This window comes from Romboutsia sp. 1001713B170207_170306_H8 (assembly GCF_015550495.1).
In the GTDB taxonomy this organism is placed as follows: domain Bacteria; phylum Bacillota; class Clostridia; order Peptostreptococcales; family Peptostreptococcaceae; genus Romboutsia_E.
In genome coordinates this window covers 115,343-173,013 of the sequence record NZ_JADNAX010000005.1, presented here as the reverse complement: position 1 = coordinate 173,013, position 57,671 = coordinate 115,343, and the positions used below count along the sequence as shown (strand labels likewise).

The following is a 57,671-nucleotide window of genomic DNA, read 5'->3' as shown; positions in this document are numbered from 1 at the left end:
GTAACCTACTCTAAATATCCTATAGAATCGGAAAAGCATATATACTTAAGTAGTGATAGAGAGCAAAGAGGTTTATTACATACAGTGGTTAATGTAGAAGGTAAAAAATTAAATATAATAAATGTTCACTTAGGAGTAAAAAAAGAAGAAAGAGAAATTCAAATTAAGGAGGTGCTATCCTTTGTAGAATCACTAAATCCAGAACCATATATAATAGTAGGTGATTTTAATGAGGGAGACCTTAATTTAGATGGAACTAATTTAAAGGATGCAGCAGAGGAGACAGGAAATTCTAATATTTTAACATTTGCATCAGGATTATATAGAATTGATTATATTCTAGTGTCCGAAAATATAAAAGTATTAGATTATAATGTATTAATAAAGAATATGTCAGATCATTATCCAATAATATCCAAACTGAAAATATAAATAATATTGCAAAAAATACTTAATACATATAAAATTAAGGGAAATAATAGAAAAATTAGAGGAGGATATATATGAAATTTACTTTTTGTCACAATAATTTTAATGTACTTAACCTAGAAAAAAGTTTAGAGTTTTATGAAAAAGCATTAGGATTAAAAGAAGTTAGAAGAAAAGAAGCTGAAGATGGCAGTTTTATATTAGTTTACCTAGGTGATGGATCAACTAGTCATACATTGGAATTAACATGGTTAAGAGATTGGGATAGAGCATATAACTTAGGTGATAATGAATTCCACTTAGCTTTAAGGGTAGATGATTTTGATTCAGCATACAAGTTACACAAAGAAATGGGATGTATTTGTTTTGAGAATAAAGCAATGGGGATATATTTTATAGCAGATCCAGACAATTATTGGATAGAAATATTACCATCAAATCATTAATTAAAAATTAAAATAACATAAGAATAAACTAGCATTATTATTTTATATCATTTAAAAATGAAATTTTTTAAGTGTAAATATGCTAGTTTTTTCTTTAGGTAATTTTAGGTATAAATTAGGACGACCTTCAATATATATTATTAATAATATTATTAAGGGGGAAAAACAAATGAATAAGAGAAGACGTTACAAAGGCTTCAATAAAAGAGGCAAGACTGCAAGTATAAGAGTATTTACTTTGATTTTATGTTTGTCATTAGTTGGTGGTTATGGATATATAGAATTAAAAGACAGCAAGTTATTCAATGATGATTTTAATTTATCTAAATCTATAAGTGAAAAAATAAAAAATATATCCATATCAAATATTTTTAAGATAGGTAAAAGCAAAGAAAATGAAAAATATGTATACGATGATGTCTCTGATGAACTAAATAGCATTAATAATGATGATAAAGTGGAAGAAACTTCTTCAGAAAATGAAAATTCAAAAGTACAAGTTGCAACTATAGATGCAGTTAAGATTTATACAGTACAAGTGGCATCTATAGGTGAAAATCAAGATTTAGAATCTGTAGAAGACAAACTTAAAAATAATAAAATACCATATTCTGTAGTAGAAATTGATGGTGTAGAAAAAGTACAAACTTATTCATCATTTGATGAAAGTGTAACTAGATCTAACTTAGAAAGTGCTAGGAAAGTATATAGTGATGCATTTATATCAGAGCTAGAAGTGCCTGTACTATCATTAGAATATACAGATAAATATTCTTATATAGAAGATATATCTACAGAATTAAATAATTTAATTGTAAGCTTCAAAGATGAAGCTGAATTTTGGGAAAAATCAACAGAGAGTATAGATTTAGAGGCTTATAATAATATTTTAACAAAAAGATTAGATGTATTAGAAAAAATACAAGAGAATGCAGAAAAAATAGATTATTCTCAAATGGATACATTTAAAGAAAATCTTATAAAATATGTTAAAAATGTGAATAGTAACACAACTCAAGCATCTAAAGATGCTAAAGAAAATAATGGGTATTTAAGTCAGGGTCTACTTTTATCATCAATTCAAGAATACTATTCATTTATAAATTCCATAAAAGTTAGTTAAAGGTTGTTTTAAACAACCTTATTATTTTGTCGAAAAATGATTTTGAAAATTCAGATAAGATTTTAACAATTGTTAAGTTTCTTTTTAGGATATATTATACTTATAATATCAAGAGAAATAATTTATTTTAAGGGGGATAATATATGAAGCTCTTAACATTTAAAGGTGGAATACATCCAGAATATAATAAAGAGTATACTAAATCTAAAGAACTTCAAAAGGCAGACGATCCTAAAGTTGTATACATACCTCTTCAACAACATATTGGGGCTCCAGCAAAGGCTATTGTTGAAGTAGGAGATGAAGTTAAGCTTGGGCAAAAAATAGGAGAACAACAAGGATACGTTTCCTGTAATGTTCACTCATCTGTCTCAGGGAAAGTTTTAGCAATAAAAGAACATGATGTCCCAGGAGGAAGTGCACTATGCATAATAATAGAAAATAATTTTAAAGAAGAACTACATGAAAGTATTATACCAAAGGGAAATTTAGAAGATTTAACAAAAGAACAAATAATAGAATTTATAAAAGAAGCAGGAATAGTTGGTATGGGGGGAGCAACATTTCCAAATCACGTCAAAATATCACCACCACCAGATGCGACAATAGATACTGTTATATTAAATGGAGCAGAGTGTGAACCCTATCTTACAGCAGACCATAGATTGATGGTTGAAAATCCAGAGGATGTAGTTTACGGACTACGAGTATTAATGAAAGCTTTAAATGTTAAAAAAGGATATATTGGAATAGAAGTAAATAAACCTGATGCAATAGAAACTATAACAAATGCATCAACAAAATACAATGATATAGAAGTTGTAGGTTTAGAGGTTAAGTATCCTCAAGGCGCGGAAAAACAACTTATATATGCCTGTACAGGAAGAGAAGTGCCATCTGGAGGTCTTCCAGCAGCAGCAGGGGCTGTAGTTGATAATGTTGCAACAGCAGCTCAAATAGCTAAAACTATAAAAACCGGAATGCCTTTAGTTGAAAGAATATGCACTGTTACAGGTAGTTGCATAGAAGAACCTAAAAACTTAATAATAAAAACAGGAACTTTAGTATCTGAAATAATTAAGCAATGTGGAGGATATAAAAAAGACAAGAAGCTAGGTAAACTTATAATGGGTGGACCTATGATGGGAATAGCTCAATATACTGATGATATTGCAACAAATAAAGGATCTTCAGGAATACTTTGTTTAAGTGAGGAAGAATCTAGATTACCTAGACCTCAAAATTGTTTAAGATGTGGAAGATGTACCAATGTATGTCCTGCATTTTTACAACCACTATATATAAGTGCGTATTCATTAAATAATGATTTTGAAAAAGCTGCTAATAATAGAGCTTTAGATTGTATAGAATGTGGTTCATGTTCATTTATATGTCCAGCAAGAAGACCATTACTTCAGTCTATAAGAAATGCTAAAAAAGAAATTATAGCAATGAAGAAAAAACAATCTGTTAATAAATAGATAGGGGGAAATATTGTGGAAAAGAAATTAATAGTATCATCTTCTCCTCATGTGAGAAGTAATGAAGACACTTCTTATATAATGAAACAAGTCCTAATAGCACTTATACCAGCAGCGGTAGCTGGATTATATTTTTTTAGATTAAATGCATTAAGTGCTATGTTTTTTTGTATATTAGGATCAGTTGGATCAGAATATATATATCAAAGAATTACAAAACAAGAAAGTACTATAGGAGATTTCTCCGCAGTAGTAACAGGATTACTATTAGCATTTAATATTCCTGCTTCACTTCCATGGTGGATGTGTTTAGCAGGTGGAGTATTTGCAATAGTAGTTGTAAAAATGGTATTTGGTGGTATAGGAAATAACTTTTTAAATCCAGCATTAGCAGCAAGAGCATTTTTACTGGCATCTTTCCCAGTTGCTATGACATCATGGACCAAACCAGGAGCTATAGAATGGATAAATTCATCAAATATAGATGCAGTATCAACTGCAACACCTTTGAATTTCTTAAAAAGTGGAGTATCGGGGATTGCAGATTTAGCATCAAATAAAATTAGCTTAACAGATATGATGATTGGTAATATAGGTGGATGTATTGGTGAAACTTGTGCAATTTTAATCTTATTAGGAGGAGTCTACTTAATATATAAAGGAATAATAGATTACATAATACCTGTATTTTATATAGTTACAGTATTTATATTAACTTTATTATTATCTTGTTTTGTAGGTGGATTTAGCTTTAATTTTGCTATATATGAATTATTTGCTGGTGGTCTTATGCTTGGAGGATTTTTTATGTTGACTGATTATACAACATCACCAATGACAAGAAAAGGTCAGATTATATATGCAATTCTTGCAGGAACGATTACAACTGTAATAAGATTATTTGGAGGATATCCAGAAGGCGTATCATATTCAATATTATTAGCTAACGTAGCAACACCTCTTATAGATAAATATATATCTAATAGAGTATTTGGGGAGGTGTCTAAATAATGAACAATATTATTAAACTAGGACTTAACTTATTTGCAATATGCGCTGTTGCTGCTTTACTTTTGGGTGCGACTAATAGTATTACATCTCCAGTTATAAATCAAAGAAATATAGAAGCCAATAATCAATCTAGACAGATGGTATTACCAGATGCACAAGAGTTTTCAGAAGTTGATAGTAGTAATTATGAAAATATAGATGGAATGGTATCAGAAGTTTATGAAGGTAAGAATGAATCTGATATTGTTGGTTATACCGTAAAGGTTCTTCCTAAAGGATATGGAGGAGAAATTGAGCTTATAGTGGGTATATCTTCAGATGGTAATATTACAGGAATAAATATAGGAAATATGTCAGAAACACCAGGCCTTGGAGCTAAGGCAAAAGAGTCAGATTTTCAAGGGCAATTTACAGGTAAACCTGCATCAGATTTAACATTGGTAAAAGGGAGTGTATCTTCAGATGATGAAGTATCCGCAATATCAGGTGCAACTATTACATCTACAGCTGTAACGGATGGTGTAAACGTTGCTATAGAATTATTTAACAATTCTTTAAGTAAGTAAGGGGGAGAATAAAGATTATGGATTCAGGAAAAGTTTTAAAAAATGGACTTATTGACGAAAATCCGACCTTTGTACAAGTTATAGGTATGTGCCCAACTCTTGCAGTTACGAGTTCAGCAATAAATGGTTTAGGTATGGGATTATCAACAGCAGTAGTTTTGATATGTTCAAATATTGTTATTTCTTTAATGAGAAAATTTATTCCAGATAAAATAAGAATACCATCATTTATAGTTGTAATTGCAACATTTGTAACAATTGTTGGTTTATTATTAAAAGCATATGTTCCAACGCTTGATCAAGCTCTTGGATTATATATACCATTAATTGTTGTTAACTGTATAATATTAGCTCGTGCAGAAAGTTTTGCATCTAAGAATGGTGCACTTTTATCAGCTATTGATGGAATAGGTATGGGACTTGGGTTTACTCTAGCGCTTACAATATTGGGTGCTGTAAGAGAATTATTTGGAGCAGGAAGTTTGTTTGGATTCAACTTATTTGGTGATTCATATCAACCTGCATTATTGTTCATATTACCTCCTGGAGCATTTTTAACTTTAGGTTTTTTAATGGCTGGATTTAATAAGATTAGAAGTAAAAAGGCATAGGTAGGAGGGAGAAATATATGAATTTAATTCTTTTATTTTTAAGTATAGTACTTGTTAATAATGTTATAACATCTCAGTTCCTTGGTATATGTCCATTTTTAGGTGTTTCTAAAAAAGTTGATACAGCTGTAGGTATGGGAGCAGCAGTAACTTTTGTTTTGACTTTAGCATCAATAATTACATATTTTATACAAATGCTTTTAGTCAAAATAGGACTTGAATATTTACAAACTATAGCGTTTATATTAATAATCGCATCCATTGTTCAATTCGTAGAGATGGTAATACAAAAAATGAGTCCATCCTTATACCAAGCTTTAGGAGTATTTTTGCCCCTTATAACAACAAACTGCGCAGTTCTTGGTATAGCTATAGTTAATGTTCAAAATGGATATAATTTAATAGAAACAATTGTAAATGGGTTTGGAGCAGGAATAGGATTCACTTTGGCTATTATTTTATTTGCGGGAATAAGAGAAAGACTAGAACTTGCTGACATACCAAAGTCATTTAAGGGGTTTCCTATAACTTTAATTGCAGCAGGGCTAATGTCAATAGCTTTCTTAGGATTTACAGGTCTTATAAAGTTATAAAATGGGGGGAAAATAATGGATATATTAAAGGCAATAATACTTTTAGGTGCTATGGGATTGCTGTTTGGGGTAATTCTTGCATATGCTTCTAAAAAATTTGCAGTAGAAGTTGATGAAAGAGTAGAAAAGATACTTGAAGTTCTACCTGGAGCTAACTGTGGTGGATGTGGATTTCCAGGATGTGGAGGTCTTGCAAATGCAATAGTTAAGGGGAGTGCTCCTGTAAATGGGTGTCCAGTAGGAGGAGCAGCTGTAGGATCAAAAGTTGGAGAAATAATGGGCATTAAAGCTTCACAAGGAGAGAAAGAAGTTGCAAAGATTATTTGTAAAGGTAGTTGTGAAAGTGCAAAAGATAAATATGATTATGAGGGGATATCAGATTGTAGGGCAGCAATGTCGTTAAATTCAGGAGCTAAGTCATGTAAATTTGGATGCTTAGGTCTAGGTACCTGTAAAGATGTTTGTAAGTTTGGTGCTATAACAATAAAAGATGGAATTGCAATCATTGATGAGAATAAATGTGTAATGTGTGGTAAATGTATTGAGGTTTGTCCGAAATCTATAATAATAAAAAAGCCAGCTAAGCAAGAAGTTGTGGTTGAATGTAATAGTCAAGAGTTTGGAAAGTCTGTGAAAGAAAAATGTAGTGTAGGTTGTATGGGGTGCGGGATTTGTGCTAAGGTTTGTCCAGTAGATGCAATAGTGTTTGAAAACAAGATAGCTAAGATTAATTTTGATAAGTGTATTCAATGTAAGGTGTGTGTAGAAAAATGCCCTACTAAAGTAATAAAAGGTGATATTAGTAATAGATCTAAAGTTAGAATTAATGAGAAGGAATGTATAGGATGTACTATTTGTAAAAAACAGTGTAAATTTGATGCAATATCTGGTGAAAAAAAATCAGCTCATAAAGTTGATGAATCAAAATGTGTAGGATGTCACTTGTGTATGCAAAAATGTCCTAAAGGTGCTATTAAAACTATATAATATGGATAGAATAAAGGTGTGAAGTTATCATACCTTTATTTTTATTGAATAGATATATAAAGTACAAAAAAAGATTTACTAAATTTATGTTAAAATTTGCTTTTTAGTACTATGTAAATTTATACGCAATGACAACAAAATATAACAATTATGTAACTAAAAGGTTCGACAATAACGTTGAATTTTTTACAATATAGTGATAAACTGTATAAGTACAAATTCTAAGTACAAGAACGAGGTGAAAATATGAATATAATCTTAGCATCAGCATCTCCAAGAAGAAAAGAAATCTTAGAGAATGTAAATTTAAAATTTACAGTAATTGCAAGTGATATAGAAGAGGTTATATTAGAAAATGAACCTCCAAAAGATCTTGTTATGAGATTGGCTTTTGAAAAATGTATGGATGTTGCAATTAAAAATAAAGATGATTTAGTTATTGGTGCAGACACTATTGTAGTTTTGCAGAATAAGATTTTAGGGAAACCTAAAAATCAAGAGGATGCATACAATATGATAAAATCTTTATCTAATAAAAAACATCAAGTAATAACGGGTATTAGTTTAATAAACTTAAGTTCAGATAAAAAAGTGATAGATTATGTAGTTAGTGAAGTTACTTTTAAAGATTTATCTGATGAGTTAATAAGAGATTACATAAGCACTAATGAATCTTTAGATAAAGCAGGAGCTTATGGAATACAAGGATATGGTAGTTTATTAGTTGAAAGTATAAATGGAGATTACTTTAATATAGTAGGCTTACCAATTTCTAAAATAAGCAATCTACTAAAAGAGCATTTTGACGTAAATCTTTTCAAGTAAATGAAACTTTTATGGAGGATGATTTATCTGAAGGAATCTTTGGGTTGTTCTAGAAAACTAAAAGATATGGTATTAGAAGAGAGACCGAGAGAAAAAATGATTTTAAAAGGTGTAAAATATTTATCTAATGCTGAATTATTAGCAATATTGCTTAGAACAGGGACAAAAAATAGGAATGCTATTGAACTAGCTAACTATATAATAAATAAAGACTTACAAGGAATAAGACATTTACAAGATATAAGTATAGAAGAATTATGTGAAATTGATGGGATCGGATTATCTAAAGCTACACAGATTAAAGCTGCTTTAGAACTTGGACTGAGGGTTTCAAGTGCTAGGCCCAGTAAGTATAAAGTAAAAAATCCTTGGGACATATATAAGTATTATATGGAAAGCTTAAGGTATGAACAAAAAGAAATTTTTAAGGTAGTTCTTTTAAATACAAAAAATGAAATTATAACAGACGTAGATGTGTCTGTTGGAACTTTAAATTCATCATTGGTTCATCCAAGGGAAGTTTTTAAAGAAGCAATTAAGAGAAGTAGTAACAAAATGATTTTAATCCATAATCATCCATCAGGAAATATTGAACCTTCAAAAGAGGATAAAAGTATTACTGATAGACTTATTAGATGTTGAGATATAATAGGTATAGAAATTATTGATCATATAATAATTGGTGATGGTTTATATTATAGTTTTAAGGAAAACATGATAATTTGATTTAAGATAGTTGGAAGGAGCATTAATATGGCTAAAGAGAAGAAAGAAAAGAAAGAGAAAAAAGGATTTGGATCTTTATTCGGATTTGGAAAAATGACAAAGGATATGGGTATCGACTTAGGTACTGCAAATACGCTAGTTTATATAAAAGGTCAAGGTATAGTAGTAAGAGAGCCTTCAGTTGTTGCAATAAGAGATGATAGCAAAGAAGTTTTAGCTGTAGGCGAAGAAGCTAAAAGAATGATAGGTAGAACACCTGGAAATATAGTAGCTATAAGACCAATGAAGGATGGAGTTATAGCTGATTTTGATGTGACTCAATCAATGTTAAGTTATTTCATTCAAAAAGCAGCAGCTAAAAAAGGTGTTGTAAGTCCTAGAATAGCAATATGCGTACCATTTGGTGTTACAGATGTTGAAAAAAGAGCGATAGAAGAAGCAGCAAGACAAGCTGGAGCTAAAGATGCATATCTTATAGAAGAGCCAATGGCAGCTGCAATAGGTGCGGGTCTTAGTGTAGAAGAGCCAGAAGGTAATATGGTAGTAGATATCGGAGGAGGTACTTCTGAGATAGCAGTGATATCTTTAGGAGGTATAGTTTCAGCTGAATCAGTTAGAATCGGTGGTAATAAATTTGATGATGCTATAGTTGGATATGTTAAGAAAGAATACAACTTAATGATCGGTGAAAGAACTGCAGAAGATATAAAAATCAGTATAGGATCTACTTTTAAAGAAGATCAAGAAAGCAATATGCAAATAAGAGGTAGAGATTTAATATCTGGATTACCAAAGACTGTAGAAATATCGTCTACAGAAGTTAGAGAAGCATTAAAAGAGCCAATAAGTGCTATAGTTGATGCAATAAAATCAACTTTAGAAAAAACTCCACCAGAATTAGCATCAGACATAATGGAAAATGGAATAATGTTAACTGGAGGGGGAGCATTACTTAGAGGATTAGATAAGTTAATAAAGCAAGAAACAGGAATGCCAGTAACAATAGCAGAGGAACCACTTGACTGTGTTGCATTAGGAACTGGTAAATCAGTAGAAGATCAAGAAATATTCGAGAAAGTATTAATGATGAATACTAGAAGATAATAAAGTTGGTGATTGTCTTGAAATTTAATAATGATAAAAAGGACAAAAAAAGGGTTAATGTAAAAGTGATAGCAACGACTACAGTTGCTATCACTTTAATTGGAATTGTAGGAATATCTATTGGAAAGTATTCTGGGAATAATCCTTTTAAATTTGGTGCAGTTTTGGATGCAACATCATCTATAGAAAGTAGCCTAAATAAGGGCTTTACATTTATAACAAATAACTTTAGTGAACTTATTAACTATAAGAAAAATGCTAAAAAGCTAGAAGAGATAGAAGTTGAAAATGAAAAATTAAAACAAGAAATAGTAGAATTAAATAATACGCTAAGTAAAGGTCAATCATTAGAAAGTCTTAAAAAGGCTTTAAATTTTATTCCTGAAAATTATAAAGCAAATATGATATCGGCTAGTGTTGTAAGTAAAAACGATGGTAATTGGTATACTAGTTTTGTGATTGGGGCAGGAAGTAAGGATGGTGTAAAAAAAGATAGTTTAGTTGTCAATGGAAGTGGATTAGTTGGAGTTGTGTATGAGGTTTCAGAGAATTATAGTAAGGCAATTTCACTTTTAGATACTAAATCATCAGTAAGTTTTAAATTATTAAAGAATTCTGACTTTAAAGGTATTTTAACTCAGGGAGCAAATATTAGTGATGGAGAACGTTACAAAGAAAATGGATATCTTCAAGGGTATATGTTTGACTCATCATATGATGTTTTACCTGGGGATACTTTAGTTACGTCAGGGTTAGGTCTGTATCCAGAAGGTATAATAATTGGTAAGGTAGATAAGGTAATAGATGATAAGAATCAATCCTTAAAGTATGTAGTTGTAAAGCCATACGTAGATTTTAAAAATATTGATGATGTTATAATTATAGAACCAAGAGATAAAACGGATATAGGATAAAGGGGATAATAAATTATGAAGAGATTTTTACTTTGTCTTATAGGTATACTCCTTGTAATAATTGAGGGAAGTGTTACAAATTATATAGACCTATGTGGTGTTGGTATTAACCTTGTATTAATATATTGTACGATAATTTCTTTATATTTAAATGATCTTGAAGCTGGTATAATAGGAACTATAATAGGTCTTATAAAAGACATATCTATAGGTAGTATTTTTGGTGTTAATGCTTTAATTCTATTTACAGTATGTTATGGAATTAGCACTTTAAGAAATAAAATTTATAAAGAAAGTTTTGTTACAATAGCGACTTTAGTAATTGTCACGAGTATATTTGACTCTATGGTAAACATTACTGCTACTACCTTGGTACATAATAGTTATGGAATATTAACTATGGTACTGAAAGGTATAGTAATTATACCACTAATAAATAGTATATTAAGCTTTATAATTTATAGTATTTTTAAAAAAAGTATATTAAAGCTTAAAGAAGAGTAGTTGGTGATTGAATGGACGATAAAAAAGTAAATGATAGGTTTGTTATTATTAGAAATCTAATATTAGTAGTTTTTGCAGTTATACTGATAAAATTAGTATATATGGCTGTATTTAAATATGATTATTATATTGAGCAAGCTGAGAATAAGACGTATAAAGAAATTCCTATAAAAGCTGCTAGAGGTGATATAAAAGATAGGTATGGTAGGGTTTTAGCTACAACGAAAAATCAATTTACAGTTCAAGTTTCTGCAGATGGAATAAGTAAAACAGATTCAAAAAAGAATAGTAAATCTAATGAGATATCCTTAAAGTTAATAAACTTATTAGAATCAAATGGAGAAAGTTATACAGACGATTTCCCTATATATATAGAAAATGGTAAATATTATTATACATATGATAAAGAAATAAGAGAATATAAAGATTCTAAAGGAATTCCTCAAGATTTAAATGCAAAAGAGAGTTTTTATTATTTAGTAGATAAATTAATAGATGAGGGTGTTTTATCTAATGAAGATAAAAGGCTAGAAGCGTCAAAATTACAAGCTAAATTAAACAAAAATGGAGAGTATCCACCAATTTTAGTAAGTAAATGGATGTTTACAGCAGAGAAAAATAAAAATGACTGGTTAGCATCATTTAAGATAACTGATTCAAATATAAGTGCAAAAGAAGCTTTTAATAAAATTAAAGATTATTATAGTGATGATACAACTCTACCTTTAAATAAAAATATGAGTGATGAAGATGCTAGAAAAGTTCTTGTTGTTAGAAATTTATTAAAATCACAAGGATATTCTAGATATAATCCAGTTACTATAGCACAAGGTGTAAGTGAATCGACTATATCTCAAATTGAGGAGAAGCTTATGGAAATGCCTGGAGTATCTGTAAATAGTCAGCCTGTAAGATACTACCCAAGTGGAACCCTTGCATCTCATATACTGGGTTATATAGGGAAAATACCGTCTACGAGTGAGTCTACATATTTAGAAAATGGATACTCAAAAAGTGATTTAGTAGGGCTTTCAGGCATAGAAAAAAGTTATGAAGATCAATTAAGAGGAACTGATGGATATAAAAAAGTTCAAGTTGATGCTTTAGGTAAGATAACTAAGGAAATAGAGGTATCAGAACCTGAATCAGGAGATACTGTTTATTTAAGTATAGATAAAGATTTACAAGAAGTTGCTCAAGATTCCTTAACTAGAACATTAGAGTTTGCTAGAAAGGGAGGTACATTTGAGAGTATATATGGAAATAAATCGGGTGGTGGAACAGCACCTAATGCACAATCTGGAGCTGTTATTGCTATAGATGTTAAGACTGGAGATGTATTAGCGTCAGTTAGTTATCCATCATATGATCCAAATATGTTTACTAAGGGTAGTGTATCTTATGATGAATATCAAACGTTACTACCTGAAAATAGCAATGACTCTTTAGCTCCTAGTAAACTATTAAACTTAGTTACACAAGGGGTATTCCAACCTGGATCCACATTTAAAATGATAACTGGTATGGCAGCACTTGAAAATGGTTTAAATCCTAATTATACTATAAATGACCCTGGGTATATAAAGCTTGGAAATAGATATTTTGCTGACTATGTATGGCATAAATCTAAAAGTAATCATGGGGCTACAAATTTATATAAGGCGATACAAGAATCATGTAATATTTACTTCTATACAATAGGTAGTGGTAAAAACTGGAGTGGTGGGTCTGACCCAAATGTAGATATGGGACCAGAAAAAATATTAGAATATGCTAACTTATTTGGACTAAGTGAAAAGACAGGATTAATAGATGAAATAGAAGAAAGAAACGGTACAGTTCCTACAACTGAACAAAAGCTTGAATCTACTAAGACATTATTAAAATCTTATTTAAATAAAAATATGGCTAATGATTTTACTGATATAACAAAGGAAAAAAATCCAGATGAATTTGAAAGTAGAATTGATGAAATTGTAAGTTGGGCAGATGAAGAAAAGACTCCTGGAAGAGTTGAAGCTATAAATAGATTATTAGAATTAAAAGTAAAAGAAGATAGAGCAGAGGACTTAGCTGACCACATAGTTTTTGATTATCTAAATCAAGCTAAATGGACAACAGCGGACACATTTAACCTTGCGATAGGTCAAGGTGAGAATGCATATACTCCAGCTCAAATGGCTAGATATGTAGCAGCTATAGCAAACGGAGGAAATTTATTAGAATTATCTGTAGTTAAAAAGACAATATCTAGTGATTATAAAGATGTAGTTGAAGACACAAATGAATCAACAAAAATAAATTTCAAAAACAGTGATAATCTAAAAGATTTAGTTCAAGGTATGAAGCAAATGACAACTTTGAGTAGTGCAAGAACTACATTTGCAGGTTTAGATGTAGAAGTAGCGGCTAAAACTGGTACAGCTGAAAAAAGTGGTAAAATTCCAACTGCTAATGAATATGAATATTTATTAAGTCATATGGGATCTTATGGTGTTTCAGAAACAGAAGCGGTAGCTCTTGCTAATAAACTAATGGAAGAAAGAGAAGCAGAGCTTACAGCAGAGAGAATAGAAGAAATAAATGAGCAGTTAAAAGATAAAGAGTTAGATGAAGATGAAAGAAAATCACTAGAAGATGAACTAGCTGAAGGTGTAAATGAGAAGTTAGAAGATTCAGATAAAGTAAAATCGGCTTACTTAAGAAAAGCTATAAAAGAACTAAATCCTAAAATAAGTGATGATACTATAGATCAATTTAAATCAGATTATGGTGCTTTTGCATGGACTGTAGCATTTGCTCCTGCTGATAATCCTGAAATAGCTGTAGTATCTATGATACCTCAAGGTAATGAAAGTTCATATGCATTATTACCTGTAAGAGAGGTAATAGGTGCTTATATGGGATTAAATAACAAAAAGAATACAACTGCTGGTGAAAAAACAAGTAATACTGAAGATAATAGTGTTGTTAATGGCGAAGAAGATATAAATTTTGGATCACAAATCAAAAATTAAAAGGATTTAATGGAGTTTGTGAAGAATATAGATAAAGATGATATCACTCTGGAGGTTGTTATGTCTTTGAGAAAATTTACTCCGAAAGAATTAGTTGAATTCAAAGGAAATAAAAGAGGGATAATTTTAAATATTAAGAAAGTAGTTTCTTTTGATGAATTAAGAAATGGTATAATAGATAGGCTTGAAACCTCAGTAGGTTTTTTTAATGGAGCAAAAATTTGTGCCATTAATTGTGATTACTTAAGTGATATTCAAATACTAGAGCTCAAGCATGATATTGTTTCTAGATTTGATATTGAATTTATAGAAGAAGCTGATGAAGTTAAAAACAACAGTTTCGAGACTAAATATGTAAATAACTTAAGATCTGGTGAAAATGTTGATTTTGATGGCGATGTAGTTGTAATGAGAGATATGAAGCCAGGCTCACAAATTAATTCAAAAGGAAATACGGTTGTCATGGGGGACATAAGTTCTGGAGCTAGGGTTGTTTCTGGCGGCAATGTTATTGTGATGGGAAGTGTTACTGGATTTGTACATGCAGGAGCATTTGGAAATGAAAATGCTTATGTGGTGGCAAATCATTTGAATCCTAAAGTACTTCAAATTGCTAATAATATGGCAGAGGCGCCGGATGATGAAGTTTATGAAAAAAAGAAAAAAATTAGCCCGGAAATTGCCTTTGTAAGTAAAGGTAGGATAATAATTGAAGATTATTTATCCAAAACATTAAAATAATGATGAAATCCATAGGGGGTAATATTATGAGCGAAGTTATAGTTATAACATCTGGTAAAGGTGGAGTTGGAAAAACTACTACTGCCGCAAACTTAGGAACTGCTCTAAGTTTAGAAAATAAAAAGACTGTTGTAGTTGATGCAGATATTGGACTTAGAAATTTAGATGTAGTTATGGGTCTTGAAAATAGAATAGTATATGATATAGTTGATGTTGTTGAAGGGACTTGTAGATTAAAGCAAGCATTAATAAAAGATAAAAGATTTGATAATCTTTATCTTTTACCAGCAGCTCAAACTAGAGATAAAAATGCTGTATCTGTTGAACAGATGTCAGAGTTATGTGAAAAGTTAAAAGAATCATTTGACTTTATTTTAATAGATTGTCCAGCAGGTATTGAACAAGGATTTAAAAATGCTGTAGCGGGAGCTACAAGAGCTATAGTAGTTACAAATCCAGAAGTGTCAGCAGTAAGAGATGCAGATAGAATCATAGGTCTATTAGAGTCTAATGAGATAAAAGATATAAGATTAATTATAAATAGAATAAGACATGATATGGTTAGACGTGGAGATATGATGGATAAGCAAGATATATTAGAAATACTTGCTATAGATTTATTAGGATTAGTTCCTGATGACGAAAGTATAATTGTTTCAACTAATAAGGGTGAACCAGCTATACTTGATCAAAAATCTCTTGCTGGTCAAGCATATAAGAATATAACTAGAAGGATATTAGGAGAAGATGTTCCCTTACTAGAAATAGAGAATGATAATAAGTTTTTCAATAAAATAAAGAGAATGTTTGGTATGGCTAAATAGAAAGGTAGGGATAATCCGTGTTAGATATATTTAAAGTTTTTTCGAATGAATCTAAATCGAGCAAATCGGTTGCCAAAGAAAGACTAAAATTAGTTTTGGTACATGATAGAGTGGATTGTTCTCCTCAACTTTTAGATATGATAAAAGATGATATTTTAAAAGTTATAGCAAACTATGCAGATATAGAAGAAAATGGTCTAGAAATAAAAATGTCTAAATCAAGAGGGGAAAATGATGATATACCGGTATCTGCATTAGTGGCTAATATACCATTAAAAAATATAAAAGATAGAAGGATGTAATCTAAGATAATATAATATAAGGGGGGTATTGTACTGATACATACCCCTTATTTACTTATATGTAAAAGTTTAGAAAGACGGTGATAGATTGGGCACATATAAAAATACACTTAAATTAATAAAAGAATTGGACTGGAAGTTAATTTTTACTGTTTTAGCTATATTTACTTTTGGTATAATTATACTTAGTAGTGCAACCCATGTAAATGAAACAGGTAATTATAGTCAACTATATAAACAAGGCCTAGCCTTTGTACTAGGATGCATAATGATAGTTGGGATATTACTATTTGATTATAATTTATTGGGTAAATACTATAAAGGTCTTTATTTAATTAGCTTATTACTATTAGTAGTGGTACTAGTACCAGGTTTGGGTCAAGAAAGAGGTGGAGCTGTATCGTGGCTTAAGTTGGGTCCTCTAGATTTTCAAACATCGGAACTTGTAAAGCTTACATTCATACTTAGTTATGCGAAAATAGTTGAATCTAAGAAGGGTAAATTAAACACATTAAAAGAGATAATTCCATTAATTATCTATGCATTTCCTTTTATAGGTCTTTTATTTGCTCAACCAGACTTAGGTACAGCAATCGTATTTTGTTGTATAATTGCTGGTATGCTTTTTACGGCTGGGCTAAATATAAAATTAATAAAAAGAACTATAATAATAGGTTTAGTATCATTACCGATTATGTATATGATGATGGCTAGTCATCAAAAGGATAGAATAGAAGCATTTCTTCATCCAGATGATCCAAGTTATAAGGGTAATTATCAAGTTATACAATCATTAATAGCTATAGGGTCAGGTGGATTTACTGGGAAAGGATTATACCAAGGTAGTCAAAGTCAAAATGATTTCCTACCAGTTCAAGATAGTGACTTTATATTTGCAGTTATAGGAGAAGAATTGGGTGTATGGGGAATGTCTTTAGTTATAGTTATGTACACTATTTTCTTGCTAAGAATGTTAGTAATAGCTAGGCAGGCAAAAGACTTCTATGGTACATTGATAGTTATAGGTGTAATGAGCATGTTTGCATACCAGATAATACAAAATATAGGCATGACAGTAGCGTTAATTCCTGTAACGGGAGTAACATTACCATTTATAAGTTATGGGGGAAGTTCTTTACTTACATCCCTTGCAAACTTAGGTTTAGTATTAAATGTATGTATGAGAAAGAAGAAGATAAACTTTTAGCATAAAGGAGTAGGGGAAAATGATGAATATAGCATTAGTAGCTCATGATGAAATGAAAAATACTATGATAGGGTTTTGTATAGCATATGAAAATATCTTAAAAAAATATGGACTATATGCAACTGGAACAACTGGGAAAAAAATAATGGATGAAACAGAATTAACTATAACAAGACTTGCTTCGGGTCCATTAGGTGGAGATCAACAAATTGGATCTTTAATTGTTACTCAAGATATAGACTTAGTAATCTTTTTAAGAGATCCTCTTACTTCTCAAGCTCATGAACCGGATATACAAGCATTAGTTAGATTATGTGATGTTTATAATGTTCCTGTGGCTACAAATTTAGCTTCTGCAGAGATATTTATAAAAGCTCTTGATAGAGGCGAATTATCATGGAGAGAAGTTAGAAAAACTACTAGCCAAAGAGTGTAAATAGATTAAAGAATAAAAAAATAAGATATCTGTTGATATCTTATTTTTTTATATTACTTTACTAATTTCGCAAATTCTTTACCAAACTCTATACATTCACATAAAGTATCTTCACTTGGGAAGAATTTCTTTTTAAGTGCTGGAACAGGTACTTTAAATGACATCGCTTTAAGTGTATTTTCTGCCATTGATATACCTTCTCCACTCCATCCGTATGAACCGAATACTCCAGCAATTTTACCTTGGTTAGCCATAGGGTCTATTACAGAGAATAAATCCCACATAGGTTTAACCATAGTTTTGTTTATAGTTGGAGATCCTAAAAGTATTACTTTAGACATTACTACTGCATCGTGCATTTCTTTTAAAGTTAATTGTTCTAAGTCGTATAACTTAACTTGAGCTCCTTCTGAAAGTAGTCCTTCTTCTATTTTCTTAGCCATAGTTAAAGTATTTGTATATGCAGATAAGTAGAACACTGCAACTTGATTTTGATTAGTAAACTCTACAGTTTCAGTAGACCATTCAACATATCTTTTAACAGCTGCCATTGGATCCTTAGTTAACATAGGTCCATGAGAAGTAAGTATTGTATCAAATTCTATTCCTAAATCAACAACTTTATTAACTGCATTTAAAACATGCTTAGAGAATGGTTTAACTATACAGTCAAAGTAGTGTTTAGCTGATTTTAAATAATCTTCACTTTCAACACAGTCTGCATCTACATTTGCAAAGTGACATCCAAATGCATCACAAGTGAATAATGTTTTTGATTCTTCTACGTAAGTAAACATAGTATCAGCCCAGTGTAAGAATGGAGCAACTATGAATCTTAATGTTCTTTTACCTATATTTAAAGTTTCGCCATCTTTTATAACGTGACATTTAAATGGTTTATTTATTTGTTCATCTAAGTATAATTTTGCTGCTTTTGTACAGTATACTTCTATGTTTGGATTTAAATCTAAGATATATTTTAAACTACCAGCATGGTCTGGTTCAGTATGGTGAATTACCACATAGTCTATATCTTTAACATCAGTTATTTCTGATATATTACTTATAAATTCATCTTTAAAATTTGGTTTTACAGTATCAAATAGAACTGTTTTTTCATCTTTTATTATATAAGAATTATAACTTGTACCAAATTCAGTTTCCATTATTATATCGAAAACCTCTAAATCTTTGTCTACAACTCCTGTAAAGTAGATATCTTCTTTTACTTCAAATACTTTACTCATTACACAACCTCCTAGTAAATTAACTAATTATATACATATATGTATATTGTATACCCACTAATATTTAGTTTAAACAAAATATATAAATTAAAGTTTTTGGGAAAAAATACTATATATACTAAAATAGCATTATTTTTTATCATAATCAATATACATAAATCATTCGACAAAAACTAAGTTTTTATATTAATATAATAAAATAAATCACCTAATTTTCAATAGTTTAATTTTGGAAATATCAAATTTTAATGCATTATCTATATTTTATGGTGTATAATAAAAATTATGCTTTTTGAAAGTAATAAATTTATTGGAGGTTTCAATAATAAATGAATAAAGTAGACTTAAGAAGAATTTTAAAAAAGGTTGAAAAACCTGCTAGATATCTTGGAAATGAAGTTAATTCTATACATAAAGATACAACTAATCCAAACTTAATAAGATATGCTCATTGTTTCCCTGATTTGTACGAAGTTGGGATGAGTCACTTAGGAAGTCATATTCTTTACCATGTAATAAATAAAGATGAAGATGTATTTTGTGAAAGAGTATACTCTCCAGCTGTAGATATGGAAAATATAATGAGGGAAAAAAATATACCAATGTTTGCTCTAGAATCAAGAGAGCCTATAACTAATTTTGACTTTGTAACATTTACGCTTCAATATGAGCTTTCATATACAAATATTTTAAATATATTAGATTTAGCAAATATACCGTTACTTAGAGAAGAAAGAAAATTAGACGATCCATTTATACTAGTAGGTGGACCTTGTGCATATAATGTTGAACCATTAGCTGATTTTGTTGATATAGCAATTTTAGGTGAAGGTGAAGAAGTTAACTTAGAAGTTATAAATGCTTATAAGGAATGGAAGAAAAATAAAACAACTAGAGAAGACTTCTTATTAAAAATAGCTCAAATAGAAGGTGTATATATACCAAGCCTCTATGATGTTACATACAATGAAGATGGAACAGTTAAAGAAGTAGTACCTAATAAAGATGGTGTTCCAAGTAAAGTTAAAAAAAGAATAATAAGAGATGTAGAAACTGTAGACTATCCAGATAAACTTATAGTTCCTTATATAGATACCGTTCATAACAGAGTAGTTTTAGAATTATTCAGAGGATGTACAAGAGGATGTAGATTCTGTCAAGCGGGTATGATATACAGACCTATAAGAGAGAAAAGTGTTGATAGATTAAAAGAAATAGTTGCAAATTTAGTGAAAAATACAGGATATGATGAAATATCATTATCTTCATTAAGTACAAGTGATTATAGTCAGTTAAGAGAGTTAACGGATTTCTTAGTTGATGAGTATACTCCACAAAATGTAGGTATATCACTTCCATCATTAAGACTAGATAATTTTTCTATGGAAATAGCAGAAAAAATACAACAAGTAAGAAAATCGGGGCTTACATTTGCACCAGAAGCAGGAACTCAAAGATTAAGAGATGTTATAAACAAAGGTGTAAGTGAAGCAGATTTAAAGAATGCTACTAGAAAAGCATTTGAAATGGGATGGAACAGTGTTAAATTATACTTCATGATAGGTCTTCCAACTGAAACTTATGATGACTTAGATGGTATAGCAGATTTAGCATACGATGTTATAGATACTTACAGAGATGTTAATGGAGGAAAATTAAGAAGAAGTTTCTCAGTAACAGTAAGTACATCAACATTTGTACCAAAACCATTTACTCCATTCCAATGGCATGGACAAGATTATACTGAAGAAGTTGTAGAGAAACAAAGACACTTAGTTAAAAAATTAAAGAATAAAGATATAAAATACAATTATCATGATTCTAAAACAAGTTTAATGGAAGCTGTTGTAGCTAGAGGAGATAGAAGAATAGGTAAAGTAATATTAGATGCATTTAGAGCTGGAGCTAAGTTTGATGGATGGTCAGAATACTTTAATTTAGATACATGGAAAGAAGCTATGGAAAAGAATAATCTTGATATAGCATTCTATGCTAATAGAGAAAGACAATATGAAGAAGTATTCCCATGGGATCATATAGATGTAGGTGTTACTAAGAAATTCTTAATAAGAGAAAATGAAAAAGCAAGAGAAGATAAAGTATCTCCAGACTGTAGACATCAATGTCATGGATGTGGAATAAATGCAAATGACATTACAAGGGGGTTATGTTAATTATGAGCAAAATAATAAGAGTAAAATTTAAAAAAGAAGGAGATATGATATACATATCACATCTTGATTTACAAAAACTTTTACAAAGAGCTTTTAGAAGAGCGGATATAGAATTATCTTATTCTCAAGGATATAATCCTCATCCAAAGATGAGTTATGGAAATGCATTAGCTTTAGGAACTGAAAGTTATGGTGAATATGTAGATATAGAAATAGAAGAGGAAATAGGTGTTGAAGAATTCTTAACTAGAATAAATGAAGAATTACCACAAGGTATAGAATTTGTTAAAGCAGAAGAAATTGATCCTAAGACTCCTTCATTAGCATCAACAATTGAATATGGAGAGTACTTATTCAATATAGAATTAGAAAATTCTATAAGCAAGGAATTCGTAAAATCTAGAATAACTGATTTTATGAATAAAGAAGAAATAATGATAAGTAAGAAAAATAAAAAAGGTAAAATAGTAGAGTCAAATATAAGACCTATGATAAAATTCTTTGATATTTTAAGTTTAGAAGATAATAATTTAACTTTAATAGGAACTATAGCTACAGGTTCTAAAGCTAATCTAAATACTAATATATTTATACCAAAAGTATTAGAAATGTTAGACATAGAGATGGACCCATTAGATGTAGATATATTAAGAAGAGATTTATATGTAGTAGAAGATGGACAATTAGTTTCTCCTATGTAATTCATAATAAGATGAGTGTACTTTTATAGTGCGCTCATTTTTATTTTTACAAATTTTATGATGAAAATTTTTGTAAAAATAAAAATGCTTATTAACTTATCTATAAAACTATAAATTAGTTTATACTATAATAAGATTGATGCTGAAGTAAAACATGAAAGGAATTTTAAATGAAAAATATAGTTATAGAATCGTTAGTTTTATCACAAAAAACTGCAATACTTGAAGATGATAAGCTAGTTGAATTGCTTATAGAAGATAATACAAATGAAAAAATTGTATCTAATATATATAGAGGTGTAGTAAAAAATGTAAAGCCAGGAATTGAGGCGGGATTTGTGGATATAGGACTTGATAAATTAGCTTATTTACCTTTAGGTAAAAATAAAGATATTAAATCAGGTCAAGATATAATGGTACAAGTTAATAAAGAAGGAATAGGAAGTAAGGGGGCAAAACTTAATTTAGAAATAAGTATAGCAGGAAGATACTTAGTTTATATACCATCTAATGATAGGTCTACTATGTCTAATAAAATTACAGATGAAAAAGAACGATTTAGATTAAAAAAAATCATAAATGCAATAAATAAAGAGGGGTTAGGAATAATAGTTAGAACTGAAGCTCAAGGATGTACACTAGAGGAATTAAAGTGTGATTTAGAGTATCTTAAGGCAAAGTATGAAGTAATTTGTAAAGAATTTAAATTAGGTATGGGTCCTAAACTTTTATATAAAGATTTAGATTTCGCATCAAAGTATGTAAAAGATAATGTAAATGAGTATACAAATCAAATTGTTGTTAACAATGAAGAAAAGTATAGTGAATTAAAAAATATTTTAAAAGAAATAAATAAAGAATACGTAAATAAGTTAATATTAGAAAAGAATAAAGATGTATTTGACTTATATAAAGTTCAAGGACAAATTGAAAAATCTATAAATAAAAAAGTTTGGTTAAAAAGTGGTGGATACTTAATAATAGATAAAACTGAAGCAATGACAGTTATAGATGTAAACACGGGAAAATATACAGGAAGTATAAAGTTAGAAGAAACTGTATATAAAACTAACTTAGAAGCAGCAAAAGAGATTGCAAGACAGCTTAAACTTAGAGACATAGGTGGAATAATAATTATAGATTTTATTGACATGCATAAAAAGGAATATAAAAAAGAATTGCTAAAAATATTAAGTGATGAGCTTAAAAAAGATAAAAGAAAGTCTGAAGTGTTGGGATTAACTAGGCTAGGTCTTGTAGAGGTTGCAAGAAGAAGAGAAAAGAGCTCTATAGATACATACTTTTTAGGTGATTGCCCTACTTGTAAAGAGCATTCATACTTAAAATCTATAAATTCAATAATTGATGATATAGAAAAAGAAGTTATGAGAATATCTGAACATACATCATATAAAAGTATATCCATAGAATTAAATAATGAAGTATATAAAGAAATAAATCAAAAATGGAAAAATATTTTAAACACAATTAGTAAAAAATATGATATTATTATTAAGTCGACAGGACGTGACAGTATAAGTTACGAAAAAATAAATATTATTTTTAATACTTAGTTGACAAATGTAAAAAAACATAGTATTATTAATAAATGTAATGCCGCACAAAAAAGGTCTTAAAATTTCTTTTAGAAATTACCTTTATGGCGAGTTTTGGACCGAGGAGGTGTATTTAATGTACGCTATAGTAAAAACAGGTGGAAAGCAATATAAAGTTGCTGAAGGTGATGTATTATTCGTTGAAAAGTTAGAAGCTAATGCTGGTGATGTTGTAACTTTAAACGAAGTTTTAGCTTGCACTAAGAACGGAGAGTTAGTTGTTGGTTCTCCAGTTGTTGAAGGTGCTTCTGTTCAAGCAAAAGTTGTTGAACAAGGTAAAGCTAAGAAGGTTGTAGTTTTCAAGTATAAAGCTAAGAAAGACTACAGAAGAAAACAAGGACATCGTCAACCATACACTAAGATAGTTATAGAAAAAATAAACGCTTAGTATTTAGGTTGAATAATGATAAAAGTTAATTATTATTATAATGATGATTTCTTACTTCAAGGTTTTTGTTTAAAGGGACATGCTGATTATGCTGAAATAGGTTATGATATAGTTTGTTCTGCAGTTACATCTAATGCAGTTGCAGTTATAAACTCTTTAGACAAATTACAAAAAGTTGAATTTGAAAAAATAGAAGCTAAAGAAGGACATATAGAATGTATTGTTAAAGATAATTCTTTAGGGAAATCTCAGCTATTATTAAATCATTTTCAATTGGCTATTCAAGAAATTAAAAGGGAATACCCAAAAAATATAAAAATCTTAAAAAAGTAGGGGGTGACTCCAATATGTTAAACATGAACTTACAATTACTTGCATCTAAGAAAGGGGTAGGGTCTTCTAAAAACGGTAGAGATTCTATATCTAAAAGATTAGGTGTTAAGAGATATGACGGACAAGTAGTTACTGCTGGTAGTATAATAGTAAGACAAAGAGGAACTAAGATACATCCAGGTACTAATGTAGGTAAAGGTGGAGATGACACTTTATTCGCATTAATAGACGGTACTGTTAAGTTCGAAAGAAAAGACAAGAAAAGAAAAAAAGTAAGCGTATATCCAGTATCTATTGCTGAATAATATATATGAGAAAAGGAGTGTTCTTACACTCCTTTTTGTTGTAAATAGATGATTTCCTCAAATTATATATATATATATATAATATTTATAGTTTGGAGAAAATAAAAAAAAGTCTTAATCAAGTAGGTGATTAATTTGTTTATAGATAAAGCAAGAATTTTTGTTAAAGCTGGTAACGGTGGAAATGGATCGGTTGCATTTAGAAAAGAAAAATATGTTCCAGCTGGTGGACCAGATGGAGGAGACGGAGGAAGAGGTGCTAGTATAGTATTTGAGGTAGATTTAGGTCTTAGAACTTTGATGGATTTCAAATATCAAAGAAAGTACCTTGCTGAATCTGGTGGAGATGGAAGTAAAAAGAAAAAAGCAGGTAAAAATGGAGAAGATTTAATTCTTAAAGTTCCACCTGGTACAATAATAAGAGATGAAGCTACAGGACTTATAATAGCAGATTTAAAAGAAGAAGGCGATAGAGCTGTAGTTGCAAAAGGTGGTAGAGGTGGAAAAGGAAATCAACACTTTGCCAATGCAGTAAGACAAGCTCCAGCTTTTGCAAAATCTGGTACAGATGGAGAAGAAAGATGGGTAATTCTAGAGCTTAAAATGATAGCAGATGTAGGATTACTAGGATTCCCTAATGTTGGTAAATCTACATTCTTATCAGTTGTGACTAAAGCAAAACCAAAGATAGCTAACTATCATTTTACAACGTTAACTCCAAACTTAGGTGTGGTTCAAACTAAATTTGGTGATAGCTTTGTATTGGCTGATATACCAGGGCTTATAGAAGGTGCTGCAGAAGGTGTTGGTCTTGGACATGATTTCTTAAGACACGTAGAAAGAACTAAGGTATTGATACATATCGTTGACATAACTGGACACGAAGGTAGAAATGCATTAGAAGATTTTGATAAGATAAATGAAGAATTATCACTATATAATGAAAAACTTTCTCATAGACCACAAGTAGTTGTTGCTAATAAAATGGATATTTTAGAAGATGAAAGTGTATATGAAGAATTTAAAGAAGAACTTGAGGGTAGAGGATATAAAGTATTTAAAATGTCTGCAGCTACTCGTCAAGGAATAGATGATGTTATAGCTTATGTATCTCAATTATTAAAAGAAGTTGAAGATGTAGAGTTAGTAACAGAAGAAGAAATGTATAGACCAGAATTAGATCAATCTAATGAAGATGAAGGATTAACTGTTGAAATAGAAGATGGAATATATGTTGTTAAAGGTAAATCTTTAAGAAGAATAATGTATTCTGTTAACTTTGAAGATATGGAATCAATTCAATATTTCCAAAAAGCTATGGAGTCAGAAGGTGTCTTTGATAAGCTTAGAGAGATGGGTATTGAAGATGGAGATACAGTTAAGATTTATGAAATTGAATTTGAATTCTACAACTAGGATAAATAAAGAGGTGACATTATGTTAAAAGGAAAGCAAAGAGCTTATTTAAGATCAATAGCTAATACTTTAAAGCCTATAACTCAAATAGGTAAAGAAGGTGTAACAGAAAGTTTCTTAGATCAATTAGATGCTATGTTAGATAGTAGAGAAATAGTAAAAGTTACTATACTTGAAACTGCAGGTCTTGATGCTAAAGAAACTGCTAATGCAATATGTAATGCATTAAGAGCAGAGTTCGTACAAGCTATAGGTTTTAAATTTACTATATATAGAAGAAACAATGAAGAACCAAAGATACTTTTCCCAGGACAAGAGCAAGCCAAGGCAAAAGTTAAAGATAATACAGTAACTAAAAAAGGAAAAATAACTAAAAGAGCTGCAAGAAGATAGTTATAAAGTTACTTTTACTAATTATAATAAGTATTAAAAAATTCTAGTCATTCAATGAATTTTATTGTAAATGACTAGAATTTTTTTATATTAAGATACTACTATTTGGGTATATTGATATATAGAATTAAAAATAAATATAAAAATAGATTTTTATACTTTAAAATGTTAATATAATATCTAAGAGGTTAATTTATTTACAGTATAAGGCAAAATATAATATTTGAGGAGGACATAATATGAGAGTTGTTATAATTGGTGCGGTTGCAGCTGGTATGTCTGCAGCAGCTAAATTAAAGAGAATGAAACCTGATTATGAGGTTGTTGTATATGAAAAAACTGATGTAGTATCATTTGGAGCTTGTGGATTACCGTATTTTGTTGGAGGATTCTTTGATGATGCTAATAATATGATAGCTAGAAGCCCAGAAAAGTTTAGAGAATCTGGAATAGATTTAAATATATTTAAAGAAGTTACAGCAGTTGATACTGATAATAAGAAATTAAAGGTTTTAGATGTTAAGACTGGTGAAACTTTTGAAGATTCTTATGATAAATTAATGATAGCAACAGGAGCGAGTAGTATAATACCTCCTATAAAAAATGTTAATCTTGAGAATGTTTCAACATTAAAAACTATGGAAGATGGTATAAAAGTTAAAGAAATACTAAATAAAGAAGATGTTAAAAATGTAGTTATAATAGGTGCAGGATTTATAGGATTGGAGGCCGTTGAAGCTGCTAAGAAATTAGGTAAAAATGTAACTGTTATACAAGCTGCTGATAGAGTTTTAAATGCAGTATTTGATAAAGAAATAACAGATGTGTTAGAAGATGAAATTAAGTCTCATGGAGTTAATTTACGCTTAGAAGAATTAGCTTCTGAATTTATAGGAGAAACTAAAGTAGAAAAAGTTATAACTAATAAAGGTGGAATAGATGCTGATTTAGTTATAATAGCTACAGGTGTTAGACCAAATACTACATTCTTAAAAGATACTAAAATAGAAATGTTAGGAAATGGAGCTATAATAGTTGATGAGTATGGTAAAACTTCTGTAGAAGATGTTTACTCAGCAGGAGACTGTGCAACTATAAAAAATATAGTTACAAATGAAGATATGTTTGTTCCTCTAGCAACAGGAGCAAATAAGTTAGGTAGAATAGTTGGAGAAAATTTAGCTGGAGCTAATAATGCTTTCCAAGGTTCATTGGCATCAAGTTGTATAAAAGTTATGAATATGGAAGCAGCATCAACTGGATTAACAGAAGAAAAAGCTAAAAGTTTAGGATTAAATTATAAAGCTAAATTTATAAGTGATTTTAATCAGACTAACTACTATCCAGGTAGAGATAAAATATATGTAAAGCTTGTTTATAATGCAGATACTAAGGTGATTTTAGGTGGACAAGTTGCAGGATTTAAGGATTCAGTTCAAAGAGCAAATGTATTAGCGACAGCGATATTTGGTAAGATGACTACAAATCAATTAGGTATGTTAGATTTATGCTATGCACCACCATTTGCAAGAACTTGGGATGTATTAAATGTTGCAGGTAATGTTAGCAAATAATTAAATAAAATATTAGATTAGAATAGTGAATAATTTATATTATTGTTTACTATTCTATTTTTTGGCTTAAAAATTCATATACATACATAAAATCTAATAGAAAATGTAGAAAAATGACGAATAATATTGACAAATGTGAACATTTAATATAAAATTTAAAATCTAGTTCGTAAAACGATAACACGATATAAATAATATAAGACAAGTTATACGGAGGAATTATGTTAGAAAGATTATTTAAATTAAAAGAGCATAAAACAGATGTAAAAACTGAGGTAGCAGCAGGTATTACTACGTTTATGACTATGGCATATATATTAATAGTTCAGCCAACATTTATGTCAGCTGCCGGTATGGATATAGGAGCAGTGACTGTAGTTACAGCTTTATTAGCAGCAATATTTTCTATATTTATGGGATTATATACAAATTTACCATTTGTATTAGCTCCAGCAATGGGAAGTAATGCATTTTTTGCATATACTTTGGTAGCAGGTGGAGTTGTATCATGGCAAACTGCTCTTGGTATGGTATTTATTTCAGGAGTAATGTTCTTATTATTAACATTACTAGGATTAAGAGAAATTATAGTAGCATTAATTCCTAAAAATGTTAAACATGCAATAGGAATAGCTGTAGGATTTTATATAGTATCATTAGGATTTTCTAATGGAGGATTAATGGTTATAGATGGATCATCTATATCAATGGGAGATATGACTAATCCAGCGGTTATTTTAACTATTATAGGGTTAGTAATATTAATATTTTTAAATTTAAGAAATGTAAAAGGATCAGTACTAATAGGTATAATAATAACTACTATAATAGGTATACCAATGGGAATAACATCTATTCCACAAAGTTTAATAACAATGCCACCTTCAATAGAACCTATAGCATTTAAGTTAGATATAATATCAGCTTTTAAATGGAGTTTCTTCCCATTAATGTTTACATTCTTTGTTGGAGATTTCTTCTCAACATTAGGAACTTTAATAGGAGTATCAGCAAAAGCAGATTTATTAGATGAAAATGGAGACTTACCTGAAATAAATAAACCATTCTTTGTAGATGCATTAGCAACAACAATAGGTGCATTATTTGGTTCAACAACTATTACCACATTTATTGAATCAGCAGCAGGAGTTGAAGAAGGTGGAAGAACTGGTTTAACAGCACTAACTGCTGGTATATGTTTTGCTTTAACAATATTTATAACACCTATAGCAACGATGATTCCAAATCAAGCAACAGCACCAGCTTTAATAATGATAGGACTTCTTATGATATCGAGTATAAAAGATTTAGAATTAGATGATTTTACAGAATCATTCCCAGCTTTTGCTACAATAATATTTACAACATTTACATCAAGTATACCTAATGGTATAAGTATAGGAATTATATCATATATGCTTACTAAAGTATTAGCAGGAAAGCATAAAGAGTTAAACTGGGGTATATATATACTTTGTGTTCCATTAATTATATACTTTATAATATAAATATATAAATAAAATTTACATAAATAGGTAGAGCTCATAGTATTCTAAATATAGACTCTACCTATTTTTTAATAAATTATATTTAACTGGAAGGAGAAAATTTTTAAAAAAATTTAAATATAATGAGGCCGTAGTAAGACTTCTTAATAAATAAGGAGTATGAAGGCTAACGAACCCTTATTTATCAAGAAGTCATATTAAAAAATTAATAAGAAGATAAATAAATATAGATACATTTGAAAAATTACAACTAGATATAGTAAAAGAATTAATAAAGGTATATTGTGTAAGTTCATTAGGAAAAGAGCTTATAGATAAGTTAATTACAAGTGATAATTTTAATATAGTAAAAAGACGATTAAATGAAAATAAAGAAGCAAGAAAAATATTAGAAAATAGTAATCATATACCACTAGAAGGATGATTTAATATAAATCCTAATTCAATTTATACTCCTAATTTAGAAGTAGGAGATAAAGTTATGTTATTGGATTATAATGATTATGTAATAGTGTATAAAACAATTGATAAATTTAATAATGTAAAAGTTTTATATAAAGAATATTTTATATATGTTAATATAAGAAAAATAAAGTTACACATAAAGGCAAAGGATTTATATCCAGATGGATATGATTTAAATACTTTGTTTATTAGTTATGAAGATAGAAAGTTAGAAAAAGACATAGTTAGAGTTTCTAAGAACGCTCTGAAAAAAATTCAAAAAGAAATTAGAAACAATAAATAGAATTGGAAATACCGCATTACTTAGAAACAAGTTATGCGGCATTTTTTTATTTTTCATCATAAAAGTTAAGGTGTAGCTCAAGTCTATCCTCACCTATAATAGTATTTTCAAAAATAGAAGTTGCATTTTCTTTATAAATATGAGGGTTTTCTAGAGATGGGCTAAAATGAGTTAATAAAAGCTGTCTTACTTTGCCTAAGCGAGCTAAATTAGCAGATTCTCTAAATGTCATATGTTTATTTTTTACAGCTTTAGAGATATCTAAATCATCACCATACATTGCTTCACATACAAATAAGTCGCTATCTTTTATAAATTCAGGTATAGATAATAGTGGTCTAGTATCTGTAATAAAACTTATTTTGATTCCTTTTCTATCATCTCCCAACACCATATCTGGAGTATAAAGTTTATCTTTAAATTTTATATCTTTTCCTTCTTGAAGTTTTTGCCATAAAATTTTAGGTACATTGTTATTTGTTGCTTTTTTCACATCAAACTTAGCTTTTCTTTTGAAATAAAAACTATATCCTAAGCACTCAGTAGAATGATCTAGATCCAGAGTTGATATTTCTAAATCTTTTAAATACTCATTTATTAGAGAGAAACTACCATTAGGATATTCTATAACATTAATATTATAAGGTAAATATTCGACTAAAATTCTAATAGCATTTATGGTTTCTACTATTCCTACAGGACCTACAATTGTTAAATCTTCTGTTCTAGAGCTATTTCCTATAGTAGATAAAAGACCAATAATACCAATAATATGGTCTCCATGTAAATGGGTTATGCATATTAGATCTATATTTTTAAATCCGCAGTTTTTCATTCTCATAGAAACTTGTGTGCCTTCACCGCAGTCGATTAATATCTTTCTTCCTTGATAATTTATAAAAAGAGAAGATAAAGACCTATTAGGCATAGGCATATTTCCTCCACATCCAAGTAAAATTAAATCTATCATAAATTTCTCCTTTTATAGATAATGATTTTAATAGTATCTATAATATATATTATGCGAAAAATTTAGGAAATAAAATCGTAAAAATTTTCAATAAGATATAATATTATAGGAAGTAAGTTTTTAAATAATAGCAGTTATTAGGAGCTAACTTATATAATTTATGAATAAAAATTACTAATTAGATTAATGTAGTATATAACTTAAAAGCTATAAAATTAATAATAACTATATTAATTTTATAGGAGTAATTTATGGAAGATACATTAAGAAAAAGTAAAACACAGTACGGATTAATATCTATTATGTTGTTAAATATATTTGACGGAATAGCAACATTTATCGGTTTAAAATATGAGTTTTATAAAGAGTTAAATAGCTTTTTAAGAATAATGTATGAAATTAATCCATTATTATTTTTATTAATTAAAGTAATTTTACCTACAATTTTAGTTATACTTTTATTAAATAAAATAAATAACGAATTATCTAATATAACTAAATTAGTTATATTTTTTTCTAATATAATTTATGTAGGTATATGTTTATATCACATAGCATTATACTCAATATTTATATTAAACTAAAATAGAGCACTTCTAGGTAAGCTTAGAAGTGCTCTATTTTATTGTTTTGGAGAATATAAAAGTAAATTATTTATTAAAATATAAAACTATAAATGTACTGATACAATTATAAAATGTTTTTAGAATAATACAATACAATTATAATTGATATATAATGACTTATATAAATAAAAAAGGGGGCAATTTAAATGAATAACAAATTAGTATATACTCCAGGTCCTACAGAAGTTAGAGAAAATGTGAGGTTAGCAAGATCTATAGCTACAACAAATCCAGACCTGGATATAGATTTTTTTGAGTTTTATAAAAATACTTGTGATAAGATTGGTAAGATAATAAATACAAAAAATGATGTTTACATATTAAGTGGAGAAGGGATACTAGGTTTAGAAGCAGCTTGCGCATCACTTACTGAAGAGGGCGATAGAGTTCTTGTAATTGATAATGGAATATTTGGTAAGGGATTTGATGAATTTGTAAAAATGTATGGAGGAGAAGTAGCTTACTTTTCAAGAGAATACACTAAAGATATTAAGACAAAGGAATTGGAAGAATTTTTAAAAAAAGATAGTAACTTTAAATATGCAACATTAGTTCATTGTGATACTCCAACAGGCGTATTAAATAACTTAAGTGAGATTTGCCGTTTACTTAAAAAATATGGTATTTTGACAGTAGTAGATTCTGTGGCGGGTATGATTGGAGAAGAACTTAATGTTGATGATTGGAAAGTTGATATAGCCCTAGGAGGATCACAAAAAGCTATATCAGCACCAGCAGGTCTTACTATAGTTAGTATAAGTGATGAGGCTAAATGTGTTATAAGAAATAGAAAAACTCCAATCATAGGTTTCTATTGTAATTTAGGAATATGGGAAAATTATTATAGAAATAAATGGTTTCCATATACGATGCCTATAAGTGACATAATGGGATTAGATAAAGCTATAGATAATATACTTGAGGAAGGTATAGGAAATGTGCTAATAAGACATAAAAAAATAGCTAATGCAGTTAGGAAATCTATAAAAGAATATGGGTTAAATTTATATTTAGAAGAAGGCTATTCTAACACTGTCACAGTTGTTGAAATACCATCTAATATAGGTGCAAAAAAATTAACAGATAATTTATTAAAAAAATACAATTTAATTTTAGCAACATCTTTAGGTAATTACTCAGATAAAGTAATAAGAATAGGTCATATGGGAGAAAATGCTAGAGTAGAAAAACTAATACCTGTATTAAACTTTATAGATGAATCTTTGAGATATCTTGGATTTGAGGGAAATGGTAGATTAGTAGAATTATTTAATAAGTATTATGATGAAGTAAAATTAGTTATAAAGTAAGTTTTAGGGAGTGGATATGATGGGGGAAAATAAGTTAATAAAAGATGACTTAGATATATCACAAATTGTAGAAAGTAATAATAGAAAAATTAATTCTAGGGATTTGGCTGAAAATGGATTATTAATAGCATTAGTATTTATAGCTACTAGGTTTATAAATATAAGGTTACCACTTGAATCAACTGGAGGATTAGTACATTTAGGTAATACTATGCTATTTATATCTGCGATAGTTTTTGGTAAGAAAAAAGGTGCTATAGCAGGTGCTTTTGGTATGGGGCTATTTGATTTATTATCAGAATGGGCAATATGGGCACCATTTACATTTGTAGTAAGAGGCGTAATGGGTTACATAATAGGAAGTATATCTTGGTCCAGGAATAAAAAAGGTAATGATATAATTACAAATATGCTTGGAATAATTATATCAGGTATTTGGATGATATTTGGATATTATATAACTGAAATTATTTTATATGGAAGTCATACTAAGGCAATTTTATCAATACCAGGTAATATAACTCAAATACTAATAGGTATGTTAATAGGAATACCTGTAGCTAAGTTACTAAAAAAATATATTAGATAAAATACAAGGGTCTGTACTGAATAATAGTACGACCCACTTTTATTTTTAGCTATCTAATTTATATAATTGCTTTAAGTTATATAATCCTAATAAAAAGCTAAAAATTCCTATAATGTATTTTGTCATAATATAACCTCCAAATGGAAATATAAATTATAAATCATATTCATCAACACTTAGTAATTTATTTAATACTCTTTTAATAATATCATAATTGAATCCTTTATATGTTAAATGTTGAGATAGTTTTTGATAAATCTTTCTTTTATCTTCATTTTTTATTCGGTCATATCTTTTTTTTGCAAGATACATTGCATTTTCAAATTCTGCATCACTATCAATTTCAGAAATAGCTTCACTTATAGCATTTGAATCTAAGCCTTTATTATAAAGGTTTTGTTTTATTCTATTTTTACCACACTTATTTAAATTAAGATTAGTGTTAACTATTTTTTGTGCAAGTAAATTATCATTGATAAAATTATTTCTTTTTAAAAATTCAATTACTTTATTGATTGTATCTTCTTCAAAATCATTAGATAATTTTTCTCTTATTTTTCTTTCTGATTGATCAGCCTTAGATAATATATTAAGAGCTTTATTTTTAGCCTTTATATACATTTCATCATTTAATAGTGATCTTAATGAATCTTCATCAATTTCATCACCTTTTTTCAAGTTAAATGTGAAAACTAATTCTTTAAATATAGCAGTGAAGTATTCACCATTAACATAAATATTAACTCTATCTTGGTTTTTCTTTTGTTGTTCTATTTTCGTAATTATAGCCATATGTAAACTCCTTAATAATGCTATTTATATTAATCTGTATATTTACATCTTGAATTTTATATAAAATAATGTAAAATATCAGATAGTTGACTAAATAATTAGTTGAATCAATGTTAAAAATTTAATTTTTAAAGTAAAGATATGTATAAATATGATTATATACTAAAAAATACAAATTATTACCTAAATAAAATAAAAATAATGATACAATGAAAATATATTTGTAAAAAAGGAGATTAAATATGAGCATTGAAGATCTACTTAAAAGAGCAAAAGATATAAATACTCATAAGTTAGAACAATTTAAAAATAGTGACTCTAAATTAAGGATTGGAATTATGGGGGGAACTTTTGATCCAATTCACTATGCACATTTAGCAACAGCAGAGTTTATTAGAGATAAGTATAAGTTAGATAAGATTATATTCATACCTACAGGAAATCCTCCTCATAAGTTAGAAAATGTAACTAATAAATATGATAGATATAATATGGTTTTAATATCTACAAGAAACAATGAGAACTTTATAGTATTGGATTTTGAAATAGAAAATGAAAATAAAACTTATACTGTAGATACACTTAGACATCTAAAAAAAGAATATAACAATTGTGAAATATTCTTTATAACAGGTGCAGATGCAATTTGTGATATTGAAACTTGGAAAGAAGTAGAGGAAAATTTTAAACTAGCTACTTTTATAGCAGCAACAAGACCGGGAATAAGTTTACTTGAAGCACAAGAGAAAATTGAAAATTTAGAAGAAAAATATAATGCTAAAATTATAAGCGTATATGTTCCATCTTTAGATATATCATCTACTTACATAAGGCAGCAACTAAAGTCTGGAAAGTCAGTGAAATATTTATTACCAGAAAATGTAGAAAAATATATGCGTGAGAAAAATTTATATAAAATAGGAGTAAAGTAAATGAATTTAACGGATATAAATGAAAAATTAAAAGATATGTTACCTAAAAGAAGATTAAATCATTCTTTAAATGTAGCAGAATGTGCAGTAAAGTTATGTGAAATATATAATTGTGATAATGAAAAAGCATACATAGCAGGTATAGTACATGATTGTGCTAAATATTTAACCTTAGAAGAAGTCGATTACTATGTTAGAAAATATAATATAAAATTAGATGAATTAGAAATGGAAAGTTTAGCTTTATCTCACAGTATTATAGGTTCATACATAGCTAGATATGAATTTGAAATAAATGACATAGAAATACTAGATGCTATAAGATATCATACAACAGGAAAAGAAAATATGTCATTATTAGAAAAAATAATTTATATGGCAGATTTAATAGAAAAAGATAGGAATTTTCCAAATGTAGATTTATTAAGAGAATTAACTTATAGTGGTAAATTAGATGAGGCATTACTCATATCATTTAATAACACGATAAAATTTGTAATAGATAATAATCAGTTGATACACCCAAGAACTGTAAGTGCACGTAATTATATAATGAAAAAATAACTAAAAAATTATTATTATGAAATAATAGTATATAATAGATAGATGCAGTTTAAAAATAAGATGCTTACTATACACTATTTATGGTATAATAATAAAACGTGTTTAAAATTAGGAAAGTGAGGAATTAAAATGACAGTAAATGAAATGACGAAAGTAATATATGATGCAATAGACGATAAAATTGGTCAAGATATATCTATAATAAATATAGGAGCAGTATCTAGCTTATGTGATTACTTTGTAATAGCTACAGCTGGTTCTCAAAGACAAGTAAAAGCTATAGCTGATAATGTAGAAGATGAATTAACAAAGCTTGGAATAGAGCCAAGAGGAAAAGAAGGATATGAAAGTCAAACTTGGGTACTTCTTGATTATGGCGATGTTATAGTTCATATATTTAATGAAGAACAAAGAGGATTCTATAACCTAGAAAAATTATGGAAAGACGCTCCATACGTAGATATTGACACTTTAGCATAATAATGATAATATAATTAATTATAAATAATAAATATATCAAGTAGACTAGAGTAGTAAAAGCAAAAATTTTATCAGAGAGCTAGTGGTTGCTGTGAACTAGTAAATTAGAACTTTGAACTTGCTAGAAATAATCTATTTGGCCGTAGTTGGCATAAAAACTATCTAAGAGAGTCTAATTTTAGACTAATTAGGGTGGTACCGCGAAGATATAATCCTCGTCCCTAAACAATATTGTTTAGAGACTGAGGATTTTTTTATCATATAAGTTAAATTTATCTAAACATGGATAAAATAACTTTTATAGACTATTTTAATCAAAATATCAAAGGAGGAAATTTTAATGAGCGTTTACAATCATAAAAATGTAGAAGCTAAATGGCAAAAAACTTGGTCTGAAAATGATCAGTATAAAACTAATACACTAGATAATTCTAAGCCAAACTATTATACTTTAGAAATGTTCCCATATCCATCAGGGAAAATACATATGGGTCATGTTAGAAACTACTCTATAGGTGATGTTGTTGCTAGATTTAAAAAAATGGAAGGATATAATGTACTTCATCCAATGGGATGGGATTCATTTGGTCTTCCAGCAGAAAATGCAGCTATAAAGCATGGTATACATCCACATAAATGGACTATGGAAAATATAGAAGATATGAAAGGCCAATTAAAATTATTGGGTCTTAGCTATGACTGGGATAGAGAAGTTGCAACTTCTACTCCAGAATATTACAAATTTACTCAAGAAATATTTTTAAAATTCTTAGAACATGGATTAGCATATAAGAAGAAATCTTTTGTTAACTGGTGCCCATCTTGTGAAACAGTTCTTGCAAATGAGCAAGTTGTTCAAGGACAATGTGAAAGATGTGATTCTGTAGTTATAAAGAAAGATTTAGAACAATGGTACTTTAAAACTACTCACTATGCTGAAGAATTACTTCAAGATTTAAATACTTTAGATGGATGGCCAGATAAAGTTAAATTAATGCAAAAGAACTGGATAGGAAAAAGTACAGGTGCTGAAATAGTATTCGATATAGATGGAACTGATAGGTCTATGACAGTATTTACAACTAGACCAGATACTGTTCATGGTGTTACATATATGGTACTTGCTCCAGAGCATGATTTAGTTAAGGATCTAGTTGCTGGAACAGAATATGAAGCAGATGTAGAAAAGTTTGTTGCAAAAATGCACACAATGACAGAAATAGAAAGAACTTCTACAGATGTAGAAAAAGAAGGTATGTTTATAGGCAAATATGTAGTTAATCCTTTAACAGGAGAAAAAGCTCCAATATGGATAGCAAACTATGTATTAGCAGATTATGGTACAGGTGCTATAATGGCAGTTCCTGCTCATGATGAAAGAGATAGAGAATTTGCTGAAAAATACAACTTAGAGATATTACCAGTAATAGATGAAGAAAATAAAATGATAAACTCAGGTGAATTTAATGGAATGGATGCATCTGAAGCTTTCAATAAGATAATAGAAAAAATAGAAGAAATGAAAATAGGAAAGAAAACAGTTAACTATAGATTAAGAGACTGGTTACTTTCTAGACAAAGATACTGGGGATGTCCAATTCCAGTTGTTTACTGTGATGATTGTGGTGTAGTTCCAGAGAAAAAAGAAAATTTACCAGTATTATTACCAACAGATGTTGAGTTTACAGGTAAAGGTGAATCTCCACTTACAACTTCAAAAGAATTTATGACTACAGCTTGTCCTTGTTGTGGTAAACCAGCTAGAAGAGAAGTTGATACAATGGATACATTTGTGGATTCTTCTTGGTACTTCTTAAGATACATAGATCCTAAGAATACTGAAAATATATTTGACTCAGAAGTAGTTAATAAGTGGATGCCGGTTGACCAATATATAGGTGGTGTAGAGCATGCTATAATGCATTTACTGTACTCAAGATTCTTTGTAAAAGCATTTAATGATATGGGACTTGTTGACTTCAAAGAGCCATTTAAAAACTTATTAACTCAAGGTATGGTTCTTAAAGAAGGTACTAAGATGAGTAAGTCAAAAGGTAATGTAGTTTCTCCTCTTGAAATAATAGAAGAATTCGGGGCTGATACAGCGAGATTATTTGTACTATTTGCAGCACCGCCAGAAAGAGATTTAGATTGGTCTGAACAAGGTGTTGAAGGATGTTATAGATTCTTAAATAGAGTTTACAGATTAGTTGATGAATTAGCTGATATTGCTAAGGATGACTGTACTATAGGTGAATTAACTAAAGAAGATAAGGCTATGAGATATACAATTCATGCAACACTTAAAAAAGTTACAGAAGATTTAAGTGAAAAGTTTGGATTTAACACAGCTATATCTGCTTTAATGGAATTAATAAATGAAATGTATAAGTACAAAGAGTTAGATAATAGAAATAATGCAGTTATAAAAGAAGGTATAGAAACTATAGTAACTATACTTGCTCCATTTACTCCTCATATGGGAGAAGAATTATGGACTATGATAGGTAAAGAAGGCAGTGTATTTGATATAAGCTGGCCAAAATATGATGAAACTGCATTAGTTAAAGATGAAGTTGAAGTTGTAGTTCAAGTTAATGGTAAAGTAAGAGGAAAGTTAACAGTTGGAGCTAATGTATCTAGAGAAGAAATGGAAAGTTTAGCTATGGCAGATGAAAAAATAAAGGCTTTAGTTGATGGTAAAACTGTAATTAAAGTTATTGCAGTTCCTAAGAAATTAGTTAATATAGTTGTTAAATAACATATAAAGTATATAAAAGTAGGACTATTTTGTTTTATTTAAAACATAATAGTCCTACTTTTTATATACATAATTAAAATAGTGTTAAAAACACATATAATTAGTAACGTTATTATAAAATATTTAATTATAAAATAATTTATTGAAAATTATAATAAAATCATCTACAATTATAGGGAAAACACTTTCGTAGTGTTAAAACTAAAGATTAGAGGGGGATTTATATGAATAAGAGGGGGATTTTAGCATTAGGATTATCAGCTACAATGTTATTTTCAATGGTAGGTTGTTCATCAAGTGATTCAGGAGATGGAACTAACTCATCAGATCAGCCTAAAATAGGTGCAACAGTTTATAAAGCAGATGATAACTTTATATCTGCAGTTAGTAGAGAGTTAAAGGAAAATGCTAAAGATGTAGCAGAAATAACAGTAGATGACTCCCAAAATGACCAAGCAAAACAATTAGATCAAATTGATACTATGATAGCTAAGGGTGCTAATGTATTAGCAATAAACTTAGTTGATCCAAAAGCCGCAAGTTCAGTGATAGAAAAGGCTCAAGCTTCAGATTTACCAGTAGTATTCTTTAATAAAGAGCCAGATGCAGATGCTTTAGCAAGTTACGACAAGGCATATTATGTAGGAACTGTATCTAAGGAATCAGGAGTTATTCAAGGAGAAGTTGTGGCTAAAGAATGGGAAGCTAACAAAGAAAAATGGGATAAAAATGGAGATGGAAAAATACAATATGTGTTAATAAAAGGAGAACCAGGACATCCAGATGCAGAAGCTAGAACTGAATGGGTTATAAAAACAGTAAATGAGAAAGGTATAGAAACTGAAGAATTAGCAATAGATACAGGTATGTGGGATGCAGCTAAAGCAACTGAAAAAATGGATGCATGGTTAGCTAAGTTTGGAGATAAAATAGAATTTGTAATTTGTAATAATGATGGTATGGCTTCAGGTGCTGTTGCTTCTCTTGAAAAAGAAGGATATTTTACAGGGGATAAATTTATGCCAGTTGTAGGTGTTGATGCTATACCTGAAATAGTAACTCTTATAGAGAATGATAAGGTTGTAGGGACAGTACTAAATGATGCTCCAAACCAAGCTAAAGCAGTTATTGATTTATGTGTAAATTTAGCTAACGGTAAAGATCCAGTAGAAGGAACAGAATGGAAGTTAGATGATACTAAAGCTGTTCGTGTACCATATATAGGAATTACTAAAGATAATTTAGATGAAGCTAAGTAATATAATATTATAAAGATTACTCAATACCTAAGAGCTTTTATAAATATAAAATAAGTTCTTAGGTATTAAATTAAAATATATAGGTAACGTCTAAAGGGGGTATCAACTATTGGATAAGATAGATAATAAATTCATCTTACAGATGATAAATATAACTAAAGAGTTTCCAGGTGTAAAAGCTTTAGATAATGTAAATTTAAATGTTAGACCAGGAACAGTACATGCCCTTATGGGAGAAAATGGTGCTGGAAAGTCAACTTTAATGAAATGCTTATTTGGAATTTATAAGAAAGACTCAGGGGAAATATACTTAGAAGGAAAAGAAATAGAATTTCAAAATACTAGACAAGCACTTGATAATGGTGTATCAATGGTTCATCAAGAACTAAATCAAGTTAGACAAAGAAATATATTAGATAATATTTGGCTTGGAAGATATCCTAAAAAAGGATTATTTATAGATGAAAATAAGATGTATAAAGATACTTTAGAAATTTTCAAGGATTTAGATATCGATGTAGATCCTAGAGAGAAAGTTGGAAATCTATCAGTATCTCAAATGCAAATGATAGAAATAGCAAAAGCAGTTTCTTATAATTCAAAAGTTATAGTTATGGATGAACCTACGTCATCTCTTACAGAAAAGGAAGTAGAACATTTATTTAGAATTATAACAAAGTTAAAAAATAAAAATGTAGCAATAATATATATATCACATAAGATGGAAGAGATATTAAAAATATCAGATGAAGTAACTGTAATGAGGGATGGACAATTAATAGAGACTAAGGATGCATCAGAGTTAACAACAGATAAGATTATAAGTATGATGGTTGGTAGGGATATGTCAAATAGATTCCCACCAAAAGAAAATCATCCTGGCGAAGTTATATTAGAAGTTGATGGGTTAAGTGAAAATACAAAGTTTGGGTTAAAAGATGTTAGTTTTAAACTAAGAAAAGGTGAAATACTTGGCATAGCTGGGTTAGTTGGATCGAAAAGAACTGAAGTTGTAGAAGCATTGTTTGGAATGAGAAATATAGATAAAGGAACAATTAAGCTACATGGAAAGTTGATTGAAAACAAAAATCCTAGAAAATCTATGGAAAATGGTTTTGCTTTAGTTACAGAAGAAAGAAGAACTACGGGAATATTTCCTCAACTTAGTATAAATTTTAACTCTGTTATATCGAATATGGATTCTTATAAATCTAATGTATTGTTTTTATCTGATAAGAAAATGGGAAAAGATACAAAGTGGGTTATAGATTCTATGAATGTAAAAACCCCATCGCAAAAAACTAGTATAGGAAGCTTATCAGGCGGTAACCAACAAAAAGTAATAATAGGAAGATGGTTACTAACTAATCCTGAAATACTTATGCTAGATGAACCTACAAGGGGAATAGATGTAGGAGCAAAATATGAAATATATCAACTTATAAATGACTTAGCAAGTAAAGAAAAAGGGATTATAATGATTTCCTCGGAAATGCCAGAACTTATAGGTGTAACAGATAGAATATTAGTAATGAGTAATGGTAGAGTTGCAGGAATTGTAGATTCAAAAAATACTACGCAAGAAGAGATAATGAAATTATCAGCGAAGTTTATAGAGGGGGATAGCCATGAAGACAAAGTCACTAACTAATGAAAAGCAATCTTTTAATATTATAGAGTGGGCTGGAAATAATGTAATACCAATAGTTCTGTTTATTATACTTATAGGTATAATTATAATAGAACCAAGCTTTCTTTCTATAAAAAACTTAACTAATATACTAGCACAATGTTCTACACGTATGATTATAGCACTAGGTATAGGTGGAATAATAGTAACTCAAGGTACAGATCTTTCTGCTGGTCGTATAATTGGTTTGGCTGCTGTAGTATCAGCATCATTGCTACAAGCAACAGACTATGCATATAGAATGTATCCTAATTTACAAAAATTGCCGGTGGTTGCAGTAATATTATTTGTAATGATAATATGTGGGATAATGGGTGGAATAAATGGATTTGCAGTTGCAAAATTAAAAACACCACCTTTTATAGCTACTATGGGGACTATGCTTTTGGCCTATGGTATAACAAGTTTATACTTTGATAGACCTCCATACGGAGCACAACCTATAGCAGGTCTTGATAAAGGATTTAAACAGTTAGCAGTTGGAGGTTTTCAATTAGGAGAGTTTAGATTACCATATCTTATAATTTATGCAGTAATAGCTTGTATAATAATGTGGCTTATATGGAATAAAACTAAGCTTGGTAAAAACATGTTTGCTATAGGAGGTAATCCAGAAGCAGCAGAAGTATCTGGTGTTAATGTTGTTAGAAATCTAATAATAATATACGTTATGGCAGGTCTTTTGTATGGACTTGCAGGATCTTTAGAAGCAGCTAGGGTAGGTAGTGCTACTAACAATACAGGACTAATGTATGAAATGGATGCTATTGCAGCTTGTGTTGTAGGAGGAGTATCTTTCTCTGGTGGTATTGGTAGTATAGGTGGAATAATAACTGGAGTATTAATATTCCAAGTTTTAAATTATGGATTATCATTTATTGGTGTAAGTACATACTTACAGTTTATTATAAAGGGGGTAATAATAATAGCGGCAGTTGCACTTGATACAAGAAAGTACATGAAGAAAAAATAATTTATAAATTTAATTTTAAAAATATAAAAAGACTATTTGTTCAGTGGCAAATAGTCTTTTTTTGTCAAAAAAATAATTAATTTATTTAATAATTATTGACTAAAGCTAGTTATTAATAATATAATTAGTTTGTGGAAAAAATAACACACTTAAATGTTAAAAAAATGACTATCTAAATCAATATGAATTTTAGGGGGACGATTATGTTACAAGTTACATTACAAGACATAAAGCAAGCAAAGGAAACTATAAAAGATATAGTTAAGAAAACTGATTTATTAGAATGTGCAGGCTTAAGTAATAAGGTCGATGCAAACGTTTTTTATAAATGCGAAAACCTACAAAGAACAGGGTCTTTCAAAGTAAGAGGAGCTTGTAATAAAATAGCAAATTTAACAGATGAAGAAAAAGCAAATGGAGTAATTGCATCAAGTGCAGGCAATCATGCTCAAGGGGTTGCATTAGGGGCTAAAATGAGCGGGATTAAATCTACAATAGTAATGCCTGCTACCGCACCATTATTAAAAATTTCTGCAACAAAAGGTTATGGAGCAGAAGTTGTTTTAAATGGATTAGTATACGATGATGCTTATGCAAAAGCAGTTGAAATACAAAAAGAAACTGGTGCAACATTTTTACATCCGTTTAATGATAAATATGTAATAGCAGGTCAAGGAACAATAGGGATTGAAATATTTGAACAATTAGATAATAAAGTTGATACAATTTTATGTCCAATAGGCGGAGGAGGATTAATAGCAGGTGTTGCAGTTGCAGCAAAAGCATTAAATCCAAACGTTAAAATAATAGGAGTACAGACTGCTAATATACCTTCTATGCATGAATCTGTAAAACATGGAGTAGTTACAACTGCGTTTAATGCTACTACAATAGCTGATGGTATAGCTGTTAAAACTCCTGGAGATATGACATTTGAAATAATAAATGAGTTAGTTGATGAAATAGTTCTTGTAGAAGAAGATGAAATAGCTCAAGGTATAGTGTACTTAATGGAAAACTTAAAAGTTGTAGCAGAAGGATCTGGTGCAGTAACAACTGCTGCATTGTTAAGTAAAAAATATGTTCCTAAATCAGATGAAAATATTGTTTGTATAATATCTGGTGGAAATGTAGATGTTAATAATTTATATAGAATAATAGGTACAGGACTAGCTAAAGAAGGTAGAAGATACTCATTTGGTGTAACAATGGTGGATCAACCAGGTGGATTCTCTCAATTAACAAAAATAATAAGTGAGAATAAAGCTAACATATTAAATGCAAATCAGTCTAGATTATCATCTGGAGCATATATAGGAAAACAACTTGCAGAATTTGTATTAGAAACATTTGACCATGATCATATAGGAAAAATAAAAAAAGATATAGAATCTGCTGGATTTGAGATAAAAGATTTATAAAATAATATATACAATTTTTATTATAGGGTAGTATAATATAAAGTAAAGTATTAAAGATTATATAGATTTTAGGAGGAATTAAAAATGAAACAACAAGTAATACATACTGATAATGCACCAAAAGCAATAGGACCATATTCTCAAGCTATAAAAGCTGGAAATTTATTATTTGTATCTGGACAAGTTCCTTTTGTACCAGAGACTATGGAAATAGTTGAAGGAGATGTTAAGGCTCAAACAAAGCAATCATTAGAAAATGTAGCGGCTATATTAAAAGAAGCAGGAGCTGATTTTTCAAATGTAGTTAAATCAACAGTATTCATAAAAGATATGAATGAATTTGCTTTAATAAATGAAGTTTATGCAGAGTTCTTTGGTGAAAACAAGCCAGCTAGAGCTTGTGTAGAAGTTGCTAGATTACCAAAAGATGTTAAAGTTGAGATAGAAGTTATAGCTGTAGTAGAATAATAAGCTTTAATTAAAATATAAAAAATGGCCAGTAGATGCTGGTCATTTTATATTCTATTAAATCTCAAAATAGTACGTAAACTAATAATTGGAAAATAAAAAAATATGAAAAAAAATATTCCATAAAAATGATTTTTTATATATAATATTAATTAGCAGATAACAAAAAATAAATTAAAGTATAGATGCTTTTATTTAATTAATAATAAGTATATATAATAGCTGCATAACTAATGCTATTAAATTTATATTTAACAAAATTAGATGCTTTTAGATTATTGGTATTAAATTAATTTTATTTAAGTTTTGTGAAAATGATTTCAGAAATTAATTTAATGAGACATTTAAGAAAGAAGAGGTAAAGCAATGGCTAAAGATTATAGTGTATTTGACGTTGTAGGACCAAATATGATAGGTCCATCTAGTTCCCATACTGCAGGAGCTGCAAGACTTGGAAAGACTGCTTCTAAAATAGCAGGTAAACCTGTAAAAGAAGTAAAATTCTATTTACATGGTTCTTTTGCAGAAACATATAAAGGTCATGGGACAGATAAAGCATTAGTTGGAGGAATATTAGGATTTGATCCAGAAGATGCTAGAATAAGAGACTCTTTTGACATAGCAAATGAAATGGGTGTTAAATTTGAATTTATAAAAACTGATTTAGGTGAAAATGAGCATCCTAATAGTGTAAGAATGGAAATGGTATTAGAAGATGGAAGTAAATGTGAAGTTAAAGGTGCTTCTATTGGTGGAGGTAACATAAAACTTACTGAAATGGATGGACTAGCTTTAGATTTCAATGGTGCTAAACCAGCTGTAATATTAGAAATAAAAGATATAACAGGAGCAGTATCTTTTGTAACTGGATTACTTGCTCACAATAATAAAAATATAGCTACAATGTCTACTAGTAGAATAGCAGGTTCTGAGTATACATTTGTGACTATAGAGACAGATGAGCCGTTAGAAAGAGATATATTAGATCAAATAAGTAAATTTGAAGTTGTAGCTAAAGCTGTAGTTTTAGACAAATTCTAGACAGTAAGGAGAGATAGACAATGAAATATAATTTCACAAGTGGACAAGAATTATTAGAAATGTGCGAAAAGTACAATATGAATATACATGAACTATGCTTAGAAAGAGAAGTTGAACTTTCAGGATTATCTAAAGAAGATATAAGAGCAAAAATGCAACATAGTTTAAATATAATGAAGGCAGCTACTGAAAAGGCTGTTGAAGAAGATATAAAATCAGTTGGTGGTCTTATAGGTGGAGAAGCTAAAAAATTAACTATATTTAGAAATAATTCTAAATCGGTTTGTGGACCATTAATGAATAAAGCATTAGTTGCTGCAATGGGAACTATGGAAGTTAATGCTTCTATGGGGCTTATAGTTGCTGCACCAACAGCAGGATCTTGTGGTATACTTCCTGGTGCTGTAGTTACTATAGGTAAAGAGTATGATATGACTGATGATCAAATGCTAGATGCATTATTTACAGCTTCTGCAATAGGAGCTATAATAACTAGAAATGCAACAGTTGCAGGTGCTGAAGGTGGATGTCAAGCTGAAACTGGTGCTGCTGCGGCAATGGCTGCTGCTGGTGTAGTTGAAATGATGGGTGGAAGCCCTAAACAAGCTTTACATGCTGCATCTCATTGCTTACAAAATGTAATGGGACTTGTATGTGACCCAATTGCAGGACTTGTTGAAGCTCCATGTCAAGGAAGAAACGCTATAGGAGTTGCAAATGCTTTAATATCTGCTGAATTATGCTTAGCAGGAATACTAAACATAATACCATTTGATGAAACAGTAGAAGCTATGTACAAAGTTGGTAAAGGATTACCACCTGAATTAAGAGAAACTGCTTTAGGTGGAGTTGCAGCTACTTGTACAGGATGTTCTTTAAGTAACAAAATATTTGGATAATATTAAAATATATAAAAAATACCTATGAATTTTCATAGGTATTTTTTTAATAATTAATATCTGCAGACTTTATATTATTTTTATCATGAGAACTACAAGGAGTAACTCCATAAACCATATTGCAAGTAGGGCATTTATCTACGTGTGTTTTCATAGTAAAGATTTCATTACAATTTACACATTCTAGGTTATGAGTAATTCTTAATGGGAAGTTGTCTTTTCCCTTACTTCTTACTAAGTCAACTACATTCTTTCCATCGTTTTTATTGATATTTCCGCATCCACAGCTCATATATAAATTCCTCCAAAAAATATTTGTAATTAACATTATACATTAAATTATTTTATTATTCAGTAACATATGGTACAAGTATAACAAAATATTTTAAACTTAAAAAGGATTGGAATATCCAACCCTTTTATCTTCGTCTATTTTTAAATATTCTTTTTTTATAATATTTTTTTCTTTTCTTTCTTTTAATAATTAACCCTATAAAAATAATTATAATTATAGATATTACAACTAAAATACTAGTAAATATCACTTTGTTTTCAACAAGTGAACCAAATACACTATTAACATTACTTGTAGCAACTAAATTAATAGTAGTTTCAAGTTTTTTAGAATTGTATACTTCTAATGTTCCTACTTTATCGCCTTTTTTTATAGGAAGACTAATTTTATTTAGTTTAACCTTTGTTGTATAAGAACTAGTACTAGTTCCTTTTTTCAATAGAACTTTATAATTATATTCAGGCTCGTATATAAGTTCTTTTTGCTTAGAGAATAAAATTCTTTCACTACCAGTATATTTATCTTTAGTAATTATCGTCCTATTAGTATAATTGTCGAATCCATAGTCAAGTAGAGTTCTAGATGCAACATACATATCATCACCAGTAGATTTAAATACAGCTGATATTAAACGCATGCCATTTTTTACACCACTAGATAAAAGGCATCGACCTGCATCATCAGTATATCCAGTTTTTATACCATCTACAATATCGTATTTTATAGGAATTTCCTTACCATTATAAGTTATTTTCTCATCTGAAGTTAGAAATTTATTTGTATTAACAAAATATCTTTCAAATGGGTAAGCTTCAGTAGCAGGGAAAGATACTGATTTCATTTTTACAATTTCTCTAAAAATACTATTACTCATAGCTTCTCTGGCCATTAGAGCCATATCGTAAGCTGTAGTATAGTGATTTTCATCTGGTAATCCATGGGGATTATTGAAATGGGTATTTTTAGCTCCGATAGAATTTGCTTCTTCATTCATTAGTTTGGCGAATTCTTCAATAGAACCGCTTACATACTCGGCTAAAACTACAGCTACATCATTAGAAGAATGGATTAATAAACCTTCTAGCAATTCTCTTACAGTGAAAGTTTCTCCAATCTTTAAGTACATACTAGAACCATCAACATTAGGATCCTTTTCTATTGTTACCTTTTCACTAAGATTAGGCTTATATTTTAATACTAAGTAAGCCGTCCAAGCTTTTGTTGTTGATGCTGGATATATTTTATTATCAGCGTTTTTACTATATAAAACACGTCCAGTTTCATAGTCCATAAGAACACCTGCTTCAGCAGGTATAGAAAGTTCCTCATTATCGGCAAATGATGTGTTTGCTGAGTTTAAAAATGTAGAGCAAGCTATAATGAATGTTACTAATAAAGATAGAAATTTTTTCATCTTTAACCTCCAAATTTTAAACTTATATTTTAGTATATCACATTTTAGTTAATAATTTAAACGAAGGGGTGAATTAAGTGAAAAAAAATAAAAAAAGTATAGTGTTTTTAGTGATTATATTTACATGTATTTTAGGATTTATTATAAAAAACAAATTAAATTTAACAGAAGATGTGTATGTAATCAGTCAAAGTGAAGAAAGAACAAAAGAAAGTATATTATTAGACAATAAAACTACTGAAGAAATGACTTCACAAAATAATATAAATTATAATAGTGATGTAGAGCAGTTAGTAACAATATATATAAGTGGACAAGTCAAAAATCCTGGTATAGTAACTTTAGAAAATGATAGAAGATTAGTTGATGCAATAGAAATTTTAGGTGGAGTTACAGAAGAGGCAGACCTAAATAAAGTAAATATGGCTTTAAAGATTGAAGATGAAGGTCACTATATAATTCCTAAACTAGGAGAAGAAGTTGAAACTCAAAGTATAGACTTAAATAGCACGGAAAAGGCTAAGAATGAAAATGACAAAGTTAATATTAACATAGCAAATATAGATGAATTACAATCGTTGCCAGGGGTAGGAGAAGCTACGGCAAATAAAATTTTTAAATATAGAGAGGAAAATGGAGTCTTTAAAAACATAGAAGAAATAAAAAATGTAAATGGAATTGGAGATAAAAAATATGAAGGTTTAAGGGATTTAATAAGTATAAATTGATACAATAGTAATATGTAGACAAAATATAAATTTAAAATTTGAATATTTTCAACTACTTCGCCTGTTGTTTAAAATATGTTATTATATGTAAAGACAAGAAGGAAAGGAGGTCTTTTTATGGAAAAATATAAAAGACTCACAGAAATGACAACATCAGGAGGCTGAGCAGCCAAAATAGGGCCAGAGGTTCTGGCTTCAGTTTTAAGTCAACTTCCTAAGAATGATAATGATAGAATCAATAATTTATTGGTAGGTTTAGACACAGCAGATGATGCTGCAGTATATAAATTAAATGAAGAAATGGCATTAATACAAACATTAGACTTTTTTACACCAATGATAGATGATCCTTACATTTTTGGTCAAATAGCAGCAGCTAACTCATTATCGGATGTTTATGCTATGGGAGGGACTCCTACTGTTGCAATGAATATTGTTTGCTTCCCATCATGCCATGATATGGATGTATTAACTGAAATCATGAAGGGTGGATTTGATAAAGTAAAAGAAAGTGGAGCGCTTTTAGTAGGAGGCCATACTGTTGATGACAAAGAGCCCAAGTATGGATTGTCAGTTTCAGGAATAGTACATCCAAATAAAGTACTATCAAATGCTACATCAAAACCAGGAGATGTACTTATACTTACAAAACCATTAGGTGTAGGAATATTAAATACAGCCATGAAAGCTAATTTAATAAGTGAAGAGACAGAGAAAAAAGTTATCGAAGTAATGACGCATCTTAATAAATATGCAGCTAAGAGCTTTGAGAACATAAATGTAAACTCAGTTACAGATATAACAGGATTCGGATTACTAGGCCATGCGCTTGAAATGGCAAAAGCATCTAATGTAAGTATACATATAGATTCAAAAGAAGTTCCTATATTAGATGAATCAATAGATATGGCTACTATGGGAATTATACCTGCTGGAATGTATAGAAATAAGCAATATATAGAATGTGATGTAGATATTATAGATGTAGATGAAGCTATAAGAGATATTTTATATGATCCTCAAACTTCAGGAGGATTATTGGTATCAGTTCAAAGAGAATATGCAGAACAACTTATAATTGATATGAAAAATAATGGTTCAATAGAAGCAAAGATAATAGGATATGTAACATCAAAAGAGGAAAAATATATTACTGTTAGATAAAATAACTAATTTATAATATAAGAAAGAGTGAGTGTTTTGGATAAAAAGAAGCTGTTTGCTATGTTGCCCTCAGTTGATGAAGTATTGGGAAATGAAAAAATAAAAAATATAATAGAGAATTATCCTAGAGCTTTAGTTTTAGATTCTATAAGAGAAATTATAGATGAAAAAAGACAATTAATAATATCCTTAGATGAAAAAAATGAAATCATTGATATAAATTTAAAAAGTATAATTAAAGAATCTACTGAAAGAGTTGTACTAAATTACTCTCTATCTTTAGAAAAAGTTATAAATGGGACGGGAGTAATATTACATACTAACTTAGGTAGATCTTTGCTTAGTGAAAGTATAAAAGAAGATGTTTGGCAAATTGCATCTAGGTATTCAAATCTAGAGTATAACATTGATAGTGGAAAAAGAGGGTCTAGATATACACATTTAGTTCAAATGATAAAAAAGCTTACTAAATCTGAAGATGTTTTAGTTGTTAATAATAATGCAGCAGCTGTACTTCTTGTTTTAAATACTTTAGCTAAAGATGGTGAAGCTATAGTATCTAGAGGTGAACTAGTAGAGGTTGGCGGTGCATTTAGAATACCAAGTATAATGTCTTTAAGTGGAGCGGAATTAGTAGAAGTTGGATCTACGAATAAAACACATATTGATGATTATGAAGATGCTATAAACGAAAATACAAAAGTATTAATGAAGGTTCATACTAGTAATTATAAGATACTAGGATTTACAGAATCTGTTGAAATAAAAGAATTATCTAAGATAAGTAAAAAGTATAATATACCACTTATTGAGGACCTAGGTAGTGGTGTTTTTATAGATTTATCCAAGTATGGATTATCATATGAGCCGACCATTTTGGATTCTATAAATCAAGGTGCGGATATTGTTACGTTTAGCGGAGATAAAATGTTAGGTGGGCCACAAGCTGGAATTATAGTTGGAAAAAAAGTATATATAGAAAAGATGAAAAAAAATCAATTAACTAGAGCCTTAAGAGTAGATAAAATGACAATAGGAGCACTAGAGGCTACTTTAAGATTGTATCTAGATGAAGATAAAGCTATTAAAGAAATACCAACATTAAGGATGTTAACATATACGTTAGATGAACTAAGTGAAAAATCAAAAAAATTATATGAAATTTTACTTGATTTAAACTTAGATATTGATATAAATATAGAAAATGGTTTTTCTCAAGTTGGAGGTGGATCTATGCCTACTGAAAATTTAGATACATATTTAATAAGTATAATACCAAAAAATATGAGTGTATCGTCACTTGAAAGAAAATTAAGACTAAGTGATTCTCATATAATAGGTAGGATTTATGAAAATAAATATTTGTTAGATATTAGAACTATATTTGATGATGAATTTGAAGATATAGCAAAAGAACTAAGTATGGTTTTTAGATAAAATTTTGATAGGGGGTTTATATGAAAAATATTATAATAGGAACTGCAGGACATATAGATCATGGAAAGACTACCCTTATAAAAGCTCTTACAGGAAGAGATACAGACACATTAGATGAAGAGAAGCGAAGAGGGATCTCAATAAATTTAGGTTTTACATATTTTGATTTACCGGGTAATAAAAGAGTTGGTATAGTCGATGTACCAGGTCATGAAAAATTTATTAAAAATATGTTAGCTGGAGTAGCTGGAATTGATATTGTTTTATTAGTTATTTCTTGTGAAGAAGGTGTCATGCCACAAACAGTAGAGCATCTAGATATATTAAACTTCCTAAATGTAAAAAAAGGAATAGTAGTGTTAACTAAATGTGAAAATGTAGATAATGAATTTAAAGAATTAGTAAAGTCGGATATAAAAGAAAAATTAAAAGGTAGTTTTCTTGAAAATACTGATATAGTAGAAGTAGATTCTATATCTAAATATGGAATTGATAAACTAAAACAAAAAATAGAATTACTAAGTGATAAAACTGAAAATAAAAATGAAGACTTTCCACCTAGACTAAACATAGATAGAGTTTTTTCCTTAAAAGGTTTTGGAACAATAGTAACAGGAACCTTGATTGAAGGAAAAATTAATATTAATGATGAGTTAGAAATATACCCTAAAAACTTAAAAGCAAAAATAAGAGGAATTCAAGTTCATGGAAAAAATGTAGAAACGGCGTATGCAGGTCAAAGAACGGCTATAAATATTTCTAATTTAAAAATAGAAGATATAGAGCGCGGAGATACACTTGCATTACCGAATGCTTTAAAAGAATCTAATATGATAGATGTTAGAATTTCGCTAGTGGATCATACAAATAAAGAGTTAAAATATTGGGATAGAGTTAAAATTTATCATGGTGCAAAAGAAACTTTATGTAGAATAGTTCCCTTAGATAAAGAGAATATAAAGCATAATGAAGATGCATATGTTCAACTAAGGTTAGAGGAAAATATAGTAGTAAAAAAAGGAGATAGATTTATTATTAGAACATACTCACCTATGGAAACTATAGGTGGAGGTATAGTAATAGATACTTGTGTTAGGAAGCATAAAAGGTTTGATGAAAATGTTATTCGAGAATTGAGAATAAAAGAAAATGGTAATAGCAAAGACATTATAGAAGAATATTTGAAAAACAATAAGGATAAGTATACATCTATTACAGATTTAATGTCATATACTGGTTTTAATAAAGAAAGTATAAATAATAACATAGATAAACTTGTATTTGAAAAAAAAGTAGTTTTAATTAATAATTATTACCTACACATTAATCAATATAAAAATATAGAAAAAAATATACTAAATATACTAACAGATTATCATAAAAACTTTAGATTAAGGAACGGTATATCAAAAGAAGAAATTAGGAGTAAAATTGATCCTAATTTAAAAAGTAAAGATATAGATAGTATTATAAATAATTTATGTGATGATAAACAGATTAAGAATGTAAAAAATTTAATATCACTATATGAGTTTAAGATTACATTAAATGATAAACAAAAAGAAATTAAAGCTTATATAAAAGATAAGTTAAATAATGCAGGCTTAAAATCGTTATTAACCATAGAAGAATTTTCTAAGGATATATATTATAAAGAAGTGTTAGAGTATATGATAGGTAAAGATGCTATAGTTTTAGATGATAATTATATTATAAGTATGGATAATTATAATATAGCTAAAAACTTATTAATTAATTTTTTAAAAAAAAATAAAAGTATAACTCTAGGGGAATATAGAAGTTTGATAGACTCTAGTAGAAAAAATTGTTTAATAATACTAGAACACTTTGATAGAAATAGATTAACTAGAAGGGTTAAAGATAAAAGGGTATTATTTTAATTTATTAAAATGTCAAATTGTACATTATAAATGTAAAATTTGACATTTTTTATTGTAAAAAACACTATTTATTAGACGAATTATAGTATAATTAACTTAGATTTATTTTGAGGGGAGTCATAAAAAGAATGCAAATAAGTATTGGTAATAAAAATATTGATAAAATTAACATATCTATTTTATTGATAATTATGTCTTTATTTTTTATTGTAAAAGATACGGTACAATATATGAGGTTTATAAATTGTTTGTATGCGGCATTTTTAATAGCAATAGGAATAGTTATAAGTAAAACTATAAAGTTTAATCCAAATGGAGTTACTATATTTTTAGGATCAATATTTACTATTTCAGGGATTTTAGAAATAGTATTTATACTAACTAATTTAAATGATAATATACTAAGTTTTTCAAATTATGATATTATTTTTTGTATGATTATAGAAGTATTACAAATCTTACTAGTATATTTTACTGTCTTGTATAGTTTCAATAATTTCAAAATAAAAAATATACTAAAAATATCTGCGAAAATGTTGATATGTTCATTAATTCTGTCAACTATAATAAATATTATATTTAATCAAGGAATTGAAGATATAAGTCTAATAATGATTATTGAGTATAGTATAAATATATTAATTTTAATAATTTACTCGAATATAAATACTAAGTTAAATTACGATAAACAAGATAAAATAGAGAAAAAGTTTTTAAAAAGAATTATATCATTATTTATGGTATCTAGACTTATTATGGTTACATTATTTATATTTATAGGTAAAGTTAATAGTTACTATATAATTAGATTTATCTCAAATATATCTATTTACTATTTATATAGGTATATTTTTCATGTAAATATAAAAACACCATATATAGAGCTAAATAATATTAATAAAGAGTTAAATAATAAAACTGAATTATTAAACTATAAAAACAAAAGATTAATATCAGAAATGAAGAAAACACAAAAGTTGAAAAATAACTTAAAGTTAAAAGATAAAAAATTAAGAGATACATTAAATAAGGCGATGAATCCAACTATTATTTTTACAAATTCTAAAGAAGTAATGTATGCTAATGAATATGTATTTTCTGAGTTTAAATTTACGAAGAATTGTAGCTTAGAGGTCAATATAAAAAATAAATTTGATGAATATAATTATTTTATAAAATGCATAGATTATGTTTTATCAAACAAGAAAGAAACTAGATGTATAATGAAAAGTAATGATAATGAATATTATAAAGTTATATTTACTCCTTTTTTGATTAATGAAAAAAGTGAAGGTTGTTTATGTATATTTATTAATAGTACAAAAGAAATTGAATTTGAGAAAGAAATAATATATACAAACTTAGGATATGAGAATTTCTTAGAAAGTATTAGTGAAGGAATTATTATTCTAAAAGGAAATAATATACTTTATTCAAATAGAGCATGTAATAATATTTTAAAAGATAAATTATATATAATCGATTTTTCTATAAATAGAGAAAAGAATATAAGAGAAGAAAAATATATTATAGATGGAAAAGAAGTTTATATTGAAATGCTTTACTCCACATACAATAAAGATAAAACTAGCATAGTTATTAGAGATATTACTAAGAGAAAAATGGCAGAAGAAAGATTAAAAAGAAGAAAAGAATCATACTCGCTTTTAATAGATACACTCCCAGATGGTATTTGCTTATTAGATGAGAATCTCCAGACTATTTACTTAAATAAACCTATGTTAAAAATGATAGATATGAATAAGAAAAGTGGATTTGATAACTATGGTATAAAAGAAATAATAAAGCTTACATCAGATGAAGAAAATATATTTTTTAAAAAATTGAAATCTGTAATACAAAATAATAAGTCAATGTTATTTTTAAATAAACAAATTTTATCGAAAACTTTAGGAAATATAGAGGTTGAAATAAATGCATTACCATTCTCAATAGATGGTAATAGTAGATATGTTATGTTAATAATAAAGGATTTAACAGATAAAAGAATAGGCGAGTTAGTTGAAAAAGAATTATATGAAAAGATTGAGATTGATAAGGTAAAGACTGAATTTTTTACTAATATGTCTCATGAATTAAAAACACCATTAAATGTTATCTTTAGTTCAAATCAATTACTAGAATCTGTTTATAAAAGTGGAAAAGTGAATGACTATAATGAAAATATAAATAATCATATAGAATTAGTTAAAAAAAATTCATATAGATTACAAAGGTTAATAAATAACATAATTGATTTGACTAAGCTCGAGTCAGGATTTTATAAGTTAAATTTATCTAAAACTAATATAATTAACTTAGTAGAAGATTTATTCATGAAAATAGAACGATTCGCACAAATAAAAAATATAAATTTAGTTTTTGACACAGAATCAGAGGAAATAAATATGATTATAGATGAAAGTGAAATAGAAAGAGTTATGCTTAATTTATTATCTAACTGTATTAAGTTTACTCCTGAAAATGAAACAATAAGTATGAATATTTATGAGTTTGATAGTTCTATTGCCATAAGTATAAGAAATAGTGGTGTAGGAATACCTAAAGATAAATTAAAAATAATATTTGATGAATTTTCTCAAGTTGATGAAACTCTTTCTAGAAACACTGAAGGCAGTGGAATAGGATTATCTATTGTAAAAAAAATAATAGAGTTACATAATGGGTCTATAACTGTAGATAGTGAAGAAAATGAGTTTACTGAGTTTACTATTGTATTAAATAAATATGAGTTTAATGATAAAGAAATTAAGGAAAATAAAGCTATATATAATATAGATGAAAAAATAAATATAGAGTTTTCAGATATATATTATTAATAAAGGACATGGAGAGTATAGATGGAGAGAATATATAATCGGGAGAAGCAAACATCTGTGTTTTTAGAGATGTTTAGTATAATAGTTCTTGCTTTACTTATCTATATAAGTTATACGAATAAACAATTATATGGAATATCTGTTATTATATCAAGGTTAACATTAACGATACTTATAGTAACATTTATTATAGGATTTGATTCTTTTAAATTAACATATACTAACTTTATAGGTATAACCTATATTATTTCTAATGCTATATATATATTCAGTTTGTTAGCATTTGGAAATTCAAGATATTTATCAGAATCAGTTATAATAAGTAATGTTTTAGAGTCGGTTACTATTTTTATTGTTATTAGTAACATTTATAAGAAACCGACAATGAGTAAAAAAAAATCAGTAGAAACTTTTTTATTATATTTATTTTTATCAGTAATTATGTATTTTATGATTAATTACAGTGATAGTTTAGTTGAGTTTTATGATATTAAATTAGATATATTTAGTACAACTATATTAATTAATTTGATTTTACTATTTATAAGTATTAAAAAGGTTTTTTTACATATAAAAAATAACAATGATTTCTCAGACACTAGAAAATTAAAGCTCATAGGAAATATTATATGTCTAAAAATAGTTTATTTTGTAGGTGTATTTATTTTATCAAAAACTAGTATAAATACTAATAATATATATGTCTTAATAGAAGGTATTAATATTTTAGAAACATATTTAGTTTATAAAATAACAGTAGATTCAAATCTAATTAATCCATATATAATGAAAATTGAGATTAATGAAGATCTTCAAGAAAAGAATCGAAATCAACAGCTTATTGCTAAAAAATTAAATGATATATTA

55 protein-coding genes, 1 pseudogene and 1 other annotated feature (2 of these 57 running past the window's edge) are annotated in these 57,671 nt (G+C 28.5%); of the genes and pseudogenes, 51 read left to right on the top strand and 5 right to left on the bottom strand.

Annotated elements, in window-relative coordinates; genetic code table 11:
• The 20 genes and pseudogenes from I2A66_RS11510 to mgsA form a co-directional block, all read left to right on the top strand.
• Positions 1-432: the 3' portion of an endonuclease/exonuclease/phosphatase family protein gene (locus I2A66_RS11510; RefSeq protein WP_243113392.1), read on the top strand. The gene continues 324 nt to the left of window position 1, outside the view; 432 of the gene's 756 nt are visible here — the last part of the coding sequence; its start codon lies off the left edge, out of view; the stop codon is at positions 430-432.
• A gap of 71 nt (positions 433-503) precedes the next feature.
• On the top strand, positions 504-875 hold the full coding sequence (locus tag I2A66_RS11505) for a VOC family protein (protein ID WP_122640258.1): 372 nt from the start codon (positions 504-506) through the stop codon (positions 873-875).
• Between the two features lie 169 nt (positions 876-1,044).
• On the top strand, positions 1,045-1,998 hold the full coding sequence (locus tag I2A66_RS11500) for a hypothetical protein (protein ID WP_122640259.1): 954 nt from the start codon (positions 1,045-1,047) through the stop codon (positions 1,996-1,998).
• A gap of 143 nt (positions 1,999-2,141) precedes the next feature.
• Positions 2,142-3,479: an electron transport complex subunit RsxC gene (gene rsxC, locus I2A66_RS11495; RefSeq protein ID WP_122640260.1), complete on the top strand. Its 1,338-nt coding sequence runs from the start codon at positions 2,142-2,144 to the stop codon at positions 3,477-3,479.
• A 15-nt stretch (positions 3,480-3,494) separates the two neighbouring features.
• Positions 3,495-4,490 (top strand): RnfABCDGE type electron transport complex subunit D, encoded by a 996-nt coding sequence (locus tag I2A66_RS11490; RefSeq protein ID WP_122640261.1) that lies wholly within the window; start codon positions 3,495-3,497, stop codon positions 4,488-4,490.
• Positions 4,490-5,056, top strand: coding sequence for an RnfABCDGE type electron transport complex subunit G (locus I2A66_RS11485; protein ID WP_122640262.1), 567 nt, complete (start codon positions 4,490-4,492; stop codon positions 5,054-5,056). Before I2A66_RS11490 ends, I2A66_RS11485 begins: the two co-directional genes overlap by 1 nt.
• Positions 5,057-5,073: 17 nt before the next feature.
• Positions 5,074-5,667: an electron transport complex subunit RsxE gene (gene rsxE, locus I2A66_RS11480; protein WP_122640263.1), complete on the top strand. Its 594-nt coding sequence runs from the start codon at positions 5,074-5,076 to the stop codon at positions 5,665-5,667.
• A 17-nt stretch (positions 5,668-5,684) separates the two neighbouring features.
• Complete coding sequence (gene rsxA / locus I2A66_RS11475) at positions 5,685-6,260, top strand: electron transport complex subunit RsxA (RefSeq protein ID WP_122640264.1); 576 nt, start codon at positions 5,685-5,687, stop codon at positions 6,258-6,260.
• A 15-nt stretch (positions 6,261-6,275) separates the two neighbouring features.
• Positions 6,276-7,247: an RnfABCDGE type electron transport complex subunit B gene (locus tag I2A66_RS11470; protein ID WP_122640265.1), complete on the top strand. Its 972-nt coding sequence runs from the start codon at positions 6,276-6,278 to the stop codon at positions 7,245-7,247.
• Between the two features lie 246 nt (positions 7,248-7,493).
• Positions 7,494-8,072, top strand: a complete 579-nt coding sequence (locus I2A66_RS11465) for a Maf family protein (protein WP_147515723.1) — start codon at positions 7,494-7,496, stop codon at positions 8,070-8,072.
• Positions 8,073-8,138: 66 nt separating this feature from the next.
• Positions 8,139-8,798: pseudogene (gene radC, locus I2A66_RS11460) on the top strand (RadC family protein).
• 27 nt (positions 8,799-8,825) lie between these two features.
• The gene (locus I2A66_RS11455; protein ID WP_122640268.1) at positions 8,826-9,902 is read left to right on the top strand and encodes a rod shape-determining protein; all 1,077 of its coding nucleotides are present in this window, start codon (positions 8,826-8,828) and stop codon (positions 9,900-9,902) included.
• Positions 9,903-9,910: 8 nt separating this feature from the next.
• Positions 9,911-10,816 (top strand): rod shape-determining protein MreC, encoded by a 906-nt coding sequence (mreC, locus tag I2A66_RS11450; protein ID WP_243113393.1) that lies wholly within the window; start codon positions 9,911-9,913, stop codon positions 10,814-10,816.
• A 15-nt stretch (positions 10,817-10,831) separates the two neighbouring features.
• Positions 10,832-11,320 (top strand): rod shape-determining protein MreD, encoded by a 489-nt coding sequence (gene mreD, locus I2A66_RS11445; RefSeq protein WP_122640270.1) that lies wholly within the window; start codon positions 10,832-10,834, stop codon positions 11,318-11,320.
• A gap of 11 nt (positions 11,321-11,331) precedes the next feature.
• The gene (locus I2A66_RS11440; protein ID WP_122640271.1) at positions 11,332-14,337 is read left to right on the top strand and encodes a penicillin-binding transpeptidase domain-containing protein; all 3,006 of its coding nucleotides are present in this window, start codon (positions 11,332-11,334) and stop codon (positions 14,335-14,337) included.
• A gap of 60 nt (positions 14,338-14,397) precedes the next feature.
• On the top strand, positions 14,398-15,078 hold the full coding sequence (locus tag I2A66_RS11435) for a septum site-determining protein MinC (protein WP_122640272.1): 681 nt from the start codon (positions 14,398-14,400) through the stop codon (positions 15,076-15,078).
• Between the two features lie 26 nt (positions 15,079-15,104).
• Complete coding sequence (gene minD, locus I2A66_RS11430) at positions 15,105-15,902, top strand: septum site-determining protein MinD (RefSeq protein ID WP_122640273.1); 798 nt, start codon at positions 15,105-15,107, stop codon at positions 15,900-15,902.
• A gap of 17 nt (positions 15,903-15,919) precedes the next feature.
• Positions 15,920-16,204 carry a cell division topological specificity factor MinE gene (gene minE / locus I2A66_RS11425; RefSeq protein ID WP_122640274.1) on the top strand — a complete coding sequence of 95 codons (285 nt, stop codon included), beginning with the start codon at positions 15,920-15,922 and terminating at the stop codon, positions 16,202-16,204.
• An 88-nt stretch (positions 16,205-16,292) separates the two neighbouring features.
• Positions 16,293-17,411: a rod shape-determining protein RodA gene (gene rodA, locus I2A66_RS11420; RefSeq protein ID WP_122640275.1), complete on the top strand. Its 1,119-nt coding sequence runs from the start codon at positions 16,293-16,295 to the stop codon at positions 17,409-17,411.
• A gap of 22 nt (positions 17,412-17,433) precedes the next feature.
• Entirely contained in the window at positions 17,434-17,847 is a 414-nt protein-coding gene (mgsA, locus tag I2A66_RS11415; protein WP_122640276.1) for a methylglyoxal synthase, read from the top strand.
• Positions 17,848-17,900: 53 nt separating this feature from the next.
• Here the strand turns inward: mgsA and I2A66_RS11410 are convergent, their stop codons facing one another.
• A complete protein-coding gene (locus I2A66_RS11410) occupies positions 17,901-19,094 on the bottom strand; it encodes an FprA family A-type flavoprotein (protein ID WP_195251697.1) in 1,194 nt (397 codons plus the stop codon).
• A 329-nt stretch (positions 19,095-19,423) separates the two neighbouring features.
• On the opposite strand from I2A66_RS11410, the gene I2A66_RS11405 reads away from it, so the two are divergent.
• The 11 genes from I2A66_RS11405 to I2A66_RS11355 all read left to right on the top strand — a co-directional run bounded on the left by I2A66_RS11405 (position 19,424) and on the right by I2A66_RS11355 (position 30,250).
• Positions 19,424-21,268, top strand: coding sequence for a TIGR03960 family B12-binding radical SAM protein (locus I2A66_RS11405; protein ID WP_195251695.1), 1,845 nt, complete (start codon positions 19,424-19,426; stop codon positions 21,266-21,268).
• 2 nt (positions 21,269-21,270) lie between these two features.
• A complete protein-coding gene (locus I2A66_RS11400) occupies positions 21,271-21,969 on the top strand; it encodes a TIGR03936 family radical SAM-associated protein (protein WP_122640279.1) in 699 nt (232 codons plus the stop codon).
• 170 nt (positions 21,970-22,139) lie between these two features.
• Entirely contained in the window at positions 22,140-23,543 is a 1,404-nt protein-coding gene (locus I2A66_RS11395; RefSeq protein WP_195251693.1) for an Rne/Rng family ribonuclease, read from the top strand.
• A 118-nt stretch (positions 23,544-23,661) separates the two neighbouring features.
• Positions 23,662-23,973 carry a 50S ribosomal protein L21 gene (rplU, locus tag I2A66_RS11390; RefSeq protein WP_147515727.1) on the top strand — a complete coding sequence of 104 codons (312 nt, stop codon included), beginning with the start codon at positions 23,662-23,664 and terminating at the stop codon, positions 23,971-23,973.
• A 15-nt stretch (positions 23,974-23,988) separates the two neighbouring features.
• A complete protein-coding gene (locus I2A66_RS11385) occupies positions 23,989-24,306 on the top strand; it encodes a ribosomal-processing cysteine protease Prp (RefSeq protein ID WP_122640282.1) in 318 nt (105 codons plus the stop codon).
• Between the two features lie 14 nt (positions 24,307-24,320).
• Complete coding sequence (gene rpmA, locus I2A66_RS11380) at positions 24,321-24,611, top strand: 50S ribosomal protein L27 (protein ID WP_122640283.1); 291 nt, start codon at positions 24,321-24,323, stop codon at positions 24,609-24,611.
• Positions 24,612-24,746: 135 nt separating this feature from the next.
• The gene (gene obgE, locus I2A66_RS11375; RefSeq protein WP_147515728.1) at positions 24,747-26,027 is read left to right on the top strand and encodes a GTPase ObgE; all 1,281 of its coding nucleotides are present in this window, start codon (positions 24,747-24,749) and stop codon (positions 26,025-26,027) included.
• A gap of 21 nt (positions 26,028-26,048) precedes the next feature.
• On the top strand, positions 26,049-26,420 hold the full coding sequence (locus I2A66_RS11370; RefSeq protein ID WP_122640285.1) for a YhbY family RNA-binding protein: 372 nt from the start codon (positions 26,049-26,051) through the stop codon (positions 26,418-26,420).
• Between the two features lie 239 nt (positions 26,421-26,659).
• On the top strand, positions 26,660-27,994 hold the full coding sequence (locus I2A66_RS11365; protein WP_195251692.1) for a CoA-disulfide reductase: 1,335 nt from the start codon (positions 26,660-26,662) through the stop codon (positions 27,992-27,994).
• A gap of 221 nt (positions 27,995-28,215) precedes the next feature.
• A complete protein-coding gene (locus I2A66_RS11360) occupies positions 28,216-29,502 on the top strand; it encodes an NCS2 family permease (RefSeq protein ID WP_122640287.1) in 1,287 nt (428 codons plus the stop codon).
• A gap of 481 nt (positions 29,503-29,983) precedes the next feature.
• Complete coding sequence (locus I2A66_RS11355; RefSeq protein WP_122640288.1) at positions 29,984-30,250, top strand: hypothetical protein; 267 nt, start codon at positions 29,984-29,986, stop codon at positions 30,248-30,250.
• Positions 30,251-30,296: 46 nt separating this feature from the next.
• Here I2A66_RS11355 and I2A66_RS11350 read toward each other — a convergent pair whose 3' ends face one another.
• The gene (locus I2A66_RS11350) at positions 30,297-31,220 is read right to left on the bottom strand and encodes a ribonuclease Z (RefSeq protein WP_122640289.1); all 924 of its coding nucleotides are present in this window, start codon (positions 31,218-31,220) and stop codon (positions 30,297-30,299) included.
• A 251-nt stretch (positions 31,221-31,471) separates the two neighbouring features.
• On the opposite strand from I2A66_RS11350, the gene I2A66_RS11345 reads away from it, so the two are divergent.
• From I2A66_RS11345 to I2A66_RS11335, 3 genes are all read left to right on the top strand, one after another.
• Entirely contained in the window at positions 31,472-31,804 is a 333-nt protein-coding gene (locus tag I2A66_RS11345) for a DUF5658 family protein (RefSeq protein ID WP_147515731.1), read from the top strand.
• Between the two features lie 188 nt (positions 31,805-31,992).
• Positions 31,993-33,156, top strand: a complete 1,164-nt coding sequence (locus tag I2A66_RS11340; RefSeq protein WP_195251691.1) for a pyridoxal-phosphate-dependent aminotransferase family protein — start codon at positions 31,993-31,995, stop codon at positions 33,154-33,156.
• 16 nt (positions 33,157-33,172) lie between these two features.
• On the top strand, positions 33,173-33,745 hold the full coding sequence (locus I2A66_RS11335; protein ID WP_243113394.1) for an ECF transporter S component: 573 nt from the start codon (positions 33,173-33,175) through the stop codon (positions 33,743-33,745).
• A 153-nt stretch (positions 33,746-33,898) separates the two neighbouring features.
• Here the strand turns inward: I2A66_RS11335 and recX are convergent, their stop codons facing one another.
• Positions 33,899-34,537 (bottom strand): recombination regulator RecX, encoded by a 639-nt coding sequence (gene recX, locus I2A66_RS11330; RefSeq protein WP_122640293.1) that lies wholly within the window; start codon positions 34,535-34,537, stop codon positions 33,899-33,901.
• 242 nt (positions 34,538-34,779) lie between these two features.
• Here recX and nadD point away from each other — a divergent pair, with 242 nt between their 5' ends.
• From nadD to sdaAA, 11 genes are all read left to right on the top strand, one after another.
• Positions 34,780-35,469, top strand: a complete 690-nt coding sequence (gene nadD, locus I2A66_RS11325) for a nicotinate-nucleotide adenylyltransferase (RefSeq protein ID WP_122640294.1) — start codon at positions 34,780-34,782, stop codon at positions 35,467-35,469.
• On the top strand, positions 35,470-36,033 hold the full coding sequence (gene yqeK, locus I2A66_RS11320; protein WP_122640295.1) for a bis(5'-nucleosyl)-tetraphosphatase (symmetrical) YqeK: 564 nt from the start codon (positions 35,470-35,472) through the stop codon (positions 36,031-36,033). It abuts the gene before it with no gap.
• A 129-nt stretch (positions 36,034-36,162) separates the two neighbouring features.
• Entirely contained in the window at positions 36,163-36,513 is a 351-nt protein-coding gene (rsfS, locus tag I2A66_RS11315) for a ribosome silencing factor (protein ID WP_122640296.1), read from the top strand.
• A gap of 31 nt (positions 36,514-36,544) precedes the next feature.
• Positions 36,545-36,739, top strand: a binding site (T-box leader).
• 114 nt (positions 36,740-36,853) lie between these two features.
• Positions 36,854-39,274: a leucine--tRNA ligase gene (gene leuS, locus I2A66_RS11310; RefSeq protein WP_195251690.1), complete on the top strand. Its 2,421-nt coding sequence runs from the start codon at positions 36,854-36,856 to the stop codon at positions 39,272-39,274.
• Positions 39,275-39,498: 224 nt separating this feature from the next.
• Positions 39,499-40,533 (top strand): galactose/glucose ABC transporter substrate-binding protein MglB, encoded by a 1,035-nt coding sequence (gene mglB / locus I2A66_RS11305; RefSeq protein ID WP_122640298.1) that lies wholly within the window; start codon positions 39,499-39,501, stop codon positions 40,531-40,533.
• Between the two features lie 109 nt (positions 40,534-40,642).
• A complete protein-coding gene (gene mglA / locus I2A66_RS11300) occupies positions 40,643-42,184 on the top strand; it encodes a galactose/methyl galactoside ABC transporter ATP-binding protein MglA (RefSeq protein WP_279309971.1) in 1,542 nt (513 codons plus the stop codon).
• Positions 42,162-43,196 carry a galactose/methyl galactoside ABC transporter permease MglC gene (gene mglC / locus I2A66_RS11295; RefSeq protein ID WP_122640299.1) on the top strand — a complete coding sequence of 345 codons (1,035 nt, stop codon included), beginning with the start codon at positions 42,162-42,164 and terminating at the stop codon, positions 43,194-43,196. The genes mglA and mglC overlap by 23 nt, the downstream gene beginning before the upstream one ends.
• 203 nt (positions 43,197-43,399) lie before the next feature.
• Positions 43,400-44,617, top strand: a complete 1,218-nt coding sequence (gene ilvA / locus I2A66_RS11290; RefSeq protein ID WP_195251685.1) for a threonine ammonia-lyase — start codon at positions 43,400-43,402, stop codon at positions 44,615-44,617.
• 84 nt (positions 44,618-44,701) lie between these two features.
• The gene (locus I2A66_RS11285; protein WP_122640301.1) at positions 44,702-45,085 is read left to right on the top strand and encodes a RidA family protein; all 384 of its coding nucleotides are present in this window, start codon (positions 44,702-44,704) and stop codon (positions 45,083-45,085) included.
• A gap of 366 nt (positions 45,086-45,451) precedes the next feature.
• On the top strand, positions 45,452-46,126 hold the full coding sequence (gene sdaAB, locus I2A66_RS11280) for an L-serine ammonia-lyase, iron-sulfur-dependent subunit beta (protein ID WP_122640302.1): 675 nt from the start codon (positions 45,452-45,454) through the stop codon (positions 46,124-46,126).
• A 20-nt stretch (positions 46,127-46,146) separates the two neighbouring features.
• Complete coding sequence (sdaAA, locus tag I2A66_RS11275; RefSeq protein WP_122640303.1) at positions 46,147-47,025, top strand: L-serine ammonia-lyase, iron-sulfur-dependent, subunit alpha; 879 nt, start codon at positions 46,147-46,149, stop codon at positions 47,023-47,025.
• Between the two features lie 46 nt (positions 47,026-47,071).
• Here the strand turns inward: sdaAA and I2A66_RS11270 are convergent, their stop codons facing one another.
• Both I2A66_RS11270 and I2A66_RS11265 read right to left on the bottom strand, forming a co-directional pair.
• On the bottom strand, positions 47,072-47,317 hold the full coding sequence (locus I2A66_RS11270) for a hypothetical protein (protein ID WP_122640304.1): 246 nt from the start codon (positions 47,315-47,317) through the stop codon (positions 47,072-47,074).
• Positions 47,318-47,444: 127 nt separating this feature from the next.
• Positions 47,445-48,734 carry a D-alanyl-D-alanine carboxypeptidase family protein gene (locus I2A66_RS11265; RefSeq protein WP_147515733.1) on the bottom strand — a complete coding sequence of 430 codons (1,290 nt, stop codon included), beginning with the start codon at positions 48,732-48,734 and terminating at the stop codon, positions 47,445-47,447.
• A gap of 77 nt (positions 48,735-48,811) precedes the next feature.
• Here I2A66_RS11265 and I2A66_RS11260 point away from each other — a divergent pair, with 77 nt between their 5' ends.
• From I2A66_RS11260 to I2A66_RS11235, 6 genes are all read left to right on the top strand, one after another.
• Positions 48,812-49,462, top strand: a complete 651-nt coding sequence (locus I2A66_RS11260) for a helix-hairpin-helix domain-containing protein (RefSeq protein ID WP_330615471.1) — start codon at positions 48,812-48,814, stop codon at positions 49,460-49,462.
• A gap of 117 nt (positions 49,463-49,579) precedes the next feature.
• Positions 49,580-50,626, top strand: a complete 1,047-nt coding sequence (gene selD, locus I2A66_RS11255) for a selenide, water dikinase SelD (RefSeq protein ID WP_122640306.1) — start codon at positions 49,580-49,582, stop codon at positions 50,624-50,626.
• Positions 50,627-50,686: 60 nt separating this feature from the next.
• The gene (gene selA / locus I2A66_RS11250) at positions 50,687-52,063 is read left to right on the top strand and encodes an L-seryl-tRNA(Sec) selenium transferase (protein WP_243113398.1); all 1,377 of its coding nucleotides are present in this window, start codon (positions 50,687-50,689) and stop codon (positions 52,061-52,063) included.
• Positions 52,064-52,083: 20 nt separating this feature from the next.
• Positions 52,084-53,964: a selenocysteine-specific translation elongation factor gene (gene selB / locus I2A66_RS11245; protein ID WP_147515734.1), complete on the top strand. Its 1,881-nt coding sequence runs from the start codon at positions 52,084-52,086 to the stop codon at positions 53,962-53,964.
• A gap of 128 nt (positions 53,965-54,092) precedes the next feature.
• Positions 54,093-56,804, top strand: a complete 2,712-nt coding sequence (locus I2A66_RS11240; protein WP_195251681.1) for an ATP-binding protein — start codon at positions 54,093-54,095, stop codon at positions 56,802-56,804.
• A 21-nt stretch (positions 56,805-56,825) separates the two neighbouring features.
• A protein-coding gene (locus I2A66_RS11235) for a PAS domain-containing protein (RefSeq protein WP_195251679.1) crosses the window boundary here: on the top strand, positions 56,826-57,671 show its start. It continues 1,203 nt past the right edge of the window; only the first 846 of its 2,049 coding nucleotides appear in the window; it begins with the start codon at positions 56,826-56,828; its stop codon lies off the right edge, out of view.

What these genes read in the sequence shown, in the direction of transcription:
- minD (WP_122640273.1), top strand. Translation starts at nt 15,105, where the DNA reads ATGAGCGAAGTTATAGTTATAACATCTGGTAAAGGTGGAGTTGGAAAA.
- mglC (WP_122640299.1), top strand. Translation starts at nt 42,162, where the DNA reads ATGAAGACAAAGTCACTAACTAATGAAAAGCAATCTTTTAATATTATA.
- I2A66_RS11455 (WP_122640268.1), top strand. Translation starts at nt 8,826, where the DNA reads ATGGCTAAAGAGAAGAAAGAAAAGAAAGAGAAAAAAGGATTTGGATCT.
- sdaAB (WP_122640302.1), top strand. Translation starts at nt 45,452, where the DNA reads ATGGCTAAAGATTATAGTGTATTTGACGTTGTAGGACCAAATATGATA.
- I2A66_RS11385 (WP_122640282.1), top strand. Translation starts at nt 23,989, where the DNA reads ATGATAAAAGTTAATTATTATTATAATGATGATTTCTTACTTCAAGGT.
- rpmA (WP_122640283.1), top strand. Translation starts at nt 24,321, where the DNA reads ATGTTAAACATGAACTTACAATTACTTGCATCTAAGAAAGGGGTAGGG.
- I2A66_RS11410 (WP_195251697.1), bottom strand. Translation starts at nt 19,094, where the DNA reads ATGAGTAAAGTATTTGAAGTAAAAGAAGATATCTACTTTACAGGAGTT.
- ilvA (WP_195251685.1), top strand. Translation starts at nt 43,400, where the DNA reads ATGTTACAAGTTACATTACAAGACATAAAGCAAGCAAAGGAAACTATA.
- I2A66_RS11365 (WP_195251692.1), top strand. Translation starts at nt 26,660, where the DNA reads ATGAGAGTTGTTATAATTGGTGCGGTTGCAGCTGGTATGTCTGCAGCA.
- I2A66_RS11485 (WP_122640262.1), top strand. Translation starts at nt 4,490, where the DNA reads ATGAACAATATTATTAAACTAGGACTTAACTTATTTGCAATATGCGCT.
- mglB (WP_122640298.1), top strand. Translation starts at nt 39,499, where the DNA reads ATGAATAAGAGGGGGATTTTAGCATTAGGATTATCAGCTACAATGTTA.
- rplU (WP_147515727.1), top strand. Translation starts at nt 23,662, where the DNA reads ATGTACGCTATAGTAAAAACAGGTGGAAAGCAATATAAAGTTGCTGAA.
- rsxA (WP_122640264.1), top strand. Translation starts at nt 5,685, where the DNA reads ATGAATTTAATTCTTTTATTTTTAAGTATAGTACTTGTTAATAATGTT.
- I2A66_RS11400 (WP_122640279.1), top strand. Translation starts at nt 21,271, where the DNA reads ATGAGCAAAATAATAAGAGTAAAATTTAAAAAAGAAGGAGATATGATA.
- sdaAA (WP_122640303.1), top strand. Translation starts at nt 46,147, where the DNA reads ATGAAATATAATTTCACAAGTGGACAAGAATTATTAGAAATGTGCGAA.
- I2A66_RS11270 (WP_122640304.1), bottom strand. Translation starts at nt 47,317, where the DNA reads ATGAGCTGTGGATGCGGAAATATCAATAAAAACGATGGAAAGAATGTA.
- I2A66_RS11265 (WP_147515733.1), bottom strand. Translation starts at nt 48,734, where the DNA reads ATGAAAAAATTTCTATCTTTATTAGTAACATTCATTATAGCTTGCTCT.
- I2A66_RS11360 (WP_122640287.1), top strand. Translation starts at nt 28,216, where the DNA reads ATGTTAGAAAGATTATTTAAATTAAAAGAGCATAAAACAGATGTAAAA.
- I2A66_RS11395 (WP_195251693.1), top strand. Translation starts at nt 22,140, where the DNA reads ATGAAAAATATAGTTATAGAATCGTTAGTTTTATCACAAAAAACTGCA.
- I2A66_RS11345 (WP_147515731.1), top strand. Translation starts at nt 31,472, where the DNA reads ATGGAAGATACATTAAGAAAAAGTAAAACACAGTACGGATTAATATCT.
- leuS (WP_195251690.1), top strand. Translation starts at nt 36,854, where the DNA reads ATGAGCGTTTACAATCATAAAAATGTAGAAGCTAAATGGCAAAAAACT.
- I2A66_RS11465 (WP_147515723.1), top strand. Translation starts at nt 7,494, where the DNA reads ATGAATATAATCTTAGCATCAGCATCTCCAAGAAGAAAAGAAATCTTA.
- I2A66_RS11370 (WP_122640285.1), top strand. Translation starts at nt 26,049, where the DNA reads ATGTTAAAAGGAAAGCAAAGAGCTTATTTAAGATCAATAGCTAATACT.
- mgsA (WP_122640276.1), top strand. Translation starts at nt 17,434, where the DNA reads ATGAATATAGCATTAGTAGCTCATGATGAAATGAAAAATACTATGATA.
- I2A66_RS11335 (WP_243113394.1), top strand. Translation starts at nt 33,173, where the DNA reads ATGATGGGGGAAAATAAGTTAATAAAAGATGACTTAGATATATCACAA.
- rsfS (WP_122640296.1), top strand. Translation starts at nt 36,163, where the DNA reads ATGACAGTAAATGAAATGACGAAAGTAATATATGATGCAATAGACGAT.
- I2A66_RS11435 (WP_122640272.1), top strand. Translation starts at nt 14,398, where the DNA reads ATGTCTTTGAGAAAATTTACTCCGAAAGAATTAGTTGAATTCAAAGGA.
- nadD (WP_122640294.1), top strand. Translation starts at nt 34,780, where the DNA reads ATGAGCATTGAAGATCTACTTAAAAGAGCAAAAGATATAAATACTCAT.
- mreD (WP_122640270.1), top strand. Translation starts at nt 10,832, where the DNA reads ATGAAGAGATTTTTACTTTGTCTTATAGGTATACTCCTTGTAATAATT.
- recX (WP_122640293.1), bottom strand. Translation starts at nt 34,537, where the DNA reads ATGGCTATAATTACGAAAATAGAACAACAAAAGAAAAACCAAGATAGA.
- rsxC (WP_122640260.1), top strand. Translation starts at nt 2,142, where the DNA reads ATGAAGCTCTTAACATTTAAAGGTGGAATACATCCAGAATATAATAAA.
- I2A66_RS11355 (WP_122640288.1), top strand. Translation starts at nt 29,984, where the DNA reads ATGTTATTGGATTATAATGATTATGTAATAGTGTATAAAACAATTGAT.
- I2A66_RS11500 (WP_122640259.1), top strand. Translation starts at nt 1,045, where the DNA reads ATGAATAAGAGAAGACGTTACAAAGGCTTCAATAAAAGAGGCAAGACT.
- I2A66_RS11340 (WP_195251691.1), top strand. Translation starts at nt 31,993, where the DNA reads ATGAATAACAAATTAGTATATACTCCAGGTCCTACAGAAGTTAGAGAA.
- selA (WP_243113398.1), top strand. Translation starts at nt 50,687, where the DNA reads ATGTTGCCCTCAGTTGATGAAGTATTGGGAAATGAAAAAATAAAAAAT.
- yqeK (WP_122640295.1), top strand. Translation starts at nt 35,470, where the DNA reads ATGAATTTAACGGATATAAATGAAAAATTAAAAGATATGTTACCTAAA.
- I2A66_RS11350 (WP_122640289.1), bottom strand. Translation starts at nt 31,220, where the DNA reads ATGATAGATTTAATTTTACTTGGATGTGGAGGAAATATGCCTATGCCT.
- I2A66_RS11240 (WP_195251681.1), top strand. Translation starts at nt 54,093, where the DNA reads ATGCAAATAAGTATTGGTAATAAAAATATTGATAAAATTAACATATCT.
- I2A66_RS11470 (WP_122640265.1), top strand. Translation starts at nt 6,276, where the DNA reads ATGGATATATTAAAGGCAATAATACTTTTAGGTGCTATGGGATTGCTG.
- selB (WP_147515734.1), top strand. Translation starts at nt 52,084, where the DNA reads ATGAAAAATATTATAATAGGAACTGCAGGACATATAGATCATGGAAAG.
- rsxE (WP_122640263.1), top strand. Translation starts at nt 5,074, where the DNA reads ATGGATTCAGGAAAAGTTTTAAAAAATGGACTTATTGACGAAAATCCG.
- I2A66_RS11440 (WP_122640271.1), top strand. Translation starts at nt 11,332, where the DNA reads ATGGACGATAAAAAAGTAAATGATAGGTTTGTTATTATTAGAAATCTA.
- I2A66_RS11505 (WP_122640258.1), top strand. Translation starts at nt 504, where the DNA reads ATGAAATTTACTTTTTGTCACAATAATTTTAATGTACTTAACCTAGAA.
- I2A66_RS11405 (WP_195251695.1), top strand. Translation starts at nt 19,424, where the DNA reads ATGAATAAAGTAGACTTAAGAAGAATTTTAAAAAAGGTTGAAAAACCT.
- I2A66_RS11285 (WP_122640301.1), top strand. Translation starts at nt 44,702, where the DNA reads ATGAAACAACAAGTAATACATACTGATAATGCACCAAAAGCAATAGGA.